The 57,671-nt window shown below is 44.1% G+C and carries 49 protein-coding genes and 1 rRNA gene (1 of these 50 running past the window's edge); 21 read left to right on the forward strand and 29 right to left on the reverse strand.

What is annotated here, in order from left to right:
* Positions 1-73 precede the first annotated feature (73 nt).
* The 5 genes from rrf to VNM22_21710 all read left to right on the forward strand — a co-directional run bounded on the left by rrf (position 74) and on the right by VNM22_21710 (position 3,527).
* Positions 74-190: ribosomal RNA gene (gene rrf, locus VNM22_21690) — 5S ribosomal RNA — on the forward strand.
* An 88-nt stretch (positions 191-278) separates the two neighbouring features.
* Positions 279-1,148: an RNA polymerase sigma factor RpoD/SigA gene (locus VNM22_21695; GenBank protein ID HWP49784.1), complete on the forward strand. Its 870-nt coding sequence runs from the start codon at positions 279-281 to the stop codon at positions 1,146-1,148.
* 907 nt (positions 1,149-2,055) lie between these two features.
* Positions 2,056-2,223 (forward strand): hypothetical protein, encoded by a 168-nt coding sequence (locus tag VNM22_21700; protein ID HWP49785.1) that lies wholly within the window; start codon positions 2,056-2,058, stop codon positions 2,221-2,223.
* Positions 2,217-2,399 (forward strand): hypothetical protein, encoded by a 183-nt coding sequence (locus VNM22_21705; GenBank protein ID HWP49786.1) that lies wholly within the window; start codon positions 2,217-2,219, stop codon positions 2,397-2,399. The genes VNM22_21700 and VNM22_21705 overlap by 7 nt, the downstream gene beginning before the upstream one ends.
* Before the next feature lie 231 nt (positions 2,400-2,630).
* Entirely contained in the window at positions 2,631-3,527 is an 897-nt protein-coding gene (locus VNM22_21710; protein HWP49787.1) for an SMP-30/gluconolactonase/LRE family protein, read from the forward strand.
* 135 nt (positions 3,528-3,662) lie between these two features.
* Here VNM22_21710 and VNM22_21715 read toward each other — a convergent pair whose 3' ends face one another.
* From VNM22_21715 to sat, 3 genes are all read right to left on the reverse strand, one after another.
* Complete coding sequence (locus VNM22_21715) at positions 3,663-4,706, reverse strand: hypothetical protein (GenBank protein HWP49788.1); 1,044 nt, start codon at positions 4,704-4,706, stop codon at positions 3,663-3,665.
* Positions 4,707-4,807: 101 nt separating this feature from the next.
* The gene (locus VNM22_21720) at positions 4,808-6,196 is read right to left on the reverse strand and encodes an alkaline phosphatase family protein (protein HWP49789.1); all 1,389 of its coding nucleotides are present in this window, start codon (positions 6,194-6,196) and stop codon (positions 4,808-4,810) included.
* A gap of 62 nt (positions 6,197-6,258) precedes the next feature.
* Positions 6,259-7,443 carry a sulfate adenylyltransferase gene (gene sat, locus VNM22_21725; GenBank protein HWP49790.1) on the reverse strand — a complete coding sequence of 395 codons (1,185 nt, stop codon included), beginning with the start codon at positions 7,441-7,443 and terminating at the stop codon, positions 6,259-6,261.
* A gap of 446 nt (positions 7,444-7,889) precedes the next feature.
* On the opposite strand from sat, the gene VNM22_21730 reads away from it, so the two are divergent.
* The 9 genes from VNM22_21730 (at position 7,890) to VNM22_21770 (ending at position 17,042) form a co-directional block, all read left to right on the forward strand.
* Positions 7,890-8,549: a TetR/AcrR family transcriptional regulator gene (locus tag VNM22_21730; GenBank protein ID HWP49791.1), complete on the forward strand. Its 660-nt coding sequence runs from the start codon at positions 7,890-7,892 to the stop codon at positions 8,547-8,549.
* A complete protein-coding gene (locus tag VNM22_21735) occupies positions 8,546-9,775 on the forward strand; it encodes an efflux RND transporter periplasmic adaptor subunit (protein ID HWP49792.1) in 1,230 nt (409 codons plus the stop codon). Before VNM22_21730 ends, VNM22_21735 begins: the two co-directional genes overlap by 4 nt.
* Before the next feature lie 4 nt (positions 9,776-9,779).
* Positions 9,780-10,496 (forward strand): ABC transporter ATP-binding protein, encoded by a 717-nt coding sequence (locus VNM22_21740; protein HWP49793.1) that lies wholly within the window; start codon positions 9,780-9,782, stop codon positions 10,494-10,496.
* Positions 10,487-11,746 (forward strand): ABC transporter permease, encoded by a 1,260-nt coding sequence (locus VNM22_21745; GenBank protein ID HWP49794.1) that lies wholly within the window; start codon positions 10,487-10,489, stop codon positions 11,744-11,746. Before VNM22_21740 ends, VNM22_21745 begins: the two co-directional genes overlap by 10 nt.
* 142 nt (positions 11,747-11,888) lie before the next feature.
* A complete protein-coding gene (gene rsmI / locus VNM22_21750) occupies positions 11,889-12,590 on the forward strand; it encodes a 16S rRNA (cytidine(1402)-2'-O)-methyltransferase (protein ID HWP49795.1) in 702 nt (233 codons plus the stop codon).
* A 308-nt stretch (positions 12,591-12,898) separates the two neighbouring features.
* Positions 12,899-14,818: an SNF2-related protein gene (locus tag VNM22_21755; GenBank protein HWP49796.1), complete on the forward strand. Its 1,920-nt coding sequence runs from the start codon at positions 12,899-12,901 to the stop codon at positions 14,816-14,818.
* Positions 14,815-16,488 (forward strand): hypothetical protein, encoded by a 1,674-nt coding sequence (locus VNM22_21760; protein ID HWP49797.1) that lies wholly within the window; start codon positions 14,815-14,817, stop codon positions 16,486-16,488. Before VNM22_21755 ends, VNM22_21760 begins: the two co-directional genes overlap by 4 nt.
* On the forward strand, positions 16,481-16,846 hold the full coding sequence (locus tag VNM22_21765) for a DUF1257 domain-containing protein (GenBank protein HWP49798.1): 366 nt from the start codon (positions 16,481-16,483) through the stop codon (positions 16,844-16,846). The genes VNM22_21760 and VNM22_21765 overlap by 8 nt, the downstream gene beginning before the upstream one ends.
* Position 16,847: 1 nt before the next feature.
* A complete protein-coding gene (locus VNM22_21770) occupies positions 16,848-17,042 on the forward strand; it encodes a DUF2997 domain-containing protein (protein HWP49799.1) in 195 nt (64 codons plus the stop codon).
* Between the two features lie 283 nt (positions 17,043-17,325).
* Here the strand turns inward: VNM22_21770 and VNM22_21775 are convergent, their stop codons facing one another.
* The 14 genes from VNM22_21775 to VNM22_21840 form a co-directional block, all read right to left on the reverse strand.
* Positions 17,326-17,811, reverse strand: coding sequence for a cupin domain-containing protein (locus VNM22_21775; GenBank protein ID HWP49800.1), 486 nt, complete (start codon positions 17,809-17,811; stop codon positions 17,326-17,328).
* A gap of 14 nt (positions 17,812-17,825) precedes the next feature.
* A complete protein-coding gene (locus tag VNM22_21780; protein ID HWP49801.1) occupies positions 17,826-18,515 on the reverse strand; it encodes a hypothetical protein in 690 nt (229 codons plus the stop codon).
* A 24-nt stretch (positions 18,516-18,539) separates the two neighbouring features.
* Positions 18,540-19,316, reverse strand: a complete 777-nt coding sequence (locus VNM22_21785; GenBank protein ID HWP49802.1) for a type III pantothenate kinase — start codon at positions 19,314-19,316, stop codon at positions 18,540-18,542.
* 179 nt (positions 19,317-19,495) lie between these two features.
* Positions 19,496-20,284 (reverse strand): biotin--[acetyl-CoA-carboxylase] ligase, encoded by a 789-nt coding sequence (locus VNM22_21790; protein HWP49803.1) that lies wholly within the window; start codon positions 20,282-20,284, stop codon positions 19,496-19,498.
* A gap of 82 nt (positions 20,285-20,366) precedes the next feature.
* Positions 20,367-23,093, reverse strand: a complete 2,727-nt coding sequence (locus tag VNM22_21795) for a valine--tRNA ligase (protein ID HWP49804.1) — start codon at positions 23,091-23,093, stop codon at positions 20,367-20,369.
* A 1-nt stretch (position 23,094) separates the two neighbouring features.
* Positions 23,095-24,234 carry a response regulator gene (locus VNM22_21800; protein HWP49805.1) on the reverse strand — a complete coding sequence of 380 codons (1,140 nt, stop codon included), beginning with the start codon at positions 24,232-24,234 and terminating at the stop codon, positions 23,095-23,097.
* Positions 24,235-24,380: 146 nt separating this feature from the next.
* Positions 24,381-24,836 carry a chemotaxis protein CheW gene (locus tag VNM22_21805; GenBank protein ID HWP49806.1) on the reverse strand — a complete coding sequence of 152 codons (456 nt, stop codon included), beginning with the start codon at positions 24,834-24,836 and terminating at the stop codon, positions 24,381-24,383.
* A complete protein-coding gene (locus tag VNM22_21810) occupies positions 24,805-25,905 on the reverse strand; it encodes a chemotaxis response regulator protein-glutamate methylesterase (GenBank protein HWP49807.1) in 1,101 nt (366 codons plus the stop codon). Before VNM22_21810 ends, VNM22_21805 begins: the two co-directional genes overlap by 32 nt.
* Before the next feature lie 29 nt (positions 25,906-25,934).
* A complete protein-coding gene (locus tag VNM22_21815) occupies positions 25,935-28,505 on the reverse strand; it encodes a hybrid sensor histidine kinase/response regulator (GenBank protein HWP49808.1) in 2,571 nt (856 codons plus the stop codon).
* Positions 28,506-28,565: 60 nt separating this feature from the next.
* A complete protein-coding gene (locus tag VNM22_21820) occupies positions 28,566-30,488 on the reverse strand; it encodes a methyl-accepting chemotaxis protein (GenBank protein HWP49809.1) in 1,923 nt (640 codons plus the stop codon).
* A 114-nt stretch (positions 30,489-30,602) separates the two neighbouring features.
* The gene (locus VNM22_21825; GenBank protein HWP49810.1) at positions 30,603-31,103 is read right to left on the reverse strand and encodes a chemotaxis protein CheW; all 501 of its coding nucleotides are present in this window, start codon (positions 31,101-31,103) and stop codon (positions 30,603-30,605) included.
* A 62-nt stretch (positions 31,104-31,165) separates the two neighbouring features.
* On the reverse strand, positions 31,166-31,531 hold the full coding sequence (locus tag VNM22_21830) for a response regulator (protein ID HWP49811.1): 366 nt from the start codon (positions 31,529-31,531) through the stop codon (positions 31,166-31,168).
* Between the two features lie 14 nt (positions 31,532-31,545).
* Positions 31,546-32,748, reverse strand: coding sequence for a response regulator (locus VNM22_21835; protein ID HWP49812.1), 1,203 nt, complete (start codon positions 32,746-32,748; stop codon positions 31,546-31,548).
* Positions 32,749-33,098: 350 nt separating this feature from the next.
* Positions 33,099-34,235 (reverse strand): metallophosphoesterase, encoded by a 1,137-nt coding sequence (locus VNM22_21840; GenBank protein ID HWP49813.1) that lies wholly within the window; start codon positions 34,233-34,235, stop codon positions 33,099-33,101.
* Positions 34,236-34,421: 186 nt separating this feature from the next.
* Between VNM22_21840 and VNM22_21845 the strand changes: the two genes are divergently transcribed.
* The 5 genes from VNM22_21845 to coaBC are packed head-to-tail and all read left to right on the forward strand — an operon-like array spanning position 34,422 to position 38,404.
* Complete coding sequence (locus tag VNM22_21845; protein HWP49814.1) at positions 34,422-35,228, forward strand: 3'(2'),5'-bisphosphate nucleotidase CysQ; 807 nt, start codon at positions 34,422-34,424, stop codon at positions 35,226-35,228.
* Positions 35,229-35,286: 58 nt separating this feature from the next.
* Positions 35,287-36,168: a YicC/YloC family endoribonuclease gene (locus tag VNM22_21850; protein ID HWP49815.1), complete on the forward strand. Its 882-nt coding sequence runs from the start codon at positions 35,287-35,289 to the stop codon at positions 36,166-36,168.
* Positions 36,169-36,177: 9 nt separating this feature from the next.
* Positions 36,178-36,447: a DUF370 domain-containing protein gene (locus tag VNM22_21855; GenBank protein HWP49816.1), complete on the forward strand. Its 270-nt coding sequence runs from the start codon at positions 36,178-36,180 to the stop codon at positions 36,445-36,447.
* A 59-nt stretch (positions 36,448-36,506) separates the two neighbouring features.
* Entirely contained in the window at positions 36,507-37,127 is a 621-nt protein-coding gene (gene gmk / locus VNM22_21860; protein ID HWP49817.1) for a guanylate kinase, read from the forward strand.
* Entirely contained in the window at positions 37,124-38,404 is a 1,281-nt protein-coding gene (gene coaBC / locus VNM22_21865; GenBank protein ID HWP49818.1) for a bifunctional phosphopantothenoylcysteine decarboxylase/phosphopantothenate--cysteine ligase CoaBC, read from the forward strand. Before gmk ends, coaBC begins: the two co-directional genes overlap by 4 nt.
* A gap of 30 nt (positions 38,405-38,434) precedes the next feature.
* Here the strand turns inward: coaBC and VNM22_21870 are convergent, their stop codons facing one another.
* The 9 genes from VNM22_21870 to VNM22_21910 form a co-directional block, all read right to left on the reverse strand.
* A complete protein-coding gene (locus VNM22_21870) occupies positions 38,435-39,685 on the reverse strand; it encodes a hypothetical protein (protein HWP49819.1) in 1,251 nt (416 codons plus the stop codon).
* A 63-nt stretch (positions 39,686-39,748) separates the two neighbouring features.
* Entirely contained in the window at positions 39,749-40,783 is a 1,035-nt protein-coding gene (locus VNM22_21875) for a VWA domain-containing protein (protein ID HWP49820.1), read from the reverse strand.
* 96 nt (positions 40,784-40,879) lie between these two features.
* Complete coding sequence (locus VNM22_21880; GenBank protein ID HWP49821.1) at positions 40,880-41,866, reverse strand: hypothetical protein; 987 nt, start codon at positions 41,864-41,866, stop codon at positions 40,880-40,882.
* 71 nt (positions 41,867-41,937) lie between these two features.
* The gene (locus VNM22_21885; protein ID HWP49822.1) at positions 41,938-43,080 is read right to left on the reverse strand and encodes a VWA domain-containing protein; all 1,143 of its coding nucleotides are present in this window, start codon (positions 43,078-43,080) and stop codon (positions 41,938-41,940) included.
* Between the two features lie 3 nt (positions 43,081-43,083).
* Entirely contained in the window at positions 43,084-44,901 is a 1,818-nt protein-coding gene (locus VNM22_21890; GenBank protein ID HWP49823.1) for a hypothetical protein, read from the reverse strand.
* A 236-nt stretch (positions 44,902-45,137) separates the two neighbouring features.
* Positions 45,138-46,277 (reverse strand): AAA family ATPase, encoded by a 1,140-nt coding sequence (locus VNM22_21895; protein HWP49824.1) that lies wholly within the window; start codon positions 46,275-46,277, stop codon positions 45,138-45,140.
* Positions 46,278-46,792: 515 nt separating this feature from the next.
* Entirely contained in the window at positions 46,793-47,239 is a 447-nt protein-coding gene (locus VNM22_21900; GenBank protein HWP49825.1) for a hypothetical protein, read from the reverse strand.
* 12 nt (positions 47,240-47,251) lie between these two features.
* Entirely contained in the window at positions 47,252-47,761 is a 510-nt protein-coding gene (locus tag VNM22_21905; protein ID HWP49826.1) for a cytochrome c, read from the reverse strand.
* A gap of 312 nt (positions 47,762-48,073) precedes the next feature.
* Positions 48,074-49,828 carry a PQQ-binding-like beta-propeller repeat protein gene (locus VNM22_21910; protein ID HWP49827.1) on the reverse strand — a complete coding sequence of 585 codons (1,755 nt, stop codon included), beginning with the start codon at positions 49,826-49,828 and terminating at the stop codon, positions 48,074-48,076.
* A 607-nt stretch (positions 49,829-50,435) separates the two neighbouring features.
* On the opposite strand from VNM22_21910, the gene VNM22_21915 reads away from it, so the two are divergent.
* Entirely contained in the window at positions 50,436-50,948 is a 513-nt protein-coding gene (locus VNM22_21915) for a hypothetical protein (protein HWP49828.1), read from the forward strand.
* A 74-nt stretch (positions 50,949-51,022) separates the two neighbouring features.
* Positions 51,023-54,307: a tetratricopeptide repeat protein gene (locus VNM22_21920; protein ID HWP49829.1), complete on the forward strand. Its 3,285-nt coding sequence runs from the start codon at positions 51,023-51,025 to the stop codon at positions 54,305-54,307.
* Positions 54,308-54,518: 211 nt separating this feature from the next.
* Here the strand turns inward: VNM22_21920 and VNM22_21925 are convergent, their stop codons facing one another.
* The 3 genes from VNM22_21925 to VNM22_21935 all read right to left on the reverse strand — a co-directional run.
* On the reverse strand, positions 54,519-55,913 hold the full coding sequence (locus VNM22_21925; GenBank protein ID HWP49830.1) for a sigma-54 dependent transcriptional regulator: 1,395 nt from the start codon (positions 55,911-55,913) through the stop codon (positions 54,519-54,521).
* Positions 55,914-56,428: 515 nt separating this feature from the next.
* Positions 56,429-56,719, reverse strand: coding sequence for a hypothetical protein (locus tag VNM22_21930; GenBank protein HWP49831.1), 291 nt, complete (start codon positions 56,717-56,719; stop codon positions 56,429-56,431).
* A gap of 455 nt (positions 56,720-57,174) precedes the next feature.
* Positions 57,175-57,671, reverse strand: partial view of a hypothetical protein gene (locus tag VNM22_21935; protein ID HWP49832.1) — the 3' portion only. Its footprint extends 580 nt past the window's final position; only the last 497 of its 1,077 coding nucleotides appear in the window; the start codon falls outside the window, past its right edge; the stop codon is at positions 57,175-57,177.

The raw sequence follows: 57,671 nt of genomic DNA on the forward strand, positions 1-57,671 counted from the left end.
GGTGGCTCACGGTTAAAGTTGGGAGGTGGGGGCCTTGGGAGAAAAGGCCCCCACCAAGCCAGGAGAAGAAGATCCCAGTGACCATAGCGAAGGGGAAACACCCGTTACCATTCCGAACACGGAAGTTAAGCCCTTCAGCGCCGATGGTACTGCAGGGGGGACCCTGTGGGAGAGTAGGTCGTCGCTGGGATCTTTTTTTGACTTTGGCCTTACAAAGGCAGGGATTTTGATCCTTGCCTTTTTTTTCTCTATTCTTTATAGAAAGGAGGTACAGGATCATGGCTATAAAAACAGCCAAAATGTCCAAAATGACAACGGATGCTTCCGGTGATAAAAACCTCTGGCTTTACCTGCAAGAAATCGGGAGGATTCCTACCACTACCCGAGAAGAAGAAAAAGAATTGGCCCAGAGAATCCAGAAAGGGGATCGTGAAGCATTGAACCGCTTAGTAGAAGGAAATCTAAAATTCGTAGTTAAAGTTGCCCAAGGTTTTCAAGGAACTGGTTTGCCTTTGAGCGACTTAATCAATGAGGGAAACCTCGGACTTATTGAAGCGGCCAAGCGATTCGATCCGGCGAAGAATGTTAAATTCATTTCCTATGCAGTCTGGTGGATTCGACAGGCTATTTTACGGGCTTTATCTGAAAAAGGTCGAACCATTCGTCTGCCCTTAAAACAAGAAGGACTTGCAGTAAAACTCGGTAAAATATCCCAAGAACTCTCTCAAGAGGGAAAAGAACTTACTTTGAAAGAAATCGCTGAACGAATGGATATTTCAGAAGAGGAAGTTCGAGACATCCAGGAATTCTCACAAAGACCTTTGTCCTTAGATATGTCAACGACCGATGATGAAAAAGTTACCTTGATGAACCTGATCGCCAATAAAGACGGTCTTTCACCCGATGAGATTTTGATTAAACATACCCTCATTGAAGAACTTCAAAGACTTTTGGAGGAATTAGACCCTAGGGAAGCAACCATTTTACGACTGCGCTATGGAATAGACGAGGAAGGGCCTATGACACTGGAAGAAATCGGAGAAAGGTTACATCTCAGTCGAGAAAGGGTTCGACAACTGGAGAAGCGGGCCAAAGAGAAATTAAAAAAGCGGGCAATTGCCAAAAGCTTAAGCGACTACCTGAATTAAGCAGACTCGGAGGGTCTGCTTCTCCTTCTTTTCTCTTTATTCTATCTTCTTTACCATCTCTCAACTTTCCTTCCTTTGAAAAATCTCCCTTTAAAATTTCCAAAATTGGATAGAACTCGGATTTCGTTTTTACCCCTCCGTTTTTCTTTCTCTTCTTTATCTGGTTCATTTTCTCTCAACCTTAACTCTAAAAGAAATTTTAGAGATAGGCTATTTTGACAGAGAATTTCAGGGTTTTGAAAAAAAAGCGCCATTTTGGCTTTAAGTTTTTTTAAAAAAAGACTTGACTAAAAAATACTCATAGGATATTCAGGTTACCTTATGTGATAGGATCGGTTTTAAAAGATAGGTTGATCCTAAGAATTGGAAAGGAGGTATCCAAAGTAACCCTACCTGGCCTATCCCCATAATTTGAGTTAAGGGTTTAACTCTTTCTCAAATCCCTCTAACAGGTTGTATCAGCAGGATAAGTAAGTTCTTGTTTTGACCCTCAATCTTAAAGCGGAACCCTAAATGGGAAACATCCTGCCTGAATTTTTAATGAAGGAGGTTATGAAGTAAACAGTAAAAATTTAAAAGATTTCTCTTTGAGATATAAAAAGTGAAAGGGGGAAGCGGCAACTTCCCCCTCGGTTATGTCTAGATAAACCCTATCCCTCTAGGCATTGAGGATAAGGCATTTTTATTATCTTCAAGGATACGCGGGATGTCAAGATTTTTTTAATGATGTTAAGTAGATCTTACCCTGTATCAAGAATACGAACTTGCAAAAAACCTAATCTTCTTAAATCCCTGATTTTAATTCTCCTGTTCTCCTATACCCAAATCCATACCATATCTTTAACTCGTGCAGCCACCGGAAAAGTGAGTGTTTATAACTCTAATCCTCATTATCTTCAGGATGCCCATGGGTAATACATTCGTAATTATTGGATTTGATAAGGAGGAACATAATCCTCCCGGAGTACTGGATCAGCTCAAAGGCAAATCACTTATCAACGAGCCTACGCGGCTTCATGGCAGATTAGTGAAGATCCAAATGCTTATCGATGGGGGAGGCTTTGGCCTATGGTAAATGGAAAGGCGGCTATGAACACCTGGAATGAGCGGTACCAGTCTAATCTCCGGGATTATTTGAATGCGGAAAATAATGTCAATGTGAATCTCTCTGCGGCTGGTGATTCGTTTACTTATCAATGGTATGATCCCCGGATGGGTGCTATAGCTGCTTCAGGTCAAGTAAGCAAGTAAGTGGGGGGGGCATTCTGTTGGTGGGTGATTCCGTAGGGTCGCCTGCCCTTTGGGCAATATTTACAGAGAATCGTTATTAAACTCCCATGAAAAATCTATTGACCAGGGGGAATTCCACGGATTAGTATATTTTCATCTTTTTAAAGAATTTCCATGTTAATGGAATATTGAACAGAGTAAAATAAGCTGAATTTTGATGGTAAATAACCCTGGCCTGGTAAGGAGAAAAGTATGAGTTGGAAATTTGAGATAATAGCCGGTCCCATGGAACTCACAGAAGGCCCTGCCTGGGATGGAACCGGGCTTCTATTCAGTAATATTCCTAAAAGTCGGATTATGCGCTATGATCCACAAACCGGACAATGTACGGAGGTCCGAAGCGGTACTAATAACGCCAATGGTCTCATGCTAGATAAAAATGGACGCCTCTATGCATGTGAAGGGGGTAGCGGGGGGCGACGGATTGTCCGTTATGAGCCTGATGGGAGTACTACCGTCATCTGTGATCGATTTGAAGGCAAGCGTTTTAACAGTCCTAACGATTTAGCTATAGATCTTCAAGGTCGGATTTGGTTTACCGACCCTCGTTATGGTGACTTCCGCGCCGATATGGAACTCGATCATGAATCTGTTTTTCGCGCCGATCCACAACTGGACGGAACCTGGAGGGTCAAACGAATGACCTATGATACCACCTGCCCTAATGGACTGCTTCTCTCGCCAGATAATAAGATTCTCTATGTGGCTCAAAGCAAGTATGGTGAAAATGAAAAGCGCGAACTGCGAGCCTATCCCATTAAAGAGGATGATACCCTAGGACCCTATGAGGTATTACATAACTTTTATCCCCATCGAGGAATTGACGGCATGGTCATGGATACGGAAGGCAATATTATTGCCACCGCCGGATGGAAACAGAGTGGTCCCGGTCCTATGATTTATGTGTTTGCACCTAACGGTCGTGTGCTTGAAACCCATCCGGTACCCGTGGATCGACCCACCAACTGTACTTTTGGGGATTCAGACCTACGTACCTTGTATGTAACGACTTTTGAGGGATACTTGTTACGAGCCCGAACAGAACGACAAGGCCTGTTGATTTATCCTCCTCTCCAAAAATCACCCTGAAGATTTCGGAAGCTTTTAGAGTTTGAGGCCTGATCTTTGTTTATCCTTGATCCGTTTCAAAATAGCAGGAAAGAGACACATTACCGGAGGTTGGTGTTTTCCTATTTCTTTGTATTTTGGGAGTAAACTGCAAAATCAGGATTTAGTAGGTTTGAGGTTTAGAGGGATCTTAGCTGTTTTACCTTGTTCGATCTCTCCGACCTGTAGTTCTGCCCGGGTGGTAGAAACCGGTATAGAAAATATCACCTCCCCTTCTTTCGTACCACCTCGAGTTATCAATTCGCGGAAAGATTCCATAGGGGTCAGGGGCCCACTCTGTAGGAGTAAACGAAAGTTATTGGCATCTACAAAAATCCCCCCCGCCGATTTACCCTTATAAGTTACCTGCAGGGCGAGTTTTAGAAAAAGTCTACCTTCTTCGACACGTTCCCCTTGATTATCCAGATCCAGGGATAAAGCCAGGATTTTATACAGCGTATCTTTTACAGTTGCTTCCCCTTTAACCGGTAGGAAGATCGGGTATTGGGCCAGGGAAGTCAGACCATCAAAGGGTAATGTGGTCGGTTCCTTACCCGGCTGGCTTAAGATTAATTTGGCTCCTTTCCAGGAGGCATTTAAAGGTACAGGAAAGATAAGTCGGATCTCCTTGGTAACATGGGGACCGATCACATCTTTCCATTTATTCCCTTCACCGGCTGTTGGATTCATAGGGGGATTTACCTCGTAATAGAGTGTTTTATCCTCAAGTTGGAGCTTTACCAGGTTTTGGGGAATGAATAGATCTTTTGCACTCAAGGGATTATGGACGGATAAATCAATATAAGCATAAGCCTGATCAGATTGATATTTCTGCCCCTGGTTGATAGGGCTTAAAGGCACTTGATTATTGATGATAGCCTTTGTTACGGTAAATTGTAAGTTAGCGTAACGTACCTGACCCGGTAGGGTTCCTTCCAGGGGTCGAGAAAAAGGAGCAATCTTTGATTTAGATATCTCAGCGGGTTGTGGAGAATTATCTGAAACACTCTCTTTCTGGCTACTTCCTAAAATCTCTTTCATATTTATAGTCAGCCACTTCGAACTCAAAGGCGCAGCCAGAAGGAGAGCCACAAGTATGAAAAAACTAAAACTAACTGTAATTTTTAACTCGTCCACCGGAAAGGAATCGTCCCTAAACATACATAAAGATACTGCAGATTTACCGTACCGCCTGCCTTTCTGATTGGATTAGTCTGCGCGTATTGTATGTTCCTGGGAGGTTTTAATGAATATTTAATTATTTAATAAGGAATGACTTTACCTCGCATATCCCTGGGAACTTCCAGACCCATGAGATTTAAGACTGTTGGCGCGATATCCATGATTTGAAGTCCGTCAACCCGTTTTCCTATTCTCTTTTGAGGATCTCGGAGAATAAAGGTTCCATATTTGGCATGATTGGCATCATCGGGACCTGTATCGTTCTCGAAAGTGTGAATGGTCTTGAGTCCGATGCTTCCTACGGATCTCCAGTCTAGATTTCCAAAATAAACGATCAAATCCGGAGGGACATTGTTACACTGGATATAAAGCTGTTCCGGTCTAAACACCCGGGTTCCAATATTTTTACCATTTTCATCGGTCATAGCCTCCAGCTTTGCGATTAACTCATCTCGAATTTTTTCGTAATCCTTGGGATCAATGGCTCCCTGGGGTTCCCGGCCCTTCACGTTCATGAATACCCGGGCATAGTAGCCACCTTCACTCCAAACCTTTGTACGTTCCCAGTCCACTTCCGCTTTGGAAAAGGGAATCACTTCGTTGGGATAAGACCTGAGCTTGAGATAACCTTCCTGGATTAACCATTCGTTAACACAGATTCCACCTTCCATACGCTTGGCGCCATGATCTGAGACGACCAGGGTGACGGTATCTCTGTCCAGCAAGGAGAGAATTTCCCCTATCTCCTGATCGATATACCGGTAATACTCCTTAATGGCACTCTCAAAGGAATTTCCCGGTTCATATTTTCGATGTCCTTTGTCAAAATACTTCCAAAAACCGTGATGAATACGGTCAACTCCCATTTCCACCATCATGAAAAAATCCCATTCCTTGTTCTTCAATAAGTACTTGGCGACTTTAAAACGACGACGGGTCATCTCATGGATGCGACGGAGTAAATCTTCTTTATCCTCAGTCCTGAAGTTATCGGCATCTAGGATATATTCCCCGACCAGATCTTCCACCTCTTGTCGTAGTTCCGGGGGGTAGGTATACTGACTTTTGGTACTGGGAGTGAGAAAACAGGTGATCATCTGGCCGTTGATGGCTTTGGGGGGATAGGTTTGAGGAATTCCAACTAAGATAACCTTTCTTCCCAGACGGGAGAGAATGTCCCATACGGTGTCTTCTCGAATAGACCGAGAGTTGGCAAAATATAGTCCATCATAGGAGTAATCTTTTCGATTCCGAAAACCATAAACCCCCAGTTGGCCGGGATCTTTGCTGGTCATCATGGTCATCCAGGCGGGTACGGTAATGGGAGGATCACAACTTTCCAGTTCTCCGTAAATACCCTGCTGTCGGAGCAGAGTTAGGTTGGGTAAATCTGCAGCCCATTGGTCAAAAATTAACTCAGGGGCCGCGCTATCCAATCCGATAATCGCAACTTTTTTTTGCGTAGCCATGATTAAAAGGCGAAAGGCAAAAGACAAGAGAAGAGATACTTTCGTCTTTCGCTTTTCCCCTTTTATTTTGTTTCACGGTAAGCTTCGATCAAAATTTTGGATACCTCCCGTCGGGTAAATTCATCCGGAAGCATTTCACCGGCCCGGAGCATTTCTCGTACCTTGGTCCCGCTTAATATAACCCGATGTTCATCTGAATGAACACAGGTCTTCTCAGAAGCCATGTGTCCGCAACGTCTGCAATAAAACGTGTGATCGAAGAAAACCGGCGTGATTCCAATTTCATCTTTTCCAAATCGGCTAAATATCTTTTGGGCATCGTAAGTACCGTAATAATTACCAACCCCGGCATGATCGCGTCCTACGATGAAGTGCGTGCAACCATAATTTTTTCGTACCAGTGCATGGAAAATGGCTTCTCTGGGCCCTGCATATCTCATGGCAGCGGGAAAAACAGCCAGCAGAACCCGATCTTTTGGATAATAATTTTCAATCAAGGCCAGATAGCACTTCATCCGAATCTCTGCAGGGATATCATCCCCTTTCGTTTCTCCAACAAGGGGATGAATCAGGAGTCCGTCCACCGTTTCCAGGGCACACTTCTGAATGTATTCGTGGGCCCTGTGGATGGGATTTCGGGTCTGAAAGGCCACCACCCGATGCCAGCCTTTGTATCGGAATAGGTAACGAGTTTCTTTAGGATCCAGGCGATATTTGTCATAGTAATCATAATTGATTCGATTCAGGAGCGTTATCCGACCCCCCAAAAGGATCTCTTTCATTTCATATAAATAAGCAACGCCGGGATGTTTAAGCTCGGTTGTTAAAAAAACATGTTTAGCCTCTATTTCTTTATCGTACGTGTATTTCTCTTGTAAATGTAAAATACCTACCGGAACCTCGGTCTGACTATAAAGGGCTATTTCCTCACCGATCTTGAGAGTGTCCGCTTTCTCTTTAGAGACGGAAAGGGTAATAGGAATGGTCCAGGGGAGTCCATTGGCCAGACGCATCCGATAAACGACACTTTCATAGTCCTCCCGCCCCATAAACCCCTCCAGGGGAGAGAAGGCTCCTACGGCAATCATTTCCAGGTCGGAAATCTCTCGGTTGCTCAAATAAATCCTTTCCATCCGTTCGATCCGATCCAAAGCATTTTGACGTTGTTCCCCTTCCAAAACTCTGTTGATCAGCCTTCCACCATGGGGAAGAATAGAATGCACCATCTCTTTTTCTAATGTTTTCATCTCTTCTGGGATTGCTTTAATAGGTGATGATCTGTGGTATAAGAGTAGAAATGAGGTAACCTCATCCCTACTCTAAAACAGTTTATCTGTTTTATCGCTGCAAATTCCTCTGTATGTCTCTTGATTAAGAAATCAAGGAAAGATAAAATCTAGGCTAAAATAACAGTTCTGCCCATCTGTGTCAAGAACCCTTTATTAACTTATTGAAGTTTCCAGGAAATCCGGCAATAAATTATTGCAAATTAATTGCCAGTTATTTGGGTCTTGCCGTTGATCCCTGAAGGAGATATATTTAGGACCAGAGTCAATTTTAGAGTATGGTCATAATTAATTTCAGGTCCCATGTAAGTTAACCACGGTCATTCTAACCCGTTTACATTCCTTAACATAAAGGGGTTAAGTCGGGTTGTCGCCCGTAATGACCTTCCTACTGGATCCTTTTCATCTTGAAAAGATATAATCGGATCCTTCGTGAAGGAACTTGCGCAACTACTGTGAAAAATACTTCTCTATCTCGTCGCGAGCGTAAAAAGATCGAGACAAAGGAAAAGATTTTTAAGGCAGCTCTCTCCCTTTTTTTGGAAAAAGGTTTTGAGAATACCACGGTAGAGGAAATTACCGAAAAAGCAGATGTGGGGAAGGGTACTTTTTTTAATTACTTTCCCCGAAAGGAGTCTATTTTAATTTATTTAGGGGAGAGACGTATGGAGGCTATTCAAGAAGCCTTCCGTGAGACTATATCGGAGGACCTGACGATTGAAGCAATACTTAAGAGAATTTTTGAAATCCTGGCTCAAGAAAACTTGAAAGAAAAACCTTTGGTGAAATGGATAGTGATGCAGTCCTTCAAAGCCAGGAAGTCTGTTAAAGAGGAAGTCAAGGAACAGCAACACTATTTTCGATCTCTCCTTGAGCATTTAATTGATAAAGGCCAGAGACGAGGTGAGATTCGAAGGGAGTTTAAAGCGCTCAAACTGGCCGAGATTTTGGAAGGTATTTACTTTTCTTCGGTTTTTAAATGGCTTGAATCCGAGAAGGAGGATTCCTTAGCCGGAGATTTATTGGAAAAGATCGAGATTATTTTTGAAGGAATTCGACCAAGATGAAAGGTTTAGTTAAACAGGTCATGGGAGTGATTTTAATAGCTCTGGTGGGTTATCTGGGAAATGATTACTATCAGAAAAAGCAAGTATTGCCTGTAAAAGCGGTTACGGTAAAGAGAGGAGATATTGTAGAAACGGTTTCTTCAACGGCCACTGGAACAATTGAATCCGATCAAGAGGTAACTATCAGCGCCGAAGTATCGGGTCGGATTGAAAAACTTTATGTTAAAGAAGGGGATTATATAGAAGGGGGTAAACCACTCCTTCACCTGGAAAAGAGCGAAGCCCAGGCGCAAGTCCAGCAAGCCAGGGCTAATTTGCTGGCTGCAGAAGCTCGATTAAAGGAAGCTCAAACCGGTTATCAAATGAGCAAGGCGCTTATTCAACCTCAATTGGACGAAGCCAAAGCCAATCTTCAGCATGCCGAAGGTACGTTAAATCGAATTCGGAAGTTATATGTGCAGGGGATTATGCCCAAAGATAGGTTGGATGAGGCCGAACGGGCTTATACCATTGCACGGGCTCAATATGAAACAGCCCTAGCTAATAAATCTCAGGTTCGTGCAAAAGAACAGGAAGTTGCTTCTGCCTATGCTGCCCGGGAACAGATGAAGGCTGCTTTAACGCTGGCAGAAATCGGCCTGAGTCGTAAGGTCATTATGGCACCTTTCTCAGGTTTAATCACGGAAGTCTCTGTCAAACAGGGAGAGTTTATTACTCCTGGACAACCCATCGCAAGGATCGTTGATACTTCAAAACTGTATATCAGCGCAACCATTGATGAGGCCGATGTTAGAAAGGTTAAAGTAGGCCAAGAGGTCCGCGTAACCTTGGACGCTTTTCCCAATAAAACCTTTCAGGGAGTCGTTTCGGAAATCTCCCCGGTCATTTCGGCTAAAAAGTTAGAGACTCGAACCTCCAAAGTGAAAGTTAGACTGAATTCCGAAATGGAAGGGCTAATGCCGGGACTTTCCGCCGATATCGAGATTATTGTGGGAAAAGGTCAAAATGTTCTCTATGTTCCAACGGCGGCTATTATGGAAAGGGAAACTAAGAAGATGGTTTTTACCATCGAGAAGGGAAAAGCTCAACGGCGTGAAGTAAGAACTGGTCTATCCAATTGGGACTATACGGAGATTTTAGACGGTCTGAAGGAGGGGGAACAAATTATTACAACCCTGGATGATCCGGCTCTTAAGGAGGGAAAATCCATCATCCTCAGCCCATAACCCTATGATTCAGCTTAAAGATATTTCAAAGGTGTATGCTCTGGGAGCCCAAGAAGTAGAGGTTTTGCGTAACATTTCTTTGGAAATTAAACCCGGAGAGTTTCTATCTTTAGTAGGTCCTTCTGGGTCTGGTAAGTCTACGTTGATGAATATCTTAGGTTGTCTGGATAAACCAACGCGCGGATCTTATTTTTTTGAAGGAGTTTCGGTTGCCGATTTAAACGATGATCAGTTGGCCGAAATTCGAAACAAGAAAATCGGATTTGTGTTTCAATCGTTCCATCTCCTCCCCCGAATTAATGCTTTACAAAATGTGGAACTCCCCCTTATTTATGCCGGAGTACCCCGCTCAAAGAGAAAAGAGAGAGCCCGAGAGGTTCTGACAGCAGTTGACCTTGCCGATCGGATCCATCATAAACCCAATGAACTTTCCGGAGGTCAACGTCAAAGGGTTGCCATTGCCAGGGCTCTGGTTAATAACCCTCAGATTATTCTGGCAGATGAACCCACAGGAAATCTCGATACCAGATCGGGAAATGAAATCCTACAGATTTTTGAAAAACTCAACCGGCAAGGGGTAACCCTGGTTATTGTAACCCATGATCTCTCTATTGCCCAAAGAACCCACCGTATTGTGACCTTACGGGATGGAGAGATTATTAAAGATGAAACCAGAAGGAAAGAAAGAGAGGGTGAAGGAATGGAGAGACGGTGGAGATAGAATTTTTCCCCCTGGAACTTCCATTCCTCCATGGAATTTTCTTCTTAATGGCTGTCTTAGAAAGTATCCGCGTTGCTTTAGAAGCTCTGTCCTCCAATAAAATTCGTTCAACTTTGACTATGTTGGGGGTCATTATCGGGGTTTTTGCTGTCATCTGCCTGGTTTCTATTGGAGAAGGCGCCAAAGCTTATGTTTCCAAAGAATTGATGGGAATCGGATCCAATCTCCTGGTTGTAACCCCTGGAAAGGCAAAGACCTCGGGTGGACCTCCCATAAGCGTGGATAGTGCCAAAAAACTTACCTACGAAGATGCCGAGTTCATAGCCCGGCGATCTACGGCTGTTAAACAGGTAGCCCCCATCGTAATGGGAACAGGAAAGGTTAAATACGAAAACCGGAGTCGGGATACAACGGTTTTAGGCGTTACCTATGACTTCCAGCAAGTCCGAAACCTCCATGTAGAAATCGGCTCTTTTATCAGTGCCGATGATGTGGACGCCCGACGTAAGGTTTGTACCCTGGGTAGGGTAGTCAAGCAGGAACTTTTCGGAGAAAGTAATCCTCTGGGAAAAATGGTTAAAATCAATGACGTCAGCTTTCGGGTTATTGGAATCATGGAAAAAAAAGGGATCACCTTTGGATTTAATATCGACGACATCGTATTTATACCAGTTAAAACGGCCCAGGAATTGTATGACACAGATAAACTCTTTGAAATTCTGGCCGCAGCTACCAGTGAAAAGGAAGTTGATGAAGCAAAGCGACAGATTACCCAACTTTTGATCAAACGTCACCGGGAAGAGGATTTTACCATAACGACCCAGGCAGCCATGTTAGAAAGTATGAATTCTATTTTAACTACCTTAACCTGGGTTTTAGGGGCTATAGCCGGAATCTCTTTGGTGGTGGGAGGAATAGGAATTATGAATATCATGTTGGTTTCTGTCAGTGAACGAACCCACGAGATTGGAATTCGGAAGGCTGTAGGGGCCAAGAGACGAGATATTCTTTCTCAATTCCTGGTAGAGTCTATTACCATCAGTGCATTGGGAGGATTACTGGGGATGATTCTAGGGGTTGGTCTGGCTCGAGGGCTGGCTTTTAGCTTTCCTTCGTTGCCGGTTAAAGTTTCACTGTGGTCTATCATTTTAGCCCTTAGTTTTTCCATTTTCGTCGGGATCTTTTTCGGTGTTTACCCGGCACATAAAGCTTCTGAACTGGATCCCATCGAAGCCCTTCGACATGAATAGTCAGAATAAAGTGGATCTTAGACCTTTCTCTCTATTGCCCATCATGACCTCTCAAAGGTTCCTTTTCAGGTTGAAGAAGTATTATAATTAAAAAGGGTCTGGTCTAAATCTCTAAATCAGTAACTATTTTAAATCTATTATCATGGCCGGTATCTTATATATTGTTTCAACACCCATTGGAAACTACGAGGATATAACCTTACGAGCCCTTCGTATTTTGAGGGAAGTAGATCTGGTTGTTTGTGAAGAGTTTAAAGAAGGAAAAAAGCTCCTCCACCATTATGAGATCCAAACCGAACTGGAAAGCCTCAATGAGCATAATGAAGCCCAAATAACTCCCTATCTTCTTGATCAGTTGGTTCAGGGGAAAAGGATTGCCCTGATCTCGGATGCTGGTACTCCTGTTTTTTCTGATCCAGGATTGTCATTGGTTCAGAAAGCCCTTGAGGCGAGCATACCCGTACATCCTGTTCCAGGGCCCTCTTCCCTCATGGCAGCGCTGGTTGTTTGTGGATTTGACCTGAGTAAATTCCTTTATTACGGCTGGCTCTCTCCTAAAAAAGAAATACGACGCAGGGAACTCTCTGCTCTCAAGAAAGAGAGAAAACCTATTGTGTTATTAGACACGCCGTATCGGCTTATTCCCGTTTTAGAAGATATTACTTTGATTTTTGGCCCGGATCAGGAAATAGCCGTTGCTTTGGATTTGACCCTTCCTTCTGAAGAAATTCGACGAGGACCGGTCGGGAAGGTACGGGATTACTATAAAGAAAAGAAAACATCGGGGGAATTTGTACTCATCATCAATAGCCCACAACCTCCGAGAAAATCAACGGGGAGATAACTTTACCGATCTATCCTTCACAGTCCCGGTTCCATAGTTTCTGGTTCTGTTCCAGGCTATTAACCCGAGATTTAAACGGCCCTTAAAGGATACATTACCTTCGATTTCCCTAAAGGGAGAGCTGTTTTCTCAGAGAAAAAAGCCTTATTTTATTACGATATCTTTAAATTAATTTAAATTTTTCTCTTGAACTTCCCGTTGCTATGTGGTAATCTTCTTTTTTCAAGAAAGCCCATAGCAGGCTGATTTCACAGAATTTTCAACAGCTCAGAAGCTGGAAGAGGGACCTGCCGGGAGGCCAAAACAAAATGGATATAGAAAGATTCGAATGGCTTGAAATACCCGAGGAGAAAAGGGTCAAATCGGAACTGAAAAGAGAAACTCCTGATGTTTCTGCTAAACGATGCCCCAAGTGTGGCTGGCTTGATCATATCAGTGTGGTAGAATGCTTCCGTTGTGGATATGATTATCAAACCGGCCATCTTTATGCCGATTTTCTGAAAAATCGAAATCTGGAGATTCCCGAACCGGTTGTGAAAGTTACCTTGGATTTTAATAGAATTCTCAACAGCCGTCGCGTGGATAGTTATCAAGATTACCTCTTGCGCCTGCAGGTTGAAGAACACGCCTTAATTAAGGGTTTTGATAAACTTATCTCCCTCTCCAGTTCGAATATCATCCATTATCAACACCAGTTAGATACCGCCCTTAAGGTGTTAAACCAAATGCGGGGCCAGGCCTTATTAGCCGATGAAGTAGGATTGGGGAAGACCATTGAAGCCGGGATTATCATGAAAGAACTTATGGAGAGGGGTCTGATCAAAAAGATTCTTATTCTTACGCCGGCTTCTCTGGTCACCCAGTGGCAGGAAGAGCTTTTAACTAAATTCGGAGAAACCTTCATCATTGCTGAAAATCCAGCCGATTGGAAGGAAGATAAAATTATTGCCTCTTTGTCGAAAGCTCAACGTCCTGAGATAGCCAAACTTATTTACCCCTATAGCTATGATCTGTTAATCATTGATGAGGCCCATAAGCTCAAGAGCCGATTTACCCAGCGCTTTAAGTTTGTCAATCAAATTAAGAAAAAATATGTCTTGATGTTGACAGCAACCCCGGTCCATAACGATCTCACCGAGCTTTATAGTCTGGTTACCATCTTGAAACCGGGGTTATTGGGAACCATACGGGCTTTTAAGAGGCAATATGTCTCAAAGCAAGACCCCAGGCAGCCCAAGAATGAAGCCAGGTTAAAGAAACTGCTCTCCGAGGTGATGGTTCGAAACCGCCGATCAAGTGTCGGTATTCAGTTCCCCTCACGTCGGGCGGCCATTTATCATTTTAATCTGACCCCTGAAGAACAGCGCCTCTACCAGGAGGTAACCAATTACATTCGAGAAGAATTCAAAGCCGAAACCAGAAATCAATACCATTTGCTTTCCCTGACCACCCTACAGAAGGAACTCTGTAGCAGCGCCAGAGCTGTTAAAGCAACCCTTGCAAAAATGGCAGACCGGGAGCAATATCCCCGAATTACCCGACAGAGATTTCAATTTTTCATGGAGTTGGCCGATAAGATTCGATCTCCTCGTAAAGTGGAAGCCCTACTTGAAATCATCCATCAATTCAAAGGGAAGTTTGTTATTTTTACGGAGTTCTTGAATACCCTCTTTTATCTTCAAGAAACCTTAGAAACCCACGGGATCTCTACCAGGATATTCCACGGTGGTATGAGTCTATCCCAACGTTTAGAAGCCATCCGGGATTTAGAACGATCTGCCCAGGTTTTAATCTCTACCCAGGCCGGTGGAGAAGGGCTTAATCTCCAGTTTTGTCATCAGATGATTAACTATGATTTACCCTGGAATCCTATGATGGTAGAACAACGTATCGGAAGGTTACATCGTTTAGGACAAAGTAAAGAGGTTTTAATTTTTAACCTCTCTACCAACGCGACAATTGAAGCCCACATCCTGGAACTCCTGGCTAAAAAGATTCGATTATTTGAACTGGTTATCGGTGAGCTGGATTTAATCCTGGGAGCTATGGATGACAAAAGAAGTTTTGAGCAGGTCATAACGGATATCTGGATTTCAAGTCAAAATAATGAGGAATTAGACCAAAGATTCCAGGAACTGGGAAATAAGATCTTGAAAGCGAGGCAGAAATTTCGTAAGATTAAAGAAGCCGATGCCATCTTATCAGAAATATTCGAGCCGGAAATATGAAAGAGTTCATTGTAGATTTCTTTAAAAGCTACGGAAGCAGAGTTACAGAACAAGATCATGTTCTACGCATTGATTTATCCCCGGAACTGACTACGTACTTTCAGCGACCTACCCTACAATTGGTTTTTAACTCCCAGTATTTGAGCCCGGAAACTGAACTGGTTACTTATGGAAGTTATATCTTTAACCAGATCTATGATCTGTTGAAAGATCGTGGGATTAAAACCTTTTTAAAACTTCCCAGGCGGATATCTACTACAAAAAGAACTTCTTTAGAAACTATTCAATTCTGTAATGGAGAGCTTGTTGGTAAAAAAACCCAACGGACCTATCAGGTCGATTGGTATTTCAATTTTAAAATAACCTACTGGTTTGATGAAAAAATAGAGGAAACCTATGCCCTTAAGATAGATTCTCGAGGAGTTATAACCCGATGTCCTGATCCCTTCTCCGAATTATTTTGGATTCAGGGAGAATTAAACGGGCAAAAATCTCGACCTCCCTTATCCCGGAACAAAATACGTCAGTTGTATGAGCGATGCCTGACCGAAGTACAGGCCTATGCCCGAGAGCAGAGTATCAAACTTCAGGAAAAGTTAATGGAGAGGCTCTATAATAATCTTTCTCGTTTGGAGGTTTATTATCGTCAATGTCAGGATGAGGTAACAGGAACCGATGAGAGACAGCGAGAAAAAAAACTGGAACTTCTCCAACAAGAATATCGGTTAAAAGTTGAAGAAGAATTAGATAATCATCAAATTCAAATTTTAATATCCCTGATCAATTTTTGTAGTGTTCAAACCCCTGTTTTGTATCGGCGATTTCTTTTGAGAGCGTATGGTAAGGAAGAGGAACTGGTTTTAGTTAAAAATCTTTTTTCAGGTAAGGTAGAATACCCGGTCTGTAGTTCCTGTGATACCCAACTTTACATAGCCGGGATGTGTGGACTTGGGGCTCATATAGCCTGTAATAAGTGCCTGGGTCATTGCCAGGAATGCGATCAAGACGTCTGTTCCAGTTGTGGAATTCATGCCTGTGAGTATTGCCAAATCGATGTTTGCCAGGATTGCAGACGGATTTGTAATGAGTGTGGCAAGTGGTTTTGTAACCAACATGTCCTGGGATGCCGATTGTGTAAAATCGAATTTTGTGAAACCTGCGCCGAAACTTGTCAGGTCTGTGGCTGGACGGTATGCGGCAGACATCTTATTCGATGTACCGTCTGTGAGGGAAAAACCTGTTCCCGGTGCAAAACTTCCTGTGCCCATTGTGAAGAAGAGGTTTGTAATACCCATTTAATTGCCTGCAGCTTTTGTGGACAACTCACCTGCACCCATTGTATAGAGATTTGTGAGACCTGTAGTTGTCAGATTTGTACCCGTCATGCGTACACCTGTACCCTCAGTAAAAAACGACTTTGTCAGAAAGATTCCGCCCGCTGCCAAAGTTGTTATACAAGGGTTAGTAAAGAATTTATCCGAAGTTGTGACATTGGCAGTGAAAAAATTTGTGTCCTATGTGCCGAAATTTGCTCGCAGTGTCAATTGCCGTTCTGTTATGAGCATAGGGATGAACTAAAATCCTGTGGCAGGTGTGGAAAGGCCTATTGCCTGCTCTGTCGAGATCGAAGGAAGGCCTGTCCAACTTGTGAAAGTTTAGAATATGTCTAGATTTGTATCCATTAAAACTGAATTACGAGATGGGGATATCCTGAAGGAGAGCTTACGGGAGTTAAAATGTACCGTAATCCCTCAAACAGAAATGACCCTGTACGCAAAAACACAACCCATTAGCTTCCTATCTGTAACCCCTTTTGGAAGGGTTGGATTCAGGATCAATGATCAGGGTCAGTATGAAATGGTGGGAGATGAAGAAGTCCTCAAGAAACAAGGAAACTTCCTGGATAGATTAACCCAACGATATGCCTATAATAAAGTAGTTAAGGAAGCTAAAAAAGCTGGATTTTCCTTCATAAAAGAGGAGGTTATGGAAGACAATAGCATTCGGGTTGTCATTCGCAAATGGTAATATGGAAAAAAAAGAGATCGAATTTATTATAAAACCCAATGGGGAGGTGGAATTTACCGTTAAAGGGGTCAAAGGAAAAAAGTGTGTGCCTCTGGCAGATCTGTTTAAAACCCTGGGAGAAATAACAAATGCCAGGAATACCTCGGAGTATTACGAAGAGGATAAAGAAGATAAGGTAAAAACCTATAAATTCTAAGAAGGGGTCCTATAGGGTGGGAGGGAAAATCTGTAAGATAATGAGGATAGGTAATTTGGCCATTCTGATTTGCAAGAACATCCGGAATGAAACGTGGAAAAGCAGAAACACAGATAAAGCGAAAGATCCTTACCCTATGTGGGCTTCTTCTGGGTCCGGGTCTCATCCCGGATGCTTCGGGGGGTTCCAAAATTTCTAGAACTTCCTTTTAATGAAAAATTTCTTCTCCCCTTCAAGTTAAATTCTTCCAGCCCGACTATGTTTTCTTCACCCCGCAAGTTCCTTATTTAACCGGATTAAAATCGGCTGGTTTATCTCTCATGACGTAAAACAGGCAATCTTCCTCATCACCGCAACGGCCTTGATGGATCATACCGGCCGGTATATATCCATACGTACCCGGGCCAATCACCAACTCCTTTCCCCCCTCAAGGGGAAGGGTGAGTTTGCCTTTCACTCCAACAATTTGTTCGGCATTACTATGCCAGTGTTTTACGCCCACAAAGGATTTAGGCAGTCGGATCAAAACATCGGATGGTTCTTTTGTTGGATCTCCTCGAAGAACGGCGACTTCACAGCCATCCGGCGCATCGGGTCTACAGGGGCTCCATTTGACGCTGTCCGGAGTAATATTCAACGGATTGGCAGTAACCTGGGGTCGTTGCTTTTCCTGGGAAGAAGCTGTATCGGATAAGATCCAGGTAGCTGATACCACAAAAATCAGAATAACGGAAACAAACTTATGGGAATAGGCAAGATTGGGTAACATAGGTGCTCTCCTTTCTAAAAGAAATCAAAGTTAGGAAGTGAAAAAAGGTCGCGCAGTTCTTTATGGATTACAGCCTGGAGCGTCTCCTGATAAATGTGGGGACTCATATTTTCTTTATAAGGTACTAATTTTTGTTCAGCTTGCACGAAGAGACGTTCTATCTGAGTAACCGGTAATGTTTTCTTAATGGTCAGGATCAATTTCTCTTCCAGCTCCTTCAACTGACCGTGAACCTGGGCAGGGTCAAAAGTCGAAGGCGTTTCTTCAACCTGGGAGCGAAGGGAATTCAGAGAGGAAGTAGTTTGCTGTAGAGCCTCAAAAATCTGTTGATATGCCGGCATTTCTAAGAACCGGGTGAGTTGGGTAATAAGTTTATTCAGGTGTTGGAGCATCTTCTCGTGTTCTTTTTGCAAAGGTCTGGCCTTTTGTAATTCCGATTCGGGTTTCCCCAGAACCATCTCTTGATAGGTCTGCCAGCAATTCTCCACATCGTACTGACAATAGGCCAGGGAACGAATGACCTCTTCTTCCGAATCTTTTTTTTCCTGGAAGCGGGCAAAGGCGGTATCGATTCCCTTAAAAACAACTTCCAGGGGAATACCTCGTTCTTCCCAGGATTTAACAATAGGCCAGTCAATGGGGGCCAGGCTTGCTGCACGCTCACGTTTTTGGATGAAGTATTTTTCAATTTCTTCAAGGTACATAGAATCCATCTTAGGGATCTGAAGTCAGGACCGTTGACCTCTGTTTTTTTCAAATATAATCCGTAGCCCTTCCAGCGTCAAATGAGGAAGAACTTTTTGAATTTCTTGAGATTCATCCCCGATGAGATGGGCCAGCCCACCCGTTGCGATAATGATCGGATTGGAACCGAGCTCTCTTTTCATCCGCCCAATAATTCCATCAACCAGAGAAACATATCCATAAAAAAGTCCTGATTCTATACTGGATACGGTATTTTTTCCTATTACCTTTTCCGGTTTACGGATACCCACTTTCGGTAGCTTAGCGGTTCGTTGAAACAGAGCTTCTGCGGAGATAGAAATTCCAGGAGTTATCACGCCCCCCAGATACTCTCCTCGCTCTGATACAGCACAAAAAGTAGTTGCAGTCCCAAAATCGACAATGATGAGAGGTCCTCCAAACATATCAAAGGCCGCCACGGCATTAACAATTCGATCTGCACCGACTTCTTTGGGATTATCATAGAGAATCGGCATGCCGGCATGAAGGCTCGGCTCGATAACTAAGGGATCCTGATGGAAATACCGACGGGAGGTTTCTTCTAAAACTCCTGTCAAAGGTGGGACTACAGAAGAAATTGCAACACCTCTGACCTGTTCGGGATTGAGACCTGCAATTTGGAAAAATTCCCGTATGAGAATACCGTGTTCATCGACCGTTCGCTCTCGCTGGGTTGAGATACGCCAGCTATTTAAAAGGACTTTTCCCTTATAAACTCCAAGGACAATGTTGGTATTACCAATATCAATAACAAGTAACAAGGGGAGTATGGGAGTATGGGAGTGTGGGAGTGTGGGAGTACGGGCGTGTGGGGGAATTTACCCCCCTTACCTCCATACTCCTATACGCTCATGCCCCCATACCTTCTATCCTCTTCAAGATCTTTTTCATGGGTTGACAGTTAAAAACGGCAAGGGAATAGAACTTAGAATACTTTAACTCATTTTTGAGCCACCAGGGCTACGTCTCCTGTTACGATGGGCCTTTCTTGACCGGAATCTTCTCTTACATAAAGGGTTCCGTCCTGTTCGACCCGGGTTGCCAGGCCACGGATAATTTCCTCACCAATTTTAATTTCCACTTGATTTCCCAGCGTACAGGATAAGGAGCACCAGGTCTCAAAGAGTTTGGGGAAATTTCCTTCTAAAATCAGAAAATACCATTTTTCGAAATTTCTTAAAAGTCTTTGTATTAAAGGAATACGCCGAACGGGGTAACCTGATTCCAGCATCAATGAAGTGACCTGATCCTGTAATTCCTGGGGGAACTGAACGATATTCGCATTGATTCCAATTCCTGTGACGACCCAATGAATTCGATCCGGTCCTGCTTTAAGTTCGGTCAGAATGCCTCCTACCTTTTTATTTCTGATCATGAGATCATTCGGCCATTTAATTTGTACATCCAGGCCAGACAAATGACGCAATGTTTCAGCGGCTGCTACGGCAGCCATGAAAGTGATCTGATAAGCTTTTTGGGGAGGAAGAGGAGGTTTTAGAATAACCGATATATAGATTCCCTCTCCGGGTGGAGAATACCAGGACCGCCCCATACGTCCTCTCCCCCGTGTCTGTGATTCCGCCAGCACCACAGTACCTTCCAAAGCTCCTTTAGAAGCCAGTTCTAAGGCAACCTCGTTGGTTGAAGGGACTTCGTATTCCCAGATAATAGAATTACCTATTAATCGGGTATTCAGATAATTTTGAATTTCGAGGGGATTTAACTTCATAACCCTAAGTCCACATCCCTGGAGGCCTACTCCATGACACCTCCGCAAAAAACCTAACCTGGAAAAAGGGTAGGGGAAGGGATTACGAAACCAAATCTTTAAGCCTCTGCAAGTGCCCTTCTAGCTTTTTTCGGGTGGTTATCATCTCTTCCTGTCGCGCTTTTTCTTTATCAACCACATCAGGAGGTGCTTTACTTAAAAACTCTGGATTGGAAAGTCTTACCTCAATCCTATGGATCTCTTTCTCGATTTTATCAATCTCTTTATGAAGCCGATTTAATTCATCGGTTATATTGATCAAACCCTTAAGAGGTAGGAAGATCTCGACCCCGCCATAGATATCGGTTGCCGAAAATTCGGGTCTAACCAGTTCCTTGCCTATCTGGATATTTTCAGCCCTTGTAAGGGTAGACAGGTAAGATCGGTATTGATGGAGTAAGGACTCCACGTCCGGATTCTGCGTCCTCAGCAGAAGTTCTATTTTGGTCGCCGGGGGTAAATTAACTTCACTTCGGATATTTCTCACCTTTGCAATGACACCCATCAATAGACCCATTTTCTGCTCGGCTTCTGGATCCTGGTAGTGGGATTCTACCGTGGGGAATGGGGCGATCATGATACTTTCGGCCTCAGACCCATGGGGTAGCTTCTGCCAGATTTCTTCGGTAACAAAGGGCATAACGGGATGAAGAAGTCGTAAACTCGTCTCTAAAACTTTAGCTAAAACGTATTGGGCTGCCATTCGCCGACCAGATTTGGTCGGTTCATGAAGGGAAGGCTTGGCCAATTCAATGTACCAATCACAGAACTCATGCCAGATAAATTGATAAAGAATGTGGGCATACTCATTGAATTTATACTCTGTAAGGGCTTGATTTACCTCCCGAATAACCGATTGAAGTCGACTGAGGATCCAGCGATCGGCCAGGGAGTACTCCGGCCGGGGTTGGGAAATGGCTTCCATATCTCTGGGTTGTCCTGTCTCTTCGGTTTCATATTCCTTGGTCTTAACCTTCCCAGAGGAGGAATAATCCTTTAAATTCATCAAGACAAATCGGGAGGCGTTCCAGATTTTATTAACAAAGTTGCGGTAGCCTTCCGTACGCTCCTCAGAAAATCGGATATCTCGACCTTGGGCGGCAAAAGCAGCCAGGGTAAATCGAAAAGCATCGGTTCCGTATTTATCCATCATCTGGAGAGGATCTATAACATTACCCTTTGACTTGCTCATTTTTTGTCCTTCTGCATCCCGAACCAGGGCATGGATATAAACATCCCGAAAGGGGACTTCGTGACAGAACTTGAGTCCCATCATAATCATTCGGGCCACCCAGAAAAAGAGGATATCGAAGGCCGTCACCAGGACCGATGTAGGATAAAAAAGTTCCAATTCTCTGGTTTTATCGGGCCACCCTAGAGTAGAGAAAGGCCAGAGCGCGGAACTAAACCAGGTATCCAGAACATCAGTTTCCCTTACCAGGGACGAACTTCCGCATCGCCGGCACTGTGGAGGGGTTTCCCTGGCCACATTGATTTCCTGGCAATTTTGACAAAACCAGGCCGGGATTTGATGTCCCCACCAGATTTGGCGTGAAATGCACCAATCTTTAATATGGAACATCCAATCGTAGTAAGTTTTTTCCCAGACAGAAGGAATAATCCGAATACGCCCCTCCCGAACTGCTTCAATGGCTGGTTCGGCCAGCTCTTTCATTCTAACGAACCACTGGAAAGATAGATAAGGTTCCACCACCGTTTGACATCGATAACAGTGTCCGACGGCATGGGTATATTTCTCGGTTTGAATCAAATAACCTTCTGCATTCAGGTCTTTAAGGACATCCTCACGGGCGGCAAATCGATCCAATCCCTGGTATTTTCCTGCCTCCCGGGTCATCTTCCCGTCTTCATCGATGACGACCACTCGAGGGAGATTATGGGTCAGTCCGATTTCAAAATCCACCGGATCGTGAGCCGGGGTTATTTTTAAAGCGCCTGTTCCAAACTCCTTATCCACACGGGGATCCGCGATAATGGGGAGCTCTCGATTCATCAAAGGTAATAGAACTTTTTTCCCGATAAAAGCCTGATAGCGCTCATCGGTGGGATTTATAGCCACAGCCGTATCCCCCAGCATAGTTTCCGGACGTGTCGTGGCAATGGTTAATCCACCCGACTCTCCAACCAGGGGATAGCGGATATAATACAACTTTCCCTCAACCTCTTTATGCTCCACTTCCAGATCCGAAAGGGCAGTCTTACAGCGTGGACACCAGTTGATAATATAATTACCACGATAAATAAGACCTTCCTCGTAGAGTCGGACAAAGACTTCTCGGACGGCCCGAGATAATCCTTCATCCATGGTAAAGCGTTCACGGCTCCAATCGCATGAAGCCCCGAGTCGCTTTAATTGACGTACAATAGTTCCTCCAGATTCTTTTCGCCACCGCCAGACTCGCTCTATAAATTTCTCCCGGCCCAGATCATATCGGCTTTTTCCTTCTGCCGCCAGTTGTCTTTCCACCACATTTTGGGTTGCAATTCCCGCATGATCCGTTCCCACTACCCACAGGGTATTATACCCCGACATTCGTTTCCATCGAATCAAAATATCCTGAAGGGTATTGTTTAGGGCATGTCCCATATGGAGGGATCCTGTGACGTTGGGTGGGGGAATCACAATACTGTAGGGTGGCTTTGAAGCATTTAAATCGGGACTAAAAAAATTTTTTTCAGACCAAAAGGCGTACCATTTTTCTTCCACCCCTTTCGGTTCATACGTTTTGGGTAATTCACCAACCTGCATATTACTTTTTCCTTTCCAATTCAGGAAGAATCTCCTCCACAAGCTTTTGACTCAGATTACGAATCACATGTTCAAAAATAGGTAGTCTAATAAGATAATTCGCCAATTCCTGGCTAAGGAGAGGAAGTAATTTCCCGGCCACTTTTTCGGCAATTTGATCTGCTATGGCATCCATCCTTTCAGCTGAAAGGGCCATAGAAGGTTTTTGCGGTTCAGGGGTCGTCACTTCCTCAACAATTGATTTTTCCTGGAGTCCTTTCCCCTCTGGAACAACCTCTTCTACAGGTTCTTCTTCTAAAAATTCCTCAATCTGGGGCTCCTCTTCCTGGAACTCTTCTGAAACAACCGCTTCCTCTTCTACAAGTTCTTCCTCCGCTTCTTCCTCTGCAATCCCTTCCTCCGGCAGAACCTCCTCAAGGATTTCTTCTTCTAAAGCCTGCTCAGTCCCCGGCTCATCAAACTCGAGGTCCTCTTCCACAGCAGCGGGTTCCTGAATAACTTCAGAAGTTGCCTTACCAACCGGTTGAGCCTGTTCTGCTTCGGCCTCTTCCAGCCTGAACTCTTCCTCCAGTACTTCTAGATCTTCTTCGGCAAATTCTTCCTCAAACTTGGGCTCATAAATTTCCCTTCTTACTTCTTTTATAGTTAACTCTTCTTCGTCCCTGGAAGCAAGTCCTTTTTCTTTAGAAGATTGCTTAGAAATATCTGTAGGTGCTTTGGTTTTAGTGCCCTGGGGCTTCGAAGCGATTACTTCAGGGGCACTTTTGGATTTACGAGCCAGCAGTAATTCCTTAACCTTTGAAACCAATATTTGAGGTTTACAGGGTTTATTAAGAATGGCATCGGCTCCAGATTGTTTACCCTTTTTCTCGTCGAAGTCTTCGAAGGTTCCTGCTAAAAGTACAATGGGTAAATTACCGAATTCCTTTGTTTGTTTAAGGGTTTTACAAACTTGGTAACCATCCAGGCCCGGCATAATGGCGTCGATAAGAGCAATATCCGGCTTTTTCTGCCGTACATGATCCAGTGCGTCTGCCCCAGACCCTACGGTCACAACTTTAAAGCCCTCTTTGGTCAATGCCATTTCGCAAAGCCGTTGGGTAGCAATGCTATCGTCTGCAACTAAAACGGTTTCATTCATGAGTGGTTAGTTGTCTGTTGTCTATTGTCCGTTGTTCTTTGTTAAAAAATAGAAAAGACCCAGAAATAGATTTTTGTTTTAATTTCTTCGAGTTCTGTGTATCTCCGGGCAAAACAAACAATGGACAACAGGCAACAGGCAAAAAACTACGCTTTTAGAACTTCCAGCTCATTATCGTCAATTAAATTTTTCTCGTTCAGGACGATTACCAAGTCATCATGAATTTTTGCAATCCCTTCAAAATATCTATCTTCCAGGGTAGAAGCCATCTTTGGATAGGGATAAAGCTTTTTTGGAACTGCAACGCCTCCTATCCGATCCACCCGTAACCCCATCAACTGCCCCTGAATCTCGAGAATAAGTATATTTCCCTGGTTAGACGCAGAGATTTCTCCGGAGGGAAGTTCCAGTCCAAACAAGTCTGTTAAATCTATAATAAAAATTTCTTTACCTCGATACCATCCTTTTCCTCGGAGGATAGGTATGGGAAAATAACTTTTCTCATAAGGTCCAGCGGTCACAACTTCGATAACAGAGCCCATACTAATGGCAAATTTATCTTGCCTTATATCAAAATACAGAAGATTCCGAGAAATTTCCATGCCTTACAAGGTCCATCAAGCGTCTGGCAATCAAAGGAAGGGGAACAATGTAATCCACCCCTCCCAACTCAATAGCCGCCTTCGGCATTCCAAAAACTGTACAGGTTTGCTCATCTTGAACCAGGGTCTTTCCCTGGGCCTGCTTGACCTTATAAAGTCCCTGGGCCCCGTCAGAGCCCATACCGGTTAGAAGGACGGCAACAGCCTTCTTCCCATATACTTCAGATACAGAGCTCATAAGTACATCTACCGAAGGCCTATAACCATTCACTTTTTCGCCCCGACTTAATCGGATGATCCCGGTAGAGGTTACCTTCATATGATGGGACCCTGGAGCAATATACACCATACCTGTCTTGATTTTATCCCCATCCTGGGCTTCTACCACTTTTAAGGCCGTCCTCTGGTCTAATTGCTTAGCCAGTTCTTTGGTAAACTTTTCGGGCATATGCTGAACAATCAAGATAGGACAGGGAAAATAAATGGGCAATTCACTTAAAATTACATTTAGGGCCTGAGGACCCCCTGTGGAGGAACCTATGGCCACGACAGATACACCCTCCGTGGGGGAGGTTGTGAATAATTTTGAGATATACATGGGGTTCAATTGTAAGGCGCGTGTCGAACCCTTCGGGGAGCGGACGGATTTACTCACCGTACGAACAACTTTAATCTTAGAAGCCGTTTTTACCTTGGCAATAATCTCTTCCCGTAAACTTTCAATATCCAGAGAGATATCTCCAGAGGGTTTGGCTATAAAATCAACCGCGCCTAATTCCAGTGCCTTTAAAGTCACTTCGGCTCCATATTGAGTGACAGAACTGATCATAACAATGGGAGTGGGATAAGATTTCATAATATGTTCAACGGCCAAAATCCCATTCATTTTAGGCATGTTCACATCCATCGTAATAACATGGGGACGAAAAGAGGCTACTTTTTCAATAGCTTCAATCCCGTTGGCTGCCGTCTCGATCACTTCCAGTTCTTCATCTTGTTGAATGATATCCGAGAGTATCTTCCGCATGACCCCTGAATCATCTACAACGAGCACTCTAATTTTTTTCATAGGATCCTTCACTTGTTCTAGCAGACATTCTACCGGGAGAGAGTAACCGGGGATTGGAGAAGCTTTTGAACGCTCTCCAGTAATTTCCTGTCATCAAAAGGTTTAACCAGATAATCATTAGCTCCCAGGGCGATAGCTTTCTGATAGTGTTTTTCTCCGGCTCGGGAGGTCAAAACGATAATGGGAAGGTCTTGGAGCTCGGGTTTACTACGAACCTTTGCAATAAGCTCATAGCCATGCATTTTGGGCATCTCCAGATCGGTAATCAGTAAGTCGAACCGATGGGGCGAATTTAATTTGTTCCAGGCTTCCAGACCATCATGGGCTACCTGAACGGTATATCCTGCTTGATTTAAGAAATGGCTGACCACCTTTCGAATGCTGATAGAATCATCGGCAATCAACACTTCAGGAATATGTTCATGGGAATCGGGCAGTACTTCCTCGTGTTCTTCGATTTCCCCTTTACCTTCTTTTATTTCTGGCTCATTACCCACGATCCAGGGTCTGGCCTCTTCGGCTTGCCCTGCTACGGTTTCCAGGATATAAGAAGCATCTAGGATTAATCGAACGGCTCCTTCTCCAGAAATCGTGGCCCCAGAGAACATGCGAGCCCTTTTAAGATAATCTCCTAAAGGTTTGATGACGATCAGTTGTTGACCGATCAGCTCATCTACTTTTACAGCAATTTTTCTTTCCACAGAACCCAGGATAATCACCGGCAGATAAGGTGATTTGGAAGACCCTTCCGGAAGGGGGGGTTCTACTTCTGAAAGTTGGAGAAGTTTATTTAGCCGGATAAAGGTTAAAATTTGATCCCTTATTCGAATGACCTCCTGGCCTGTAACCACATGGATTTGGTTGGGAGTGACGCGAAGCGTTTCTTCCACGGAATTGAGAGGGATCGCAAATTCTTGGCCACCCACCCGGACTAAAAGGGCCTGATAAATAATCAGGGTCAGGGGTAGCTTGATCACAAAGAGGGTTCCCTTTCCCGGCTCCGATTTAATATCTATAGAACCTCCCAGCTTGGTAAGATTCGTTTTCACCACATCCATCCCAACCCCTCTTCCGGATACACTGGTTACTTTCTCCTTGGTAGAAAATCCTGGAAGAAATATAAGTTGATAGGTCTCTGGATCACTTAATCGATCTACTTCTGCTTGAGATTTTATACCTTTTTTTACAGCCGTTTCTCGTAGCTTTTGGGGGTTCATCCCTGCGCCATCATCACGAATTTCAATGATAATCTGACTCCCCTGTTGATAAGCATTTAAAGAAATAGTTCCTACTCTAGGCTTACCCAATTTCTCCCGTACATCCGGGGGTTCAATTCCATGGGAAACTGCATTTCGAACCAGGTGCATGAGAGGATCTGCCATTTCTTCGATCACGGTTTTATCTAATCGGGTCTCTTCCCCTGCAGTAATAAGTACCACTTCTTTTCCCTCTTCCTTGGATACATCCCGGACCGGTCTGTGAAATCGATTAAAAAGATTGCTCACCGGAACCATTCGAATATTGGTAAGTCCTTCTTGTAGCTGCTCGGTGGTACTGCGGACCTGGGAAGATTCTACCTCAAAGGCTTCAAAAAAATTATTGAGCTGGTCAATAATTTCTGAAATATCGGAACCTATCTCGATCAAACTTCGAGATAAGATATTAAAATCATCATACTTATCAAACTCTAGTTCAGAAAACCCATTTAACAGGTCTTCTGGATGGGGGGAGGTGGGGAGGTGGGGGCTGAGAGATGGGGGGGAATGTCTCTGTGTCTCCGCGTCTCCATGTCTCCGCGTCTCCGTGTCTCCGCGTCTCCATGTCTCCGCGTCTCCATTTGGGTCCCTGAACAGGCTATATTCATATTTTTCTTTGAAATCCCGTATTACTTTAAGTAATTTCGCCTTACTGAAATTGAGTTCTGTACTCACCTTATTGAGGTAGCTAATGTGCTGATCGAGCCGGTTCTGATTAATCACCAGGGCCCCCACCAGGTTCATCAGTTTATTCAGGTCATTGATATTGACCTTAGCAAATTGTTTCTCGCTGGGTGCGACCAGGGATTTGGACGTTGGGGCAGATTTCGAATCTGTTTGGGTTTTTAGCTCGGAGGGGGGAATTTCTACTTTTAGCTCCGGCTTTGAGGTTTGTACTTTTTTAACAAAGGTGGAGGGTTTTACCTCAACAGGGGTACCGGTACCGAGATCCGATTCCAAAAATTCCCGATACTGGTCTTCAAACATAGGAATCAAGGAATCATCCTCTCCGGTTCCATTTGAGATATTCTCCACCTGACTTGCCAGGGCATCAATGGATTGTAGAAGTAGCGTAATGACCGGCTCCGTAGGTTTGATCTCCTGGCTTCGAATCTTCCCTAACAGGTCCTCCATCTTGTGAGCCAGCTTACTGACCACATTAAATCCCAGCATTGCGGCAGATCCTTTAATGGTGTGGGCGGATCGGAAGATCTCATCCACAATGCCTATATTTTCACTGTTTGCCTCCAGGGCCAGAAGTCCATCATTGATTACCTGGATGTGTTCTCCAGCTTCAACCAAAAATATCTCGGCTATCTCGGATTTGTTAAGTCCTTGGGTCATTCTTCAATTCTCCCTGAACCCTGATTAATTCTTCGGTACCAGTCCATGATTCAAGGCTAATCAGATTCCGAAATCCTTATCGGTAATGAGATCTTCATCATCAGAATCTTCTCCAAATCCTTCATCCTCTTCGGCAAGGGAGGTAGTGGAGGAGGAGACTATCTTTTCCCTGGATGCCCGGGGAAGGAATCGAGGATCTCTTTCACGGAGTTTAAATCTCCCAATCGCTTCGGTAAGGCGGTCCGATAAGGTTGCCAGTTGTTTAATGGTCTCGGTGGTTTGTCTGACAAATTCCACGTGTTGGGCGGTGATATCAGAAATGCTCTCCATGGATTTAACGACCCCTTCGGTTCCACGAACCTGTTGTTTTGCGGCGAGGGAAATTTCATGGATAAGGTCCGCCACCTGTCCGACAATTTTGTCGATTTCCTTAAGGGAGGCACCTGCAATATCGGCCAGGCGGGTTCCTTCTTCCACTTCCCGGGTACCCTCTTCCATGGCCCGGACTGCTTCGGTAGTCTCGGCCTGAATTCCTTTAATGAGTTCTGCGATATTTTCCGTGGCTTTACTGGATCGTTCGGCCAATTTTCGCACTTCTTCAGCTACCACCGCAAACCCTCGTCCATGTTCACCTGCTCGAGCTGCTTCGATGGCAGCATTAAGGGCCAGGAGGTTGGTTTGAGAGGCAATATCATCGATAACTTCTACAATTTCACCAATCTCCAGGGATCGATCTCCTAAACTTTTAATCTTCTTACTGGTCACCTGAACGGTATTTCTAATGCGATGCATCCCCTTGATGGTTTCTGCTACGGATTTCTCACCCTTCTGAGCTGCTTCGGTAGCCCTTTGAGACGCCTGGCTGGCCGCTTCGGCGTTATTAGAAACCTGCTGCATGGAAATAGAAATCTCATCGACCGCACTGGAAGTATTGTTAATATGAACCCGTTGTTCTTCAGCTCCTTTTAACATATGGGGGACAGCGGCTAAAATCTGTGTGGTAGCAGAACCGATATCTCCTGCAGCATCTCGAACCTGCTCTACCAGAGACGCTAAACCCGTAATCATCAAATTAAACGCGTCGGCCAAAGAACCCAGAACATCGGCAGTTACCTCTGCTTCTTTTGTTAAATCTCCCTGAGCAGCGGCGGCGACAATATTAAGCATGTTTAAGATGTGGGATTGAATGGTATTCATGGCTTCCTCGGCTCGTGCTCCAGCCTGCTTCTGTTGTTGAATATGATCCATCATCTCATTCAGTGCATGACCCAATAGGCCAATTTCGTTCATGGCGGTAATTTCTGCCTTTTGCCCCAAATTCCCTTTCTTTACTCGATTAGCTAAATCTAACAATTCCCGAACAGGATTTAGAACCTGTGAGAGCGTGATATAACGCATAAAGAAGATGCCGAGAATTATCATGACCAGAGCGACTAACGCGAATTTCAAAATCTTGGAGTAAAGATAATTTTGTACCTCTGTTCTCACCCCCACGTGAAGCTCTGCTTTTTGTTCCGGTATAACTCTAACTCCTGCATCGATAACTTCTTGTTCTGTACCATCCAATTTAACAAAAAACCTCCGGTAACTGATCGCCTGGTCCTTAGAAAGTGGATTGGGAGTTACACTGACCAAAGAGGAGGCTCTGGCCACTACGTTTCCACCGGCATCCCGGACATAGATATAGACGATTTCGGGTTCCAGGGTTTTCATCAGCTCCAACTCTTTCTGCACGCCTGCATAATCTCCTCGAGCGAAGTTCCCAGAAATATGAGCCGCAAGTACTCTGGCTACTGCACCTGCCTTTGTCTGTAGTTCTTTATCCAGGAAATTTTCCTGATTAAAGTTTAAAATGAAATACCCCATAAGGCCAAAAACAATAAGTAAAAGAATACTTCCCCCAATAAATTTGGTTCCCAGCCGGTGAATAACTGGAAGGTTATCCAGGGAAACTTCCCCTGGTTTTGCTTGATCTTTCAGCATCTTTTTTTGTCCGTTATCCGTTGTCCATAGTCCGCAGTTTACTTTCCTAGATAACGAACAGAGGACAACAGGCAAAGGACAATGGACAGAAGACAAACTACAGACATAAAGCGGTTATAACTGAATTTTTTCATAAATCTTATCAAAATCTAAAAGAACGAGAAAATCATCTTGAAATTGAATAACTTCCGATACAAATTGAAGATTGGATACCGGATTTTGGATATAGGAAGGTTCGATAATATTTTTTTCAAGATGGTAAACTCCTAAAACCGCATCCACTCTAAAGCCAATTCGGTTTCCTGCGAGGTTCACAATCAGAATCCGATTTTCTTTACTGACCTCTTTTAAGCTAAGTCCTAAAACTTCTCGAATATCGACTACAGGGATAATATCTCCTCTCAGGTTAATAACCCCCAATAAAAAAGAAGGCGTGGTCGGCACCGGGGTTATATCTATCATTTTTATAATTTCCTGAACCTTCAGGGCATAAATACCGAAAGGGGTACCTCCTAATTTAAACAGGCATACCTGGATGGTTTCAAGCGTTTGTTCGGATTCCGGAGCCTTTTCTCCTTCCTGGGAAATTTCTACTTGTTTAAGTGGATCGGGCATGGGAGTGGGCGAATGGGCAATGGACCGTAGCTGGTTTGACCTGGCTCGCTACGCATCGTCCACTATGTCTTCAAATACTTTTTCACAATAGCCAGTAAATCCTCAGGATTGTAGGGTTTTACCAGATAATCGGACGCGCCTTGCTGTTTACCCCAGACTTTATCAAAATCTTTATCCTTAGAAGATACGAGAATAATAGGCGTATTTTTAAACTGGGGGTCATTTCTCAATTCCCGGCAAACCTGAAATCCATTTTTCTTAGGCATAACCACATCCATAAGTATCAATTGAGGTTTAATAGCCCTGGCTTTTTCAATCCCATCCTCCCCATCTTTGGCAATAGCTAAAGTATGTGGAGTAGATTGTAAAACGCGTTTCATGATCTCTATCTCAACCAGACTGTCCTCAATGATGAGAATCCGTCCCATAAAACCTCCTACTTCTATTGTTTAGATTTCCTGATAAATTCTATAATTTTATCGACCTTATCCTGAACTCCCTTGACCCTATCCTGGATTAACTTTTCCATATGCTTTAGAATCTTTTCCTGAAACACTTTGGAAAGCCGGGCTTCAATCATCTTTTCTATCTTAGCTTCAAGGTCCCCTGAGGTTAACCACTTGTTTATCTCTTCCTGTACAAGGACCTGGATATTCTGCTGGGCGGAAAGGGTGGTAGCGGGAGTTTCAGGCGCTTTCACCCCATCTAGGGAGGGGTGGAGAGGAATCTGGGACTCCGGGGTAGGGGAACCCTCAACGGCTTGTTGGGGAGATGTGGCTATTGCAGGCGTAAGGGAAACTTTTTGGGTATTGTGGCTTTCAAGGGTCTGACGAATTTTTGTAATAAGTTCTTCCGGTTGAAAAGGTTTAGTAATATATCCTGTAACCCCCAACTCGCTTACAAATTTATCTCCTACTTTATCTCCTTTGGAAGTGACAAGAATCACCGGAATATGTTTTAACTGTTCATCTTTCTGAAGAAGTCGGCAAACCTGAAAACCGTTCATCCGCGGCATAACGAAATCTAACAGGATGAGATCCGGCATGATTTCTCTGGCTTTGTTGATTCCATCCAGGCCGTCGGAAGCCGTTATCACCTTAAAACCTTCAGCGGTTAAAATCATACTCACCAGTTTTCGAACTACCGAGCTGTCATCCACAGAGAGGATTTTGATAGCGGAACTATCCTTTTTTATTGCCGAATCCGGAGGGCTTCCTGCCTTTGTCTCCGACGAACTTTCCCCCTCACCTCCGGTTCCCTTCTCCCAACTTGGGAGAGGGGAAACCAGGGAGTGAGGAAGTGAAGCAATTTGAGACCGTGTTTCTTCAGGATCTAAGGGCTTTTGTAGTAAACCTTTGAAATTAGACAGATTTTTAATCTCTTCGCTAACCTGGGAATTATTTGAAATAAAGAAAACAGGGATCGATTGGAAGCCCTTGTGTTTGGTAATGGTGGAAGAGAATTTTTCTTCTTTTATTCTTAACGAATCCGTGTCTACCAACACTGCAGCCGGCCTGATCATCAAGGCTAAGACTAAACCATCTATCTCATTGGGAACCCGAAGGGATTCAAATTGACCGGATGCGATTTCATCTAATTCTTTCTGGAGAGATTCTTCCCCTGTAACTAAGAGTAAAGTTTTCATGGATGGTACCTTCTTTTAAGCAGAGTAAAATACCTGTATAAATGATCTTTATATTTAAATTCTAAAGTTTAAGATAACTCTCTAAGATTGCGAATACTCTACGCTATAGAATGTGGGTGTATTTTATCGTTTATAAAGATTTTGTCAAGAATAATTGATAAGATCTCTAATTTTAGTAGCTTAAAGCAGGTAGAGGGGATTGGGAGAGGTAACTGTAACCATTTCGTAGGGATCCCTTTTTCTGTCTGAACACCCTCCTGGCCCCCCTCCAGGGGGAACTGACGTGGGGTTGCTACTGCTGAAGTCCCCCCTGGAGGGGGGCCAGGAGGGTGTTTATTTTTCCACGTTGACTAACCCCGTGTAAGGGTAATTTCGGATATCTCACCGGATACATTAAGGCGAACGGGTGGACCTGTGGTACCTGCGCCTCGGGACACATAGAGGGTACTGGATCCTATTCGGTAGAGGCCGGCTACAAAGCGGTGATAAAGACGCGACAGGTTTAAGGTTTTAGGTGCTATAGGAAAGGCAACCTGCCCTCCATGGGTATGTCCGGAAAGGGTTAAATCCACATGGTTTTCGACGGCTTCCGGGAATAGGGAAGGGTCATGGGCGAGAAGGATGGTCGGGACCCCTTTCGGCCTTTCTGCAAGGGCTAATTTTATATCTGCCCGACGCGTCCAGGTGTCGTCCACACCAGCCAGGAAAAGGGGTGGTTTATGAGGATTTAGGATCCTTCCTTGATTCCGAAGGACCTTGATGCCCGCTCGCTCCAAGGCCAAAATTAATCGCCTGGTATCCCCGAAATAATCATGATTTCCCAGAATGGCGACCACTCCATCTGGGGCCGACAATCCGGATAAAGCTTCCCCTAACTCTTCAATATACAGGTCTCCAGCGGAGATATAATCCCCTGTGAGAACAATGAGATGAGGAGCCAGTGCATTCACCTGCTCAGCCCACCGGGCAATCCAAGAGCCCGGCGTGAAACGACTACAGTGTAAATCGGTCATCTGAACAATCCGATATCCTTCATAGGCTTCAGGTAAATTGGAAATGGGAACTGTAACCCGGTTCACACAAAGGTTTTGTCGACGCCAGAGGACTAAGTAACCTGCGTGGGTTAAGGCCCATAGAAAGGCACTTTGGGAAAATAAATCTAAAAAAGCATGTTCTCCCATAGTCGTCATGGGTGAAAATAAAAGGTGAGCCAGGAGAATAGGTACCTTAATACAGGTATAAAGCAGGGAAGCCGTCCACCAAATATAAAAAGGAAACTCTGTAAGATAAAGTCTCCATAAAGATCGAGGGGGTTCGTAAAAACCTCCGGCCAGGATGCGAAAAATGAAAGGAAAGTTGATCCAACTACCTAAAACTATAACCGGATAACTTCCCATCCATCGGAGTAAGTCCAGGAATACAGGAATCTGAATACTGAAAGCGATCAGGATGGATAAACTAAAAAGACGAAAAAATCTACACTTCATATGGTTAATATACTTATAATCTAAAAAACCCAATCCGGTAGGTCAAGAAAAAACGTATTGACGTCTTTAAGGCTTTCTGACAGAATAAACCCAGAAGCCAAAACTCAGAATGGATAACCCTTTTTGAATCTATTTTGGCTTCTAAACTTTGACTTCTGATTTTTGACCCCTTACCGATTATAATCTATGAAAGAATTAGACGCTGCCAAACAAGCTGCACAGGAAGCAGGCCAGATTATCCGTTCCTATTATCAGAAGGTTTATCAAACCTCTTACAAGGAAGGTTATCGAGATGAAAGTGGGATTAAAATAAATCCGGTCACCGAAGTGGATCTTAAATCCAATGAAAAAATACGAGAGGTTCTAAAAGGCACTTTCCCTGACTATGGTTGGTTATCGGAGGAAACCAAGGACTCTGAGGAGAGATTTCATAAGAAAAGGGTTTGGATTGTAGATCCCCTGGATGGAACCAAGGAGTTTATCGGTGGAATTCCAGAATTTACGGTTTCTATTGGGTTAGTAGAAGAAGGGGTACCGGTGGTGGGGGTGATCTATAATCCCATCACAGGGGAGTTATTTTGGGCCTCAAGGGGAAGTGGCTCGTTTTGCGGAGATCAGCGTCTCCAATGCTCTCGTCAGGAGGATCTCCCCAAGATCCGACTCATCGTGAGCCGTTCTGAATATCAAAAAGGTAAGACAGAATCGTTCAAGTCCCTGGTTTCTGAAATCATTCCTTTGGGAAGCAGTGCTTATAAATTGGGGGTTTTAGCCCAAGGCCGGGGGGACCTCTACCTGAGCCATCATCCTTTGAACGAGTGGGATATCTGTGGGGGTCACCTGATTTTACAAGAAGCCGGAGGAATTCTGTTGGATTTTAATGGGAAGGAAATAAAATACAATCAGAGGAGGGTTGAAACCGGTGGAGGGATCATTGCAGGAAACGAAGCCTTGGTGAGAAAAACACTTCAGAAGCTGGATCTCTTCTTAACTTGAACTTGACACATAACCGGAAATTGGTTAATTTTAACTTACTCATAGGGGAGCGTAACCTATGCTCAAAAGCATGACCGGATATGGCTCTGTAAACCTCCAACAGGGTAATCGAACTTACATCTTAGAGGTTAAATCGGTTAACCATCGATATTGCGATGTCAACGTGAAGGTACCCTCTCAATATGGATTTTTGGAGAATGAAATCAAAAAGTTTATCAAGGAAAGATTTTCCAGAGGTCGATTCGATGTTTATCTAGATATAGATGAATTGGAGGGGAATTCCAGGAAGATCTCCTTTGATCATGCTCTGGCTGCCAGGTACCTGAAAGAGCTAAAGGAATTGGGAACCGAACTCGGTATAGAGACTCCTATAGACCTCTTCTCGCTGATTAAACTGCCCGAGGTGATTAAAATAGAAAAAGAGCCGGAGGATCAGGAAGAAATTATCCAGTCTGTTCAGAAAACTCTGGAACTGGCACTGGCTCAACTTGAGGAGATGCGGAAGAAAGAAGGGGAATTGCTTCGTCAAGAAATTTTAACGATTTTAAATCGTATCCAGGCAGCTACCCTCCGTATTAGTCAACGCGCTCCCCTGATTCCTGTAGAGTATAAAAAGAACCTCCAGGAACGTGTCAGGAATCTCCTGGAAAACACCCTAGAAGTCGATGAAGCCAGACTTCTTCAAGAAGTGGTCATCTTCGCGGAGCGAATGGATATAACCGAAGAGCTTGCCAGATTAAATAGCCATCTTACCCAGTTTTATAAACTTACAGAGTCCGAAGAACCGGTTGGAAAAAGGTTAGATTTTCTCATTCAAGAAATGAACCGGGAGGTAAACACCATAGGCTCTAAAGCTAATGATGCCCTGGTCTCTCAGGAAGTGGTAGAAATCAAAACTGAAATGGAAAGAATGAGAGAACAGGTCCAGAATATTGAGTGAAGGATGAAAGTGGGTCCAAAACTTATTAATATCGGATTTGGAAATGTTGTGGTTGCATCTCGCATTGTTGCAGTCGTGGCGCCGAGTTCGGCGCCTATGAAACGGCTCAAGGAAGAAGCCCGTCAGAATAAAAAGCTCATTGATGCAACTCAGGGTCGAAAAACCCGTGCGGTTATTATTACCGATAGCGATCACGTAATTCTTTCGGCTGTACAACCAACCACCGTAGCTCAAAGATTTCTGGCAGAAGAATCAGCCGAAGAATCCCCCGAAGCATAGGGGGAAATAGATAAATAGGCTATACCTATGTGGGTCGGTACATATTTACTTAAATGTACATGGATATAGAGTTTAAGAAGAGTCAAAAGGGGCTCCTTTATGTGGTATCGGCCCCCTCAGGAGCCGGAAAAACCTCATTATGTAAAGAAGTCATCCGACGTATTCCTAACCTGGAGCATTCCATCTCTTATACGACCCGAAAACCTCGACGGGATGAAGTGGATGGGGTAGATTACCATTTTGTGACCCCCGAGGTTTTCAAGGACATGATTCGGAAGGGCGAGTTCGCCGAATATGCCCTCGTACATGGACATCTTTACGGAACCGGCTTAAAAATAACCGAAGAAAAATTAGCTAAGGGAATCAGCCTTGTTTTAGCTATTGATGTTCAAGGGGCTGATCAATTGAGGAGAAGATATCCGGAAGGTGTTTTTATTTTTGTTCTCCCTCCGTTTTTTTCCCTTTTAAGAAAAAGATTGTTGGAAAGGCATTCTGATTCTGCCGATGAGATCGAACGTCGGTTGGCTAAGGCCTATGAAGAAATAAAACACTATAAAAAATATCACTACGTTATTATTAACGATAATCTGGAGAAGGCCGTAGAAGAGTTTTGTGCCATTATCCTGGCCGAGCAGTGTCGTGCCTTTAGAATAACGGCCCATCCAAACATTTGTCTATGACCACATTACAAGGTAAAAATATTCTTCTGGGTGTCACCGGGGGTATTGCAGCCTATAAATCGGCTGAAATAGTCCGGGGGTTTAAAAAAGCAGGAGCTCAGGTTCAGGTGGTCATGACCCGAAATGCCCGGCGTTTCATAACCCCTCTTACCTTAGAGACTCTCTCCCAAAATCGGGTTATGACCGAGATGTTTCCGTCTTCCTACGAGGATGAGGAAGAAGCCGGAACCCTTCTCCGATCTACTTCTACGAATCTCCAGGAGATCGATCACATTGCCCTCGCCCAGAGGGCCGATGTGGTTCTCATTGCTCCGGCGACAGCCAATATAATCGGTAAACTGGCTCATGGGATCTGCGATGATTTGCTCTCAACCCTTGTCATTGCGACCAAAGCTCCAGTGATCCTGGCTCCGGCCATGAATTGCTATATGTATGAACATCCGGTAGTCCAGGGCAACCTGGAAAAGTTAAAATCCCTGGGGGTTCAGGTTATAGAACCCGAGGCAGGCTTTCTGGCCTGCCAGATGGAAGGAAAAGGACGACTGCCGGACCCTGATGTTATTGTGACCTTTGTTGTAAAATTTTTACACAATCGGCAACGTCTCCTGGGTAAAAAGGTGTTGGTTACGGCGGGTCCGACCCGAGAAGCCATCGATCCGGTCCGTTTTATTTCCAACCGATCTTCTGGACGGATGGGTTATGCCATTGCTAAGGTCGCCCAACAATGGGGTGCCGAAGTATTTTTAGTTAGTGGACCTACGGCCTTAGCCGTTCCCCCCGGAGTTCATTTAACTCGAGTGGAAACGGCGGCTGAAATGCGGGAAGCAGTGCTGAAATACTTTCCCGAAATGGATGTGGTCATCAAGGCCGCCGCAGTGGCCGATTATCGGGTTAAGGAGGTTAAAGATCAAAAGATTAAAAAGGAAGCCCCAGGGTTAGTTCTGGAACTCGAAAAAACTCCGGATATTTTAGAAGAGTTAGGCCGGATCAAGGAAAAACAAGTTCTGGTCGGATTTGCAGCCGAGACCCAAAACCTTCTTTCCTATGCCGAAGAAAAACTCCGAAGAAAAAACCTGGATTTCATCGTTGTGAACGACGTGAGTCGTAAAGATACCGGGTTTGAAGTGGAAACCAATGCCATTCAAATCGTTCATCGAAATGGAAAGGTTACAGACTATCCCCTTATGCCTAAGGAAAAAGTAGCCGAGGTCATTCTGGAAGAAATCTTGCCTTTTCTGGCCGATAAGGAGACTCAAAGCCGTCATCGCGGGGAGTGAACAGAAAGATTCTCCAGATCCAGGTTATTTTTAGGGGCGGGGAGACCCTATATCTTCCACTACCCAGGTGGGTCCTTCATAATCCTGGACAATTTCCCGTCCATAAGCCTGGGTAACTACTTCGAGGCGATTCTGGGTAACGTTAAATCGAAGGGTCCAGGTTATTTCATTGGGTCCCATAAATTTCACCCAACGCTTTCCCGGTGGAAAATACCAACTGTACCACTGGTAGATTTTATGGGTTTGGGGTAGGCCTGCTTTGGAAGACCCCGATAAAAAATCCCTGGCGTCTATGGAAGATTTGGCAATTCTATAAGCATCTGCTACTTTCATGGTTCCTTCGGCATCCAAAACCCATGAACTCCCTTCATAAGGTGCCATTGGACCTGAGGGTTTGGCAGGTGGGTCATAGGTAAGACCTAAAATTCCTCGGAAGGGCGAAGGCTTGGTAATGGTTCTAATGGTCTCCCCAATATAGATACCCTCTAAACTTCCCCCTGAGCTGGTAAAGGTATGAATCCAATGTCCCCCATAATACCTCGGTAAAGGGGTTACAAATACCTGTGAACTGGCTATACCTGTCGGAACAGCCTGAATGGTTAAAATATTATCTGTAAATACAGTAGGTTCTGCAGCATCTGTGGCCCGCACGGTGATGGAACCACTTCTGCCCTCTGCCGGGGTAATCACTCCGGTATTACTGTCAATGGTTGCGCCATAGGTATTTCCTATAATAGACCATTTTACTGTCCGATTGGGAGGTAGTGTCTCTGCCGAAGCTGTACTTCGTGCCAAAATATCATCCAGAGGCCAGGCTTTGGGTGGATCGAAGGTGACCCGAAGAATTTTTGGTAAGACCTTAACATTCACACCGGCCTGGGACGGGATCCCAGAATTATAAGAATATCCAATTGTTATGACCACCTCTCCCGGGGTGTCAGCCTTTAAAGTTAAAGTCAGTTTTAATCTTGGAGTTAGTAAAGGTTCGATTACCGTCGTTTCTGATTGGATCAGGATCGCCGATCCCCAGTTTAGATTCGTAAAACTTCCAGGGACAGGTCCTCCTTCGGCTTCGATGGTAAACATGTCCCCTACCGAAACTTTCGTAGGAGAGGTAACGACACGCACAAAGGTTTTCGGGGCTTCATCTGCCGGCAATGGATTTCTCCCGATCTTCCATCCTATGAAAACAGGGGTTTGTGGAATAGCTTGAGCCGCGATGATTTGATGAGGTATCCCCAGCATAAAGAATCCCATTAAAAAAAACCACTTTATTTTCATTTTTATATGATCTGGTAATCTTGATATTTGCATGTCTAGTCTCAATTAGATTTTATTTTCCTTTCATCCCTCCTCCAGCCTATAAAAAATAAGAAGAAGAATGAAAGCGCCTAAAAAGAAAAAAGAACGAAGCGGATAAGGATAGGTATATTCTCGTTGGTTTTGACTCCCTTGTTTTTGGATGATATCCTGAAGCGTTGCAAACAATTCCCCGCGGTTTTCAAGGGTATAATACGTTCCACCTGTTTTCTCTGCGATAAATTGAAGAACATCTGCTTTAAGGGCCGTTGTGACCGGTTGACCCTTTTGATCCGTGAGATAGCCCAGGGGAGAAAGGGGATCTGGAATGTAGGTGGGATCTTCAGATCCGATTCCAATGGTAAAAACCGGAACGCTACTTCCCCGCCTGGCAAGGAGATTATACATATCCCGTGTGAGAGGCCTATCTCCATCACTGATTAAAATCAAGGAGGTAATCGGGGGAGCTGAGGAAGCAGGAATGCCTTCTTTATACATCCGTAAAAAAGTGTCTATCAGGTTGAATCCCTCCTGCAACGCGGTAGTCAGATCGGTACCCTGTTTATAAAAAAAGTTACGGGGAAGATGTCGAATTTTGGCGATGATCTCATCGTGATCATCGCTAAAACCACTGGTAATGGGGATTGCATACTCGGAAAAAGGGACCAGGCTGATCTTGACCCCTTTAGGAAGGGAAGAAATAAATTCCTGAAGACTCTTTTTGGTCTCTGCAAAACGACTGGTGGCATTTTCCTCACCGGGGTGATAGGGAGCCTCCATACTTCTAGAAACATCCAATAGAATGACCAAAACCACGTTCTCCCAGATGGGTTCCCGGTCAGAACGTTGAATAACCGGGGAAGCAAAACCAAGTAGACTGAGTGTAAAGCCGACAAGGAAAAGACTTGTGGTAAGAAAATACTTTTTTTTTGAAAGAAGTACGCTTTGCTTACGTACAAAGGGAAGCCTACCCCATAGGTCCCAGGAGGCTTTTTTCTGATGCCATAAACGCAAAAAAAGGCCTATCAGGAACGGAATAGTGAGTAATCCCCATAAAATCCAGGGATATTCCCAGGTCATAGATCTAAAGTGCCTAGAGTGAACTAGAGGGCCTAAAGTTGTATTTATTTTAGTTCACTTTAGACGCTTTAGGCCCTTTAGCTCACTCTAGGCACTTCAATGCAACTGTCCCTCACTGCCTGCATCGGCACTGCCGGGGCCAGCTTTAGAACCCGAGGCATCCGGGGGCCGGCTCCCCCGTTCTGAAATTACATTGGGACTTTTGCTCTTATCCAAAAGGAATTCTTTCATGGTATTCTCCTCTTCCGGAGAGAGCGATTTGGATTCAAGATTTCCCTTTTTAAGCATTTCTCCAATGGGTTCTATTTCCGGCATTGTAAGGGCATCTTTGAGAATGCCTTCGATTTGCTTGCGTTCTCTTTCTTCGATTTCAGGGTTCTGCTGGAAGCGGGTCAGGGTTTCTAATAGAAGTACGGCATTCAATTCATCGGTTAGAGAAGCACGGACTTGATCGGCATAAAGTGCGTGGAGGGCCCTCTGGAGTGATTTGACGGCATATACCAGCCCCTGCCTTAAACTGGAGGAGTTCCGGGGTTGCTTTTCAAGAAAATCTTTTACAAGAAAAGTCGGAACCATGGCCCGGACTCCGTTGACGGTTGCCACAAACTGCCAGTAGGGATTCCGGGTCTGTTCCTGAATTTGTTTATAGTGATCTTCAGCCGCATTAAAGTGTTCCATGACCTCTTCGATAGAAGGTTTATCAGTACGATCTTTATCTAAGGGGTTGGTAATCGGAACGTTGGAAGAAACAAGCTGAACCGGTCCGTATAACGCCAGTAAACGTTCACCTTCTCGAAATTCCATCTCAGCCAGTCGAAGTTGAAGGTAGGAACGGGTTTCGGCCCCCAAGCGATGGAGAACATTCAAAATCGGTCCCTGAGGGATGCCTAAAAGCGTTTGAGAGTATTGGGCATCTGCCTTCCGATAAGCTTTCAAGGCCTCTACAAATTTTCCTTCAGCGGCAAGTACTTCTGCTTCACCCAGTAGCTGTTGCTGTCTATAATAGATCCAACTCATCAGTCCCAGGGTTAATCCCAGGAGAATCATTATACCAAAAAGAATTCTTAAAAGTTTATTTTTCATCGGTTTTTTACCTGCTGGCCGTTATCCGTCATCTTTGCTTTGTATTACGGATACCGGGCAAAAAATAGACTTTAAGGAAAGTGCTTAAATCTTTTTTGAAATCGTAAACCCAAAGCCAACCCTGGTAAGAGCAAGCTGGGTAAAAACACCTGGAACAGAGGTTGTTCTTTGATTCGTGTTGCTACCACACTTTGACTCTGCTCCATTCCGTCAATATCCTTTGCGATCTTTTGAAACATATCTTGTAAGCCGGTCGCCGTACTATCCCAGGTGTAAGCTTTCCAGGAGGGGTTCTTATTCAAATGTGCATCCAATTGATAAGGACGATTTTTAAGGCTGACAAAGTAGACATGGTGGAATCCTAGTCGTTCATAATAATCAAGAATTTTTAAATAATCAACCCGCTCCGCCGGAGAAGTTGGATCTAGAAGCTGTCCATCGGTCACAACAATAAGCGCTTTGCCGGAACCTACCTCTTCAAGCCTGGAGACGAGGGGAATTTTAAGCGGATAGATCTCTTCATTATTTTTCTGCCGCCAATGCCAGAGAAACCTTTGAAGGTCGTTTTGGAGTTCTTGATAGATTTTATCCTGTTCTACAGGGTCGAATTGTTGTATAGCCATGCGGGTCTCCACTTCATCTTCAAGAAAGCTGGCCAGGGCTTTAAACAAACCCAGACCGATTTGAGTTCCTTTCTCTTTGGAAGTCGTCTGATCCAGACTATCTAAATTGAACTCTTGAATGACCGAGGGTCGGGTAACCTCCATAATCAGCCCTGCGTGGTTCCGGGTAAAAATACCGCCGCTCGCATCGGAGTCAAACCGTACCAGGGCCATGCGGTCTTCTTTAGGTCTTTTATAAATAAAATCAACCAGGGCGTCCCTTACGACCATTTCCAATAGCCTGGTTTGGGTCATGCTGGCAGAGGTATCTAAAAGAATCAGAATACTACGGGCTTCTTTAACTTCATAGGTCTCTTTTTTTCCCAAGAAAGGCTCGCCCATTAAAAATATTAAGATGAAGAGAAAAGCATAAAGGCAATAAGAGGGAAGGTTTTTAATCCAGCCAGGTCTTGCGACTTCCCGGGCTTGCTGCCTTACCTGAGGTGGCATACTCACAGAAAGATGGGGAGGTACCTGTCGTCGGGAGAACCCCTTAAGAAGGATCAGTGGAAGTAAAAGCAAAAAGGCTATGGGATATTGAAAGTGAAGCATTTTTTAAAGAATCTGTTTGGTAATTTCTTCTACCCTGGCCAGTAAGCTCTGGGCCTCAACAGGTGAAAGGGATAAGGATTTTTTAAGAACTTGTTTCTCAAGGGAATGTAACAGGCTCAAGGCTTCGGCAACAGGATCTTTATCGGGGTCTAAAACCATCCCTGAAGCTTGCCGGGGAGGTACCCGCTTCATATACTGCTTGATAGATTCACTGGAAGTACCTAATCCACCCAAGAAATGTGTTTCATCTTGATAGTAGCGCTCTCCAAGGAGATGTTTTAAAAGGATGATCAGGAAGTGAAGCCATTCTCTTTCCTGATCCATACTACCTTGAAAGGTTAAAGATTCCAGCATTCTCTGGGCTTCTTTAAGACGTCCTTGATATTTTGTGGTCAGAGTTTTAAGGAGCCGGTCTAGAGAGTAAGATTCCTGTTCTAACTTTGCCAGATCCAGAGACCGCCGGGATAGGCTCCAGGTTCCTATCATTCCGACTATGAAAAGTAAAATTCCTACGGTAGCTCCGGTCGGTACAATCCAGGAGGGTATGTTATAGGGGGTTAAGGAAATGAGCTGGCCAGGTATCCTGGTAAGCCGTTGGGGGAGATGGGTTGGAATAGTAATGGCCGTATACATGCTTGCCCGAAAGACCTTAATACGTTTTTGATCATTCAGCTCTTTATAAGCTACCTGGACAGGATAAGCCGGAAGAATATAAGTGCCTGTTTTAGATAAACGAAAAATGATGGCTACTTCCTCGAGGATCCTACCGTCTTGGAGGTTTTGGGTCTTTTTTTCAATCTGATCTACTTGAATAAGTTCATCGGGAAGACGGGTATTTTCAGAAATCCAGGCATAAACGGCCTCTTTTGTAAAGGTTTTCGGTAATAGCTCAACGTCCTGGTCTCGTTCGATTCGCAAGGTGTAGTGGATCGGTTCCCAAATGCCGAAGGTGTTGATTCCAACGGGTTGAGCCTGGACTTCAACGGGCATACGTAACCTCAACCACCGAAGTTTAGCACGCTTCACCACTCCGGACATTTGTTGGTAGCGAAGGACGGTAGCCAGAATATTGGTGGGAGCTCCTTTCTTTAGCTGTAAAACCACAGGAGTTTTAAAATTATCGTTATGTCCTATTTCTTTGACATAGTTCGCTTCGTTAGTCTCTCTGATTTGGGTAACTCCTCCCGGGATGAGTTCTGGAGGGAGGAATTCCACCTCAAATTGGACGAAGGGAGCAACCATTTTATCTGGAAATAAAAAAACCGGCAGTACAAAATCAAATCCGGGTATTTGGGCCAGATTATCCAGGACGACCAGGAGTTTTTCCACAGCCAGGATATCCTTAAAAGTTACCAGGTAAGCTTCAAATTCTGGAGCCGCCTTTATTTTGGGTTTTGCATCCGCCGCAAGATATCCAATGGCATAAACTTCTTCCTTTTCCGGAGAGGGCAAGGCCTGAAAAGTATCTATTTCTGGAAAATCCTCTGGAGGCTTCTTCAAGAAGTTTTGTACCCTTTCTTTTTGAGAGTTATCGGGTTGTTCTAAAACAATCACTATCCGTTGGCGGGAAAGGAATGGGAAGAGATCCTCCTGTTTGAATCGATCATTTTCAACATGGATCCACACAAAGTGTTCTCGTTGATAGTAGAGCGGTTTCTGCCCTGGACCTGGGCCTGTCTGACTCTGGGCCAAAACCTGTCCTGAATCCGGTCGAAGAAGGAGAGGGAGGTCTTGGATTTTGTTGGGGAATCTCACAGGAATCCGCTCAGGGGGGAGAAGGATTAAAACCAGGCAAAGGGATAAGAGGGTAAATTTTTTCATAGTGTATACGCGTTAGAGTGTTAAAATTGTTGTAATGGTTCCCCCTTACCTTCTCTTACAGCATGGGAGAGGGAAGAGGGTAAGAGGCTAAAATCTCTTTTTTTCTGTTCCTTCCTTCTTCCTTCCGAAGCCTCGGAAGAGGGGTTAGGGATGAGGATCTGAATCATTTCCATTATTTACCATCCGTTTTTAAGTATTTCTTCAAAAGGGACAGCACCTGAAGGCTTGCCGGGTTATTACGCTATAACTTTGAGAGGAACCCCTCGGAGGATTCTCCGAACAACCTGGCGTAGAAATCCGATATCATCTCGCAGGTCGAATATCTTTTCCCCTTGTGGGATTAGATTTTCATCCAGATATTGAATAGGCTTACTCACCCGTTGAGCCAGGAGCGTGCTGTCCAGTACAATCCGGTGATTGAATACATCGAAGGCGAGATCTTGAATATCTTCGTACCACACCTCATCCCGTCCTTCCAGAAAGGCTCTGGTTTTAGCCAGGTTGATGAGGACGAGATGGGTTCGGGGGGAACATCCCACTAAAACCGGCGAACGGTTTCCCACATAAAGATCTTGAAGGCAATTCCTATGAAGGGCTACTTCTTCACCGCCTGCCTTGGGTCGGGTTGCATAGACCAGCCGTACTGCATAGGCTCTACAGGCATCATCTACATAAACGTGGGAGCGGATAAACTCCCGAATGGCTATTACTTCTTCTTTTTCCATGACCGGTTTGAGGGATAATCTGGCGAAGGAGTCTTCACGTTTTGACAAAGCCAGTTCGTCTTCTTCTGAGAGATAATCCAGGATGACCCGCATGGCAAAGCGATCAAGAAGGGCCTCCGGAAGGGGGTAGGTTCCTTCCTGTTCCAGAGGGTTTTGTGTGGCGATAACAAAAAAGGGATCCTCGATAAAAAAACGTTCATGGCCGATATCTACTTTTCCCTCTGCCATGGCTTGCAGAGCAGCACTTAAAGTGCGAGGCGGGGTTCGATTAATTTCATCCAGGAGTACATTATTGGAAAAAATCGGACCCCGTAGAAATGCAAACTCTTTTTTACCGTTTGGGCTTTCAAGAATGGGAGTTCCAAGAATATCCGAGGGTAACATATCGGCTACCAACTGAATTCTTCGAAAAGCCCCTCCAATGAGGTGAGCGATGGTCTCCCCGGCCGTAGATTTTCCAAGGCCTGGATAAGCTAAAAGCAAAAGATGTGCACAGGTCGTCCGTCCCAGGGTTTTCTGACCATCTGAGAAAAGACCATAAAGAATTCGACGGACTAACTTATCATAACCCACCATGACCTGACGAACCTGTTGATCTAACAGAGTCAGTTTCTCTCGATACTTTCTTTTTTCTTCCGAATGAACGTTCATAACTCCCATCATAATTTATTTAACTCTTATTTTTTCCTTTGTTTTCTCCTTTAATACTTATATACGCCAATTAAAATCTACGCTACGCTTTAAACTATACTTTACCCGCTATCCCCTTGTCAAGAACCCTAATCTACATCGGTATTAATTTGGTGAATAAAAGAAAAAACACCCCTTTACTCCCCGGGAGGGGCGACTTATAGGAATCACTCCTTTAGAATTCCCCTTTAAAAGGGGTAGGAAAGTGTTTGGAAAAGAAATCCTTTGACCGAATTGGGAGAGTGTTCTTCGATAAGGTAGAAGCAGGATAGAAAAGAAAAACAACCAAAAATAAAAAAATATCGAAATGGATTAACTACCTCTATCGGTTACAGCGTTTAGTGGGCTTCCATTTTTTATAGATTTTATGGAAGCCCATCTAGGGAGTGGCTATAACCCTCAGATCAGGTTGATAAAAGGATTACTTCTTGCCTACGGATAAGCAAAACAATTTCAGATTAACTCCAGTTAAAGAGTTAGGGGATGTAATCTATCAAGTTCTTCTCATCTGTCCACCCGGCATATACGATCCGTGAGATCTGGTGGTGGAGAAGCTCGTAGCGTTTACGAAACTCCACGGCGAAGGTTACCTTGATTTTATCGCCCTGACGTTCAAGGACTTTAACCGATGGATGCATGATCTTTTCGGCGTATTCATGGTCTAAATACATGCAGAGCTTTTTATCCAGTAATTGTTTTTTTAACTCCTCCAGATCTTTACCCTGCCATTTTCGTTGTTCTTCAATAGCCTGGTCATAGGCTTCTGGCCCGGTGCATATCCAGGAACCTTCTTTCAAAGTTTTCAGGTACTCAGCTTGTTCTCCTTCGGATTTATTGGTGTAACCTCCAGAAGATTCTTCAGCCGCATAGGCCAATCCAACCATCATACTTCCCAGCAACAATACAAGGCAAATCGTCTTCATGTTTCCTCCTTCTTACTTTCCAGGATCTTTCCAGTTGGCTCCTTCAATAGCCAGTGTTTCCAGGTATGCCCCGATCTGAGAGATTTGTTGTTCATTGAGAACCTCCTTCCAGGGGGGCATTTGTCTTTGAGGTCTTCCGTTCTTTACAATGGTAACAAACTCGCTGTAACCCCGCCAAAACTTGCGTAAATCGGCGGCATAACTACCAAATCGGGATTCACCATTGGCTTTTGGACCATGGCATTGGGTACACCAGGTAAAATAAAGCTTACGTCCGGCTTCGATGGCTTCTGGTTTACCCGATAAAGGATTGGAAGAAGGGATCGGCATGGAGAGTTTCTTCTCCTCCGATTTTTGTTCTTCTGCAGGTTTATCTGTTTTCTGTTCTTCGGCCGGTTGACTTGATTTTGGTTCTTCTGCGGGTTTATCAGACTTTTGTTCTTCTTTTTGCTTTTCCATGGCAAAAACGTTAAATCCTTTGATGCCTGATCCAAGCGAAACGATGAGGGTGATTGCAAGCAAAAGTACCCACCCTTTGTACCGGTTGAATGTCACGTCTGAGTCTCCTTTTTGTTAAGAACGTGAACTAAATAAGATCAAAATCTCTTGATTACCTGTTTACAAGAAAAAAGATAGATTATTTAATTCACGTTCCCTGATCGTTGATGAAGGGAAACTATTCTTGAAAGATATCGTTAAAGAATATCGGATAAAAAATAAAGAATTGCAACTTATTTAATTTAAGTTCTTGAGTAAGGATATCAAGAAAAAAGGTGGGACAAGAGAAAATGAAGAAGATAATTTCTTGTCCCACCTTTCAGCGTTTAACTTACCTTATGGGAGAGAGAAAACGACGATGGCGGCGCTTTCCTTCATATTAATGAGTTGATCCTTATAGTAATGATCTGCAAGGGCACGACCCACATAGGAGCCATGACCACTGGCTACGGCAATGTACTGTTTACCGTCCACCGCGTAGGAAATAATACCTCCATTGTGGCCAGAACCGTTGTTAAACCGCCACAGCCTATCGCCCGTCTTGGCATCTAAAGCTTCCACCCAACCATCGGTGGTACCTACAAAGACCAGACCGCCGGCCGTAGAGAGAAGGGCTGAATGGGGAATGATATCATACCGTTTCTCCCAGGCGATTTTTCCGGTGAGTGGATCACGGGCCGTGAGGCGACCATGGGCTTTATCGTTGGGGGGATTGGTACCTACCCATTCAGCATTCATAAAGGCCTGGGCAAAAGGCTCCAGAATACGGGTTTCAGCACCGGCCGTGATGGTCGTTCCACCCCCTTTTGGAGCAACGGTCAGATACATACACCATTCATTGGCAATACGATAGAACAACTTGGTTTGTGGACTATAAGTACCGGCATTCCAGCTATGTCCTCCGTCGATGGCCGGGCAAACCAGAGTTTTCTCTCCGGGCTTTGGCCACAGCATGTTTTCCCACTCGCCTTTTTCCAAATTAAAACCACTGGTCCAGTTGAAGTTTTTCATGTCGGGATAGACATTGACGGGTTTACCGGTTTTCAGGTCATGGACATGGTTAAATCCGTTTTTGCCGGGATGGAGGACGAGTCTTCGGCCCTTGTCATCCTGGAAGATTACATATTCTCCCGGAGCCGCATCGTAATCATAAGGATCACTGGGGGCTTCCTGGAAATACCATTTCAGCTTACCGGTATTCAGATCTAAAGCAACGGTAGAGGAGGTATAGAGGTTGTCTCCAGGCCGCCAACCATCGGCTTTAGGATCTCTACACTTGTCGCCACAGTAATCATAGTCTGGATTGGGGTTACCGGTTCCTATGAGGATCTGGTTGTTCTCGTAATCCACCGTTCCAGGTTGCCAGGATCCTCCTCCGCCATACTTCCAGGAGTCTCCACCCCAGGTCGCCAGGGCTTTGGGATCATCTCGTCCGGTGGTATAGAAGATCCACTTAATATCACCGGTTTTGGGGTTGAGACCGAAGATTTTACCTTCAATGGGATATTCTCCACCATTCTGTCCGATAACGAACAGGTCAGAGTTTACAAAGGTACCGGCCCCACTGAAACCGACCGTCTCCTTTTTAGCGTTTACTAATTGCTTGTCCCATATGACCTTACCGTCTTTTTCATCCAGGGCCACCACCCGACCATCGGCAGTACCCATATAAACCCGTCCGTCACCGATTGCCAGGCCTCGAGTATGGGCGAAGAATGAACGGGAAACTACGGCTTCATCCATTTTTGGAACCCAGGCCCAAATCCTTTCACCGGTTTTAGCATCCAGTTTCCAAACCGTCGACGGGTTAGTCGATACATACATCATCCCATCAATAACCAGAGGGGTGCTATGTAGACCCATGCGGGGATCTCCGGGTTGGAAAATCCAGGCAGGACGTAAATCCTTAACATTTTTGGTATTAATCTGATCCAAGGGGCTATACCGCCAGCCTGTGTCTACGGTTCGATGGTAGGCACACCAATTCTCAGGAGGACAATTCTTAATTTTATCCGCGGAAGAATCGGCTAAAACAACCGAAGCCGTGAACATGACGGTTAGAGTAAGTAAAATAGCTGAATATTTTCTCATACGAAACCCTCCTTTTGGTTTCATGAAGGCGAGACATGTTATCCCGATGACCCATGTCCGCCTTTGGTTGTCACTGGTACTCTCGTCCGCACTCTACCCTTTGTAGAGTAACCAGTGGAGCCCGAGTGATACAATGACCGCCTGCATCAGTTGAAAACCACTTCCTGCTGCGGTGATACACTCCATTTTGTACTGGGTATTTATATGGCTGTCAAGAAAAAATTAGGAAAAAAAGAAAAATTTCTAAATAAAGGGTATAATAAGCTCTATTCGCCTTTCCATGGGGCTTTACACCTTCTTCTTTTCCTTTGTCTAACGTTTATTACTTTTCTTTGAGAACCTTTCAAAGAAAATTTCCCTACGGTCCCCCCTTCTTCGTATAAGGAGAATTCATTAAACATTTGTTTGATTTGCATATTTTATTGATTTTACATATGTTATTATGGAATGGAAGTCGAGAGTAAAAATTTTTTATCTTCTCTCTTGACATCTTGATTTACGTATGTTAATTAAACAGCAAATCTATAGACCCTCTCCCAAAGACTTTAAAGCAGGCAGGTTTCCAGAACTTTTTAAAGCCCCATTAAGAAAGGAGGAGACAACTCTTATGGAAGAAAATCTTCTTATCTCTTATCTGAAAGGATATTTTTATCGGTTATCCCGAAATCCCGAAAGGGCTCTCAAGGTCTATCGCAAAATCCTGAACCACCATCCTCAAAAAGTTTGGCTTTATCCGCTTATTGTTAAACTTCATGGTAAAGCAAAAAAAGATATCCTGGAACTGGATCTTCCCACACTAAGAAGAGCGTTATTTCTTAGACCTCATCAGAAAGCCATCGTAATGGCTGCGGCAAATTATTATTTAAGGAAAAATATCATGACCCCGGAAGCGGCCAAAATTTATAACATAGCTTTGGCGTTTGACCCGGATAATATCGATTTGCTCAATGCCCTGGGTCGCATTTACCTGCAAGACACAAAGAATTATGCCAAAGGGCTAGATATTTATCATAAGCTGGCCAGTTTGGGGCAAGGCGAGCTTTTGAACAATCAAAATCTGGTCCGCGCTTTCCTCAAGCGAAACTCTGAAAAGCTTTATGGAGTGAGCTCTATTAATTAAAGGCTGAAGGATAAAGGCTGAAGGATGAAAGAAGCTTGGCTCTAAACATCCTCCACCCTTCATCCTTTACGAAAATGGTTGTACCGAAATTTTTATCCTTAGGGGGCAGCTTTTATCGGTTAATAAGAAAATATGATAAGGCTGCCGATTTGTATGAAACCCTCCTGAAAAAATATCCCCATCAGCCGGATCTATATCCAGTTATTGCCGATACCTATCTGAAAGTCAATAAATCCGGAGCCAAATTTATGCCTGTTTTTGAAAAGGCCCTCTTTCTGAACCCCCGTAACCCAGAAATTGCCCTTCTGGTTGCTAATTTTTATCTACGCAAAGGGGCTACCGATGATAAAGCCCTGTCCATTTATGAAAATGCCCTGCAATTTGCCCCGGAGAATATTCAACTCCTCCGGACCCTGGCCACCCTCTATTTAAAGAAAAAAAACCATCCCAAAGCCATTGAAATGCACGAGCGCCTCCTTAAACTCGGCCAGGCCGATGCCCAGGTGTACCGAAACCTTGCCAAAGTTTATATTCAAGAGAAACGTACCGATGAAAAAGCTGTGGAGGTTTATCGGAAAAGTTTGGATCTTGAACCGGGAAATCGTTCCCTTAACCTGATCCTGAGTCAGATTTACTTGAAAAATAAACGGGTCGATGAGGAAGCCCTTCCGGTTTATGAAAAGGCGTTGGAATTTATCCCGGAAGACCTCAAACTTCGGGAAATGCTCTGCCAGGCCTATCTGCAAAAAGGTGACCTGGAGAAAGTAAGATATACTGCCAATACCTGGCTATCAAGCCCTAATTTTGTCTATACCACCGAATCAGTGGGACTCCTCTCAGCTTTTATCGAAGCCAGTCTTCAGTTGGGTACTTATAATGAACTGGTTCTCTTCCTAACCCGGTTGCTCAAGATCCATCCCAATGATAAATACCTGTTGGAGCGACTCTCTCGGGTCTATCAACAGATGCAGTGTCTGGACAAAAACGCCCTGGAGGTTTATGAAAAAGCTTTAAAGATTCAGCCTACCAATCTGGACCTTCACAAGATCCTGGCTCAAGCTTATCTACAAAATGAAAAAATCGGTGAATGCATGAATGAGTTCAAGATCATTCTTCAACTGGATCCAGACTCCCTGGAAGAAGTCCTGGAAGGATATAAAAAGATTCTCACCAGATTCCCAAATAACGCCCAGGCCCACACAGAGATAGGGAATCTTTATTTGAGAAAGAAAATGATTCCAGAAGCTCTGGATAGCTATCGAAAATGTGCAGCGTTAAGTTCCGAACTCATCGATGAGATTATCAAAGAACTGCAAAACTTCCTGGCCACTAATCCCAACGACAACCATTTAACAGAAATTTACTGGGAGATCGGTCAGTTATATCTGAAAAAGGGTCATATCCTCAATACCTTAACCTACTTTAAGAGGGTATCCGAACTGGAACCCGAGTACATCGACCAGATGTTGACGGTCCTCGAGGAGGTTTTAAAAGAACGACCCGAAAGTCCTGAATTTGTTACAACCCATGCCTTCTTGACGAATTTATATTTCCAAAAGCAGGCTTACCGGCAGGCGAGGGATCATATCGAAATTGTCTCCAAATATGCCCCTCAAGCCCCAGGAGTGACCAACTGGTTATTTAAGATTTATGAGTGTTTATTAAACGAAAATAAAGACGACCATGAGACCCGATTTAAATTGGCTGTCCTTTATCAAAAACAGGGGAAGTTAGAGGAAGCTATTAAAAATTTACAGATTACTTCCCGGGAACCCGGTCTGGAACAGGCTTCTAAAAAATTATTGGAACAATGTCTGGAAGAAAGAGCCCTCGGATTCACGCCGGTCTTACTTGCCATGGAATTTTTCAAACAAAGTGGGTTCGAAGTAATCCGGGAATCTGAAGAAGAGCTCTCCATTTCTTCTAACCTACCCCGGTATGAAAAGTTTGGAAACATTCTCGTCCAAATTCTGGTGACCAAACCTCTCCACAGTTCTGAGATTCGAGGCGTCTTCGAAAAAGCCATGAAAAAATATCAGGGGAAAGTGGAGGGAAAAATTGCCTTTGTCATTGTTTCTACCCCTCCAGAGAGTGGGGTTTATCATCAGATTTATACCTATAAATCCGAAAACGGATTTACCGTGATTCCTCTCAGCGATGTTCTCTTAAAAAAATCCATTATCGATTCGGTTTGTGCCCAGGAACTTGAAAAAAATATCAGTCTGTTTACCGGCCAGGGAGATCTCTACAGTAATAACTCCCCCATTGTCGACCCTTTAAACTTCTTCGGTCGGGAACGTATTATCGATGAGCTTCTCGATTACATCAATAACCTTCAACATGTGGGTTTGTTTGGAATGAGGAAGATAGGAAAAACCTCTTTAATCTGGCAGCTTAAAGAGCGGCTGTCTAAACACCTGGTGGCCTATGTGGATCTCCAGGAAGTGCCTAAAGACTGCAATTTCCTTTATAAGAAGCTCGTTCAAGAATTAGCCCGCGATTTTAAATTTAAATTTCCGCATATCGAATTACCGGAACTGGAACTTATGGAATCCGACCTTACCCGGGGAGATGCCAAAGTGGATTTCAGTTCTGATCTGTTAACCCTGAACGATTACCTGCGGGAAAAATACGGCAATACCAAAATCGTTCTGATGCTGGATGAGATCGAGCAACTTATTCCAAGTTCCCTGGAAGAGGAAGGATTTGTGGGTTTTAATGAATTTCTGGGTGCTATTCGAGGTATTTCGCAAAGATATCGTTTTTTAGTTTCCATCGTGGGGGGGGTAAATCCTAAAATTTCAAGGACCGATCGCTGGGGAACTCAAGATAATCCCATGTTTCAGTTTTATAAGGAAGTTTTTCTCCCCTTTTTCAATGAAAAAGATTGTAGTCGGATGATTGTGAATATCGGAGAGCAATTGGGTCTTGCTTATTCGGAGGAGAGCCTGAGTCGAATTTATCAGGAAACAGGGGGTCATCCTTTCATTACCCGGCAGGTTTGCAGTCTAATCCTGGGAAAAGTAACCCATAGACCTTGCCAAATCCAGGTTGACCAGGTGGAAGAAGCCGTCTCTTACTACATTGAGAATCGCACAGACTATCTGGAAAGTATCTGGCAACGGCTTTCACGCATAGAGCAGGAGTGCGTGATCAAAATTGCCAAACAGGGTTCTTGCTCACAAGAGGAGCTGGTTCCTTCTAAACTCCCGGCAGACAGGAAAAAAGCTCTTCGTAAGGGTATTGTAAATCTCACAGAAAATTCGCTCATAAAGAAAAGTGAAAACAGATATACCCTCACAGCCGAATTATTCAGAAAATGGGTTCTTATGAGCCAGCTCAGCTTACCTGCCTCGTGAGGAAAACCAGAGTATGGAGACGCGGGGATGCGGGGACGCGGAGATATGGAGAAATGATATATAACAGCTCAGTAGATCTAGTCGTGCAGAAAAATTCCCTCGAAGATACAAACAGAGAGTTACTTTTTCTAACTGCACATCTCCGCGTCTCTGTGTCCCTGCATCTTCCCATCCCTACATCTCCGCGTCCCCGCATCCCCGCGTCTCTAAATTACTTAAAATCTTCAGGATTAATTCCGTATTTATTTAACTTATCGTAGAAATTCTGACGATAAATCCCGGTCTCCAGAGCCGCATTGGTTACATTCCCTTTATTGCGTTGGAGAGCGTGGATGATAAACTCCCGTTCGAACCGTTCTTTAGCCTCTTTGTAGTTGAGAATACCCGAAGTAGAAAGAGGGGGTGGCTTGGGAACCTCCCTTAACGGTGCGGGAAGATCCTTGATCTCTAAAACAGGTCCTTCACTTAATAGAACCATTCGCTCGATAACATTTTCCAGTTCTCGAACGTTTCCAGGCCAGGAGTAGGCTTTGAGAGCCTCTAAAACATCGGGGGAAATTTTTCGAATCCGCTGTTGGGGATCCAGTTTATTTAAAAAATGTTTGACCAGCAGGGGGATATCCTCTTTTCGCTCCCGAAGTGGCGGAATAACCATATTGATCACATTCAGTCGATAATAAAGGTCCTCCCGGAATTGTCCTTTTTTAACCAGTTCAGCCAGATCCACATTGGTTGCAGCAATGACTCGAACATCGATGGGAATAACCTGAGTCCCTCCTATTCGGATGATTTCCTTCTCCTGGAGTACCCTTAGCAGTTTACTCTGAAGAGAGGGGCTCATTTCACCGATTTCATCCAGGAAGAGGGTTCCGGTATGGGCCGCTTCAAAGAAACCTTTTTTCTGGTGGTGGGCCCCTGTAAAGGCTCCTTTTTCATAGCCGAAGAATTCGCTCTCCAGAAGATTAGCCGGAATGGCGCTGCAATTGACTCCTACAAAGGGACGTCCCTTCCGCTCGCTATAAGCATGTAAGGCCCTTGCGATTAATTCCTTACCGGTCCCGCTCTCCCCTTGAATGAGTACCGTAGCCGTACTGTTGGCAACCTTATGGACCATTTCATAAATCTTCTCCATTTGAGGAGAGATTCCTACCATGTTTTCAAGGTGATACTTCTCTTCCACCTGCTGACGAAGGTTTCGATTTTCCTGAAGTAGCCAGCGATATTCCAGTGCCCGATTGACATATAAACGAATCTCCTCGGCTTCAAAGGGTTTGAGTACATAATCATAGGCCCCTATCTTCATGGCCTGAACCGCAGATTCTACCGTACCATAGGCGGTCATCATGATAACTATCAGTTCTGGCGAAAGATCCCGGATAACCTTCAATACTTCTATTCCATCCATGCCCGGCATTTTGTAATCCAACAAAACCACATCATACTCATTGGATCGAACCTTCTCAATGGCGCAGGGCCCTGTATAACAAACTTCCACAATACCACCGATTTTATTTAGAGCTGAGGATATAGCCCGGCACATATTTTTCTCGTCGTCTACTACGAGAATTTTTGGCCGGGGTATAATTTTGGGTGGGTCCAGAGTCATAATTCAATATTTCTTATCTAGGTCGGAATTAAATCTAAAAAGCGTGGATCCCAGGATCTTCCCCGGGGATCCCTACTACTCTGATTATCAGACTTTATTTTAAAACAAAAGGTATATAAAGGATCCCACAGGTTTCTCCGGTTCTGGCATCAACCCGGTGAAACGGAAAGCCTCTCCAGATAACCTTTTGACAATCCTATGAACTCTGGCTTCCGGAACCCCTTTACCTTATTCTATCGACTTTGTTCGCCTCCAGAGCCGAAATTAACCTCGTAGGACTTCCACAACTCGTTAAAAAAGAGCATAAAAACTACTCCCGTGAACAGAACCACGGGGTTCTCCATACAGAGTAAGGGTTGTCTTCCCCTCTACCCCATTATTCATTCTCTGGGATCTCCTTGATTTTTTAAATAAAACTTATCATCCAATTCTATATGTAAAAATATTACCTTTCTTCAGATCAAGCAGTAATTTTTGTTCTAACAGTTGAAAAATCAAAGAGATTACCTGGATACCTATTTATCTCTGGATAGGGGAAAAAACAAATAAGACTGTAATAATTGATAGGTTTCTGGAAATTCTTCGTCTGTAAACACTCTGAATACTTCCTCATAGGCTTTAATGGCCTTTTCCAGATTCTCAAACTCATCTTCTACCCGGGAGAGCGTAATATAAGCGTTTCCGAGATTGTTTTGGATAATACCATACTGAACCGGGAAACGATCCGGGGTGTAAACTTTAAGAGCTTCCTCACAGAGGGCAATGAGATTTTTACAATTTTCAATGAGGGCTTTCATGTCCTTCATTTTCTTCTTCCTTTTTAAGGTAAAGTCGCAAAGGATCCAGGAAACCATCCCATTCAGATATCTTGGAATCTTCCTGTTCCTGGGATTAAACAGCTACAGCATGTTCCTCTTCGTCTCTCTCCTAAACCAAGGGTACAAACCTTGTGCCAGGATTAAGGAAGAGTTCTTCGGTGGGTAGATTAAAAACAACTATTTAATTTTTCTATAATTACAGAAAAACGCCCCTGGTATGGGAAGGATTATAGAAAAAAACCGTCATGAAAAGGTGACATTATAAAAAGAGTTAGATTCTCCCGGGGTTAAATATGATTTAAGTTCAGGTTTTCCCTTGTCATTAAACCATGACAACCAAAACTGAGAATCCAATCTCAATAAGATCAGGGTCTCTTCATTTGCCTTTGCGCTACCCTGGGATCGAAAGTCAATCCTCCCTTCTAAAGGGTCCATGGGATAATTTATTTTGTAGGGGAATAAGTCGGCCAGTTTCCATCGAAGGCTTCGACTAAACTTTGCAAAACAACCAGGGTGGTATGTAAGTAAAGATGTTGATCCACCAGGTTACCTATTTCCGCTCTGATATCTTCGTAATGGCCCCACGTCCCGTTGTTATTTTGAGATTGTAAAAGATAAAGAATGGCAGGTTGGTAAATAGCCTCATCCTGCATTCCTAGATAAGTAAGGCAGGAAATCAGTTCTGCGCCTAAATCTACGTCCCCTTCCGCCAGAGAGCGATCCAGAAGGGGAATAAGAGTTTTTCGCAAATACTCCCGGTCCTCTGGATTAAATCCGGAAGAAATTTTACGGTGTCCATACTCATAAGCATTAAAAACTTCATGGGTTAAGTCATAAGCCAGATCCTTATTATATTGAGAGAGGGGCAACCGACTGGCAATCACTCCCTTCACTTGGGACTCTTGTTGGAGAATAGGCGGTTTAGGTAATGAAAAGTAAT

This window comes from Candidatus Limnocylindrales bacterium, assembly GCA_035559535.1.
Taxonomy (GTDB): domain Bacteria; phylum Moduliflexota; class Moduliflexia; order Moduliflexales; family JAUQPW01; genus JAUQPW01.

Bases quoted from the DNA above. Each gene is read 5' to 3' on its own strand.
- VNM22_21695 (HWP49784.1), top strand. From the start codon at position 279: ATGGCTATAAAAACAGCCAAAATGTCCAAAATGACAACGGATGCTTCC.
- VNM22_21700 (HWP49785.1), top strand. From the start codon at position 2,056: ATGGGTAATACATTCGTAATTATTGGATTTGATAAGGAGGAACATAAT.
- VNM22_21705 (HWP49786.1), top strand. From the start codon at position 2,217: ATGGTAAATGGAAAGGCGGCTATGAACACCTGGAATGAGCGGTACCAG.
- VNM22_21710 (HWP49787.1), top strand. From the start codon at position 2,631: ATGAGTTGGAAATTTGAGATAATAGCCGGTCCCATGGAACTCACAGAA.
- VNM22_21715 (HWP49788.1), bottom strand. From the start codon at position 4,706: ATGTTTAGGGACGATTCCTTTCCGGTGGACGAGTTAAAAATTACAGTT.
- VNM22_21720 (HWP49789.1), bottom strand. From the start codon at position 6,196: ATGGCTACGCAAAAAAAAGTTGCGATTATCGGATTGGATAGCGCGGCC.
- sat (HWP49790.1), bottom strand. From the start codon at position 7,443: ATGAAAACATTAGAAAAAGAGATGGTGCATTCTATTCTTCCCCATGGT.
- VNM22_21735 (HWP49792.1), top strand. From the start codon at position 8,546: ATGAAAGGTTTAGTTAAACAGGTCATGGGAGTGATTTTAATAGCTCTG.
- VNM22_21740 (HWP49793.1), top strand. From the start codon at position 9,780: ATGATTCAGCTTAAAGATATTTCAAAGGTGTATGCTCTGGGAGCCCAA.
- rsmI (HWP49795.1), top strand. From the start codon at position 11,889: ATGGCCGGTATCTTATATATTGTTTCAACACCCATTGGAAACTACGAG.
- VNM22_21755 (HWP49796.1), top strand. From the start codon at position 12,899: ATGGATATAGAAAGATTCGAATGGCTTGAAATACCCGAGGAGAAAAGG.
- VNM22_21760 (HWP49797.1), top strand. From the start codon at position 14,815: ATGAAAGAGTTCATTGTAGATTTCTTTAAAAGCTACGGAAGCAGAGTT.
- VNM22_21765 (HWP49798.1), top strand. From the start codon at position 16,481: ATGTCTAGATTTGTATCCATTAAAACTGAATTACGAGATGGGGATATC.
- VNM22_21770 (HWP49799.1), top strand. From the start codon at position 16,848: ATGGAAAAAAAAGAGATCGAATTTATTATAAAACCCAATGGGGAGGTG.
- VNM22_21775 (HWP49800.1), bottom strand. From the start codon at position 17,811: ATGTTACCCAATCTTGCCTATTCCCATAAGTTTGTTTCCGTTATTCTG.
- VNM22_21780 (HWP49801.1), bottom strand. From the start codon at position 18,515: ATGTACCTTGAAGAAATTGAAAAATACTTCATCCAAAAACGTGAGCGT.
- VNM22_21790 (HWP49803.1), bottom strand. From the start codon at position 20,284: ATGAAGTTAAATCCCCTCGAAATTCAAAATTATCTGAATACCCGATTA.
- VNM22_21795 (HWP49804.1), bottom strand. From the start codon at position 23,093: ATGCAGGTTGGTGAATTACCCAAAACGTATGAACCGAAAGGGGTGGAA.
- VNM22_21800 (HWP49805.1), bottom strand. From the start codon at position 24,234: ATGAATGAAACCGTTTTAGTTGCAGACGATAGCATTGCTACCCAACGG.
- VNM22_21805 (HWP49806.1), bottom strand. From the start codon at position 24,836: ATGGAAATTTCTCGGAATCTTCTGTATTTTGATATAAGGCAAGATAAA.
- VNM22_21810 (HWP49807.1), bottom strand. From the start codon at position 25,905: ATGAAAAAAATTAGAGTGCTCGTTGTAGATGATTCAGGGGTCATGCGG.
- VNM22_21815 (HWP49808.1), bottom strand. From the start codon at position 28,505: ATGACCCAAGGACTTAACAAATCCGAGATAGCCGAGATATTTTTGGTT.
- VNM22_21820 (HWP49809.1), bottom strand. From the start codon at position 30,488: ATGCTGAAAGATCAAGCAAAACCAGGGGAAGTTTCCCTGGATAACCTT.
- VNM22_21825 (HWP49810.1), bottom strand. From the start codon at position 31,103: ATGCCCGATCCACTTAAACAAGTAGAAATTTCCCAGGAAGGAGAAAAG.
- VNM22_21830 (HWP49811.1), bottom strand. From the start codon at position 31,531: ATGGGACGGATTCTCATCATTGAGGACAGTCTGGTTGAGATAGAGATC.
- VNM22_21835 (HWP49812.1), bottom strand. From the start codon at position 32,748: ATGAAAACTTTACTCTTAGTTACAGGGGAAGAATCTCTCCAGAAAGAA.
- VNM22_21840 (HWP49813.1), bottom strand. From the start codon at position 34,235: ATGAAGTGTAGATTTTTTCGTCTTTTTAGTTTATCCATCCTGATCGCT.
- VNM22_21845 (HWP49814.1), top strand. From the start codon at position 34,422: ATGAAAGAATTAGACGCTGCCAAACAAGCTGCACAGGAAGCAGGCCAG.
- VNM22_21850 (HWP49815.1), top strand. From the start codon at position 35,287: ATGCTCAAAAGCATGACCGGATATGGCTCTGTAAACCTCCAACAGGGT.
- gmk (HWP49817.1), top strand. From the start codon at position 36,507: ATGGATATAGAGTTTAAGAAGAGTCAAAAGGGGCTCCTTTATGTGGTA.
- coaBC (HWP49818.1), top strand. From the start codon at position 37,124: ATGACCACATTACAAGGTAAAAATATTCTTCTGGGTGTCACCGGGGGT.
- VNM22_21870 (HWP49819.1), bottom strand. From the start codon at position 39,685: ATGAAAATAAAGTGGTTTTTTTTAATGGGATTCTTTATGCTGGGGATA.
- VNM22_21875 (HWP49820.1), bottom strand. From the start codon at position 40,783: ATGACCTGGGAATATCCCTGGATTTTATGGGGATTACTCACTATTCCG.
- VNM22_21880 (HWP49821.1), bottom strand. From the start codon at position 41,866: ATGAAAAATAAACTTTTAAGAATTCTTTTTGGTATAATGATTCTCCTG.
- VNM22_21885 (HWP49822.1), bottom strand. From the start codon at position 43,080: ATGCTTCACTTTCAATATCCCATAGCCTTTTTGCTTTTACTTCCACTG.
- VNM22_21890 (HWP49823.1), bottom strand. From the start codon at position 44,901: ATGAAAAAATTTACCCTCTTATCCCTTTGCCTGGTTTTAATCCTTCTC.
- VNM22_21895 (HWP49824.1), bottom strand. From the start codon at position 46,277: ATGAACGTTCATTCGGAAGAAAAAAGAAAGTATCGAGAGAAACTGACT.
- VNM22_21900 (HWP49825.1), bottom strand. From the start codon at position 47,239: ATGAAGACGATTTGCCTTGTATTGTTGCTGGGAAGTATGATGGTTGGA.
- VNM22_21910 (HWP49827.1), bottom strand. From the start codon at position 49,828: ATGAGAAAATATTCAGCTATTTTACTTACTCTAACCGTCATGTTCACG.
- VNM22_21915 (HWP49828.1), top strand. From the start codon at position 50,436: ATGGAAGAAAATCTTCTTATCTCTTATCTGAAAGGATATTTTTATCGG.
- VNM22_21920 (HWP49829.1), top strand. From the start codon at position 51,023: ATGGTTGTACCGAAATTTTTATCCTTAGGGGGCAGCTTTTATCGGTTA.
- VNM22_21925 (HWP49830.1), bottom strand. From the start codon at position 55,913: ATGACTCTGGACCCACCCAAAATTATACCCCGGCCAAAAATTCTCGTA.
- VNM22_21930 (HWP49831.1), bottom strand. From the start codon at position 56,719: ATGAAGGACATGAAAGCCCTCATTGAAAATTGTAAAAATCTCATTGCC.